This is a genomic window from Streptomyces achromogenes subsp. achromogenes, from assembly GCF_000720835.1.
Lineage (GTDB): Bacteria > Actinomycetota > Actinomycetes > Streptomycetales > Streptomycetaceae > Streptomyces > Streptomyces achromogenes.
On the sequence record NZ_JODT01000034.1, the window covers coordinates 1 to 56,607 of the forward strand.

The window sequence follows — 56,607 nt, forward strand, 5'->3', positions numbered from 1 at the left end:
GCCCGTCCTGCGCGAGGAGTTCGCCAAGGGACGCCCCGCGGACGTGCCCGACGCCCCCACCCACCGGTCGCTGACCGCCGCCGCCCGCAAGGAGGCCACGGTATGAAACTCGTCGTCATCTCGGCGGGACTGGGCGTCCCGTCCTCCACCCGGCTGCTCGCCGACCGCCTCGCCGCCGCGGCGGCGCCGGCCGCGACCGCACCGGAACCCGCCCCGGCCGACGTCCACGTGATCGAACTGCGCGACCTCGCGGTCGAGATCGCGCACACCTTCACCAACGGCTTCCCCGGGCCTGAGCTGTCCACCGCCTTCGACACCGTGCGCGCGGCCGACGGCCTGATCGTCGTCACCCCGGTGTTCTCGGCCTCTTACAGCGGACTGTTCAAGTCCTTCTTCGACGCCCTCGGCGCCGGCGACGACAGCGCCGTCACGGGCAAGCCCGTCCTGATCGCCGCGACCGGGGGCACCGCCCGGCACTCCCTGGTCCTCGACCATGCCCTGCGCCCCCTGTTCGCCTGTCTCCAGGCCGTCGTCGTCCCCACCGGCGTCTACGCCGCATCGGAGGACTGGGGTGCCGCGGGGCTCGAACAGCGCATCCAGCGCGCGGCCGGGGAACTCGCGGCGCTCATGGCCGGCATGTCCGCCCAGGGCCCGTCGCCCCGGCGGGATTCCTTCGAGTACGTCACGCCGTTCGAGGAACGGCTCGCCGCGCTCAGCCGTGCTCCCGGCCCTGCCGAAGCCCGCCGTGCCTCGGAAACGTAAGGGACCGGCCTGCCCACGCGATACGGCCCACCGCCCCAGGTGGGCTGCTGAACGATCCCGCGATGAGCGACGGGACGAGAGAGGAAAGGACGGGGCATGCGAAGGCTGTTGACCGACGCCGCCCACACACTCGTCCCGCCGAAGGGCGACCGGCACGGACCTTTGCCGCCTCTGATGCTGGTGCTGACCGTGGTGACCGGTCTCATAGACGCCGTGAGCTATCTGGCGCTCGGGCACGTCTTCGTCGCCAACATGACCGGCAACGTGGTCTTCCTGGGCTTCGCCCTGGCAGGGGCGCCCGGCCTGTCCGTACCCGCGTCCCTCGTGTCGATGGTGTCCTTCCTCGTCGGAGCGCTGGCCGGCGGGCGGTTCGGCACCCGGTTCGCCGCACACCGAGGCCGGCTGCTGACCACGACGACCGCCCTCCAGGCCGTACTGGTCGCCGGGTCGGCGGGCGCGCTGCTCCTCGCCCACGGCGAGGTGACGAGTCCGGCCCGGTACGCCCTGATCGTGCTGCTCGGCATCGCCATGGGCCTGCAGAACGCTGTCGCGCGACGTCTCGGGGTCCCGGACCTGACCACGACCGTCCTGACGCTCACCCTGACGGGTCTGGCTGCGGACTCCTCCCCCGCCGGCGGGCCCGCCCCCCGCCCCGGCCGGCGCATTCTCTCCGTACTCGCCATGTTCCTCGGAGCCCTTGCCGGAGCCCTGCTCCTGGGCCACGCCGAACTCCTCCACATCCTGGCTCTCGTGCTGCTTCCGCTCGTCGTGACCTCGGTGGCCGCCCACCGCCTGTCGGCTTCCGGCCCCGCCTGGATCGGACCCGCCGCATGAGGCTTTCAGCCGACTCGGCCTGGGCGCCGCTCGCGGTACGCGTCTTTCGCGCTCTGTGGATCGCGCAGCTGGTCTCCAACACGGGTACGTGGATGCAGACGGTCGGCGCCCAGTGGCTGCTCGTCGGGCACGGTGCCGCGCTGCTGACACTCGTTCAGACGGCTTCCAGCCTCCCCGTCGTCCTGCTCGCGCTGCCCTCCGGCGTACTGGCCGACCGCTACGACCGCCGCAAGGTGCTCCTGACCGCCCAGTTCGCCATGCTCGCTGTCTCCACCGCTTTGACGGTGCTCGCGTTCCGGAGTGCTCTCGCCCCAGGTGTACTGCTCGGTCTCACCTTTCTGCTGGGCTGCGGCACCGCGCTGATGGGCCCGGCCTGGCAGGCGATCCAGCCCGAACTGGTCGAGCGCGGACAACTGGGGCAGGCGGCGGCGCTGGGGGCAGTGAACATGAATCTGGCGCGCGCCGTGGGTCCCGCCCTCGGCGGCGCGGTGGTGGCGGCGGCCGGCGCGGGCTGGGTCTTCGCCTTCAACGCCCTGTCCTATCTGGGCATCGCTTCGGTCCTGCTGCTGTGGCGGGCACCCGCCGCGCGGCAGTCCGTCACCCAGGGCGAAGGGCTCCTGGCAGCGGTGCAGGCCGGGCGCCGCTACGTCTGGCATGCTCCCGGCGTTCGCCGGGTCCTGCTGCGCACGGCCTTGTTCATCCCGGGCGGAGCTGCCTTGTGGTCGCTTCTTCCGCTGGTGGCGAGCCGTTCCCTGGGACTGGGGTCGGACGGCTACGGCCTCCTTCTCGGCGTCGTGGGCGTCGGTGCGGTGGGCGGCGCCTTCGCCCTGCCCGCGATCCGGCGCGGGCTGGGCGCCAACGGCACCCTTGCCGCAGGCGCGTTGATCTTCGCCGCGACGCTGGCGGTACTGGCCACGACCCGTAACCCCTGGCTCGCGGCGGCCGCCCTGCTGCCCGCGGGTCTGGCCTGGATCGGCGTGCTGTCCACCCTCAACGCCGCTGTCCAGCAGCGGCTCCCCGGCTGGGTCAGAGGCCGGGGCCTCGCCATCTACCTCGTGGTCTTCCAAGGTGGACAGGCGTTGACCGCGCCTGCGTGGGGGGCGCTGGCCGACGGCGTGGGGCTGACCTCCGCGATGCTGACCGGCGCCGCACTTCTGCTGGGCAGCGCCCTGAGTGTGCGCCACTGGCCGCTGCACCCTGCGGACGGGATCGATCCCAGCCCCTCCGCCCACTGGCCCGTGCCGCCCCTGGTGGTCGACCCCGGACCGGCCGACGGCCCGGTACTGGTCTCCGTCACCTACCGGGTGGCCCCGAGGAACTGGGCCGCCTTCACCGACCGCATGCGGCACGTGGCCCGTTCCCGGCGCCGGACCGGAGCGGTGACCTGGGGCCTCTTCCAGGACGGTGGTGATCCCGACCGGTTCATCGAGAACTACCTGGTCTCCTCCTGGTCGGAGCACCTGGCCCAGCACCAGAGCCGGCTCACGGCACACGACCGCCGCTGCGAGGACGAGGCGCGGGATCTGCTCGTGGAAGGCACCGCCCCGGAAATAACCCATGCCTTCGACGCCTCTTCCGGATCCACGGTCCGTGCCCCGGAGGTGTGACAGCTTCCGAACAACCTCCGCCGCGCGAGGTGCCTGGTCTCCCGCGTGTGCGGCCTCGCGCCGGCAACGGAAAGGCTCCCGCGAGCACGTCCTCGCGGGAGCCTTCCGTTGTGCCGCCTGCCGACGTGAAGGGTGAGAAGACGATCACGAGGCAGGACGTCCGAGGGGTGTCACGGCCTCACGGCTTGAGCAGCAGCACGTCGGCGCGGGACTTGGCGGCCTCGTAGCGCCGGGCCACGTCCTGCCAGTTGACGACCTGCCACATGGCCTCGATGAAGTCCACCTTCTGGTTCTTGTACTGGAGGTAGAAGGCGTGCTCCCAGGCGTCGAAGACCAGGATCGGGGTGGAGCCCTGGCCGACGTTGCCCTGGTGGTCGTAGACCTGCTCCACGACCAGGCGCCCGCTCAGCGGCTCGTAGGCGAGCACGCCCCAGCCCGAACCCTGGGTGGTGGCCGCGGCCTTGGACAGCTGGGTCTTGAATCCGGCGAAGGAGCCGAAGGACTCCTTGATGGCCTCGGCCAGCTCACCGACGCCGTCCTGCGCCAGCGGCTCGCCGCCGCCGTCCTTCGGGCCGGTCATGTTCTGCCAGTAGATCGAGTGCAGGATGTGCCCGGAGAGGTGGAAGGCCAGGTTCTTCTCCAGGCCGTTGATCGAGCCCCACGACTCCTTGTCCCGCGCCTCGGCCAGCTGCTCCAGGGTGTCGTTGGCACCCTTCACGTACGCCGCGTGGTGCTTGTCGTGGTGCAGCTCGATGATCTCCGGGCTGATGACCGGGGCGAGCGCCGAGTAGTCGTACGGAAGCTCCGGGAGCGTGTAAAGCGCCATGTCCAACGTCCTCCGACGTTATTGCGAGTCGTATGCAAGTGCACGCTAGCAGTAGGAACGGTACCTCGCGATCAGGCGTTGGACCTAGGACCCCTCCCCATGTCGCGCCGGTCGGGCCGTGGCACGGATCACCGAGCCGACCGGCCTGCGCGCCGGCGTGAGCGGCTCACCGCTGCCGTACGGCCGCTGCGGCGAGCAGGCGAGTCCGCGGACGCGTCACCCGTCGCCCTCGAGGCTGCCCACGGGTTGGCCTGCCGGAGGAACTCCCGGTTCACCGGGTCCAGGACGTAGGTCTCGGTGAGCTTGTCGCACATCCAGTCGGCGACCACGCCGGTCGTGGCGTCGTAGCCGAACAGGTAGTCCACGGTGACGGCGCGTTCGAAGGCGCCCTTGTAGCCGTGGCGGCGCATCGCCTCGATCCACTTGGGGTTGACCACCCGCGCCCGGAAGACGCGTGAGGTCTCCTCGACGAGGGTGCGGGTGCGGACCGTCTCCGGGCGGGTGGAGTCGCCGATGCACGCCTCGGGCGCGGTGCCGCGCAGGGCGCGGACGGTTGCCACACGAGGCCCTGCGTTCCGGTGCCCCGGTCCTCTGCGACGCGCAGATGGCGGCCAGCGGCGTGACCCGCAAGCGGCTGCCGGCCGGCAACGACGTGCTGTGCACCCTGTCCGACCCGGCCGTCGCGGAGCTGACCGTGAGACTGGGCACCACGCGCAGCGCCACCGCGCTGGAGCTGTGGCGGGACCGGAGGGAAGGGGCGGTCGTCGCCGCCGGCAACGCGCCCGCCGCTCTCTGCTGGTCGGTTCCTCGCGGACCCGGGTGGTACGGCGGGGCGACGGCGAGGAGATCGTCTGGACGCCGCGCCGGTATCCGCAGGCGTGAGGTGAGCGGTGCCGTGGCCGCGCGCGGCGCCGCCTCCCGGCCGGCCGCCGCCCGGGAGCGGTGAAGCCCCGGCGAGGTTTCAGCCGGTGCCCCGGAAAGGCCCCTGCCCAAGGTGGCGGCGCACCCACTCGGCCGCTGTCCCGGGGTCGGGGAGGACGGGCACGCCCTCGGGAACGGGGGGTCTGCGGACCACGACGACGGGCAGCCGCGCCTCGCGGGCCGCCGTCAGTTTCGGCGCCGTGGCCGCCCCGCCGCTGTCCTTGGTGACCAGGACGTCGATGCGGTGGTGCCGCAGCAGTTCCCGCTCGCCGTCGAGGGTGAAGGGGCCGCGGTCGAGCAGTACCTCCATGCGGGGCGGGTGCGGGGGCTCCGGTGCGTCCACGGACCGTACGAGGAACCACAGGTCGTCCAGGCCGGCGAAGGCGTCCAGACCCATGCGCCCGGTGGTGAGGAAGACCCGCCGGCCGAGTGCGGGCAGCGCCCGGGCCGCTTCCCCGAGCGACGCCACCTCGTGCCATCGGTCGCCCGCTACGGGGACCCAGCCGGGCCGGCGCAGGGCGAGCAGGGGAACATGGCTGGTGGCGGCGGCCTGTGCCGCGTTGAAGCTGATCGTTCCGGCGAAGGGGTGGGTGGCGTCGACGACCGCGTCGACCGCGTGGTCACGCAGCCACGCGGCCAGTCCCTCCGCCCCGCCGAAGCCGCCGACGCGTGTCTCGCCCGGGGGCAGGCGAGGGGTGGTGACCCGTCCCGCGAGGGAGCTGGTCAGCTTCAGGCCGGGGGTGCCGTGCAGCAGTTCGGCGAGACGGCGGGCCTCCGTGGTACCGCCCAGGATCAGTACGTGCATGGGAGTCCGGGTCCGTTCATGAGGAGCAGTGAGGGTCGAGGCGTGGGTGACAACGCAGGGGGCGGGCCGCGGGGTTCCGGCCCGGTGAAGGGTGGCCGCCGGGCCCAGCTGGAGCACACGGGGCTGCGGCACGGCTGGACGACGGGGGCCTGTGCGACGGCGGCCACGACGGCCGCGTACACCGCCCTGCTGACCGGTGAGTTCCCCGACCCGGTGACGATCATGCTGCCCAAGGGGCAGACGCCGTCCTTCGCCCTGGCCGCCGAGGAGCTGACCGAGGGGTCCGCCATGGCGGGGATCGTGAAGGACGCGGGAGACGATCCCGACGTCACGCACGGCGCGCTGGTGCGGGCGACGGTCCGGCCGCTGCCCGCGGGCAGCGGCGTGGTCTTCCAGGCCGGCCCCGGCGTGGGGACGGTCACCCGGCCCGGACTTCCGCTGCCCGTCGGTGCGGCGGCCGTCAATCCCGTGCCGCGGCGGATGATGAGCGAGCACGTCGCCGAGGTGGCCGCGCGGCACGGCGGCAGCGGTGACGTGGAGATCACCGTCTCCGTCGACCACGGCGAGGAGATCGCCCGCTCCACCTGGAACCCACGGCTGGGCATCCTCGGCGGCCTGTCCATCCTCGGCACCACGGGCATCGTCGTGCCGTACTCGTGTTCCGCCTGGATCGACTCCATCCGGCGGGGCGTCGATGTCGCCCGTGCGGCCGGACGGACCCATGTCGCCGGGTGCACCGGGTCGACGTCCGAGAAGACGGTGGTCGCCGAGTACGGCCTGCCCGAGGACGCCCTGCTCGACATGGGGGACTTCGCGGGCGCCGTGCTGAAGTACATCCGCCGGCACCCGGTGGACCGGCTCACGGTCTGCGGTGGCTTCGCCAAGCTCTCCAAACTCGCGGCGGGCCACCTGGACCTGCACTCCGGCCGCTCACAGGTCGACAAGCGGTTCCTGGCGGAACTGGCCCGCGCCGGTGGCGCGGACGAGGCGCTGGCCGCCGCAGTGGGTGCCGCGAACACCGGCCTCGCCGCGTTGCGGCTGTGCCAGGCGGCCGGAGTGCCGCTCGGGGACCTGGTGGCGCGGGCGGCGCGCGACGAGGCACTCGCCGTGCTCCGCGGGGCGCCGGTCGCCGTGGACGTCATCTGCATCGACCGGGCGGGCACGGTCGTGGGCCGCAGCACGGTCCGCTGAGCCCCCGTCTCACCGGCCGGCCGGGACGGTGCGCAGGTAGGCGCCGAGCCGGGCGATCGCCGAGGGGTTGCGGGGGCTTTCGACCAGGTCGGCGTAGTCCAGGGAGATGATCCGCCGGTGCCTGACGGCGGAGACGTTCCGCAACGGGGGGTGGGAGAGCAGGAACTTCTTCTTCTGCTGGGCGCTGACGTCGCCGTAGTCGCAGATGACGATGACGTCCGGGTTCCGCCGGACGACGCTCTCCCAGCCGACCGTGGTCCAGGAGTCCGCCACGTCGTGCATCACGTTGACGCCGCCGGCCTCGGTGATGATCTGTTCCGGGGCGCCGTAGCGGCCGGAGGTGAAGGGGGTGTCCTGGCCGCTGTCGTAGAGGAAGACGGAGGGGCGGTCGGAGCCCTTCGGTGCCTTGGCCCGCACGTGGGCGATCCGCCGCTTGAAGTCCGCGATCAGCGTGGCCGCGCGCTTCTCGACGCCGAAGAGCTCGCCGAGGTTGGCGAGGTCGGCGTACAGGGCGTCCAGGGGCGGCATGATGCCACGCGAGGACTTCGTGCGGCCGTTGTGGCAGGACTCGGTGAGGATGTACGAGGCAATGCCGAGCTTCTTCAGGGCGTCGGGGGTGAAGCCTCCGTCCTCGCGGAAGCCGTAGTTCCAGCCGGCGAAGACGAGGTCGGCACGGGCGTTAAGGACGTTCTCCTTGGTGAGCTGGTCCTTCGACAGCCACTTCACCTTGTCGTAGCCGTCCTTCCAGGGCACGGCGCGCAGGTCGCCCTTGTCGTCGGGCATGGCGAAGCCGGCCATGCGGTCCTCCAGGCCGAGGGCGAACATCAGCTCCGTGATGCCGACGTCGTTGGTGACGACCCGCTCGGGGACCTTGTCGTACGTCACCTGGCGACCGCAGTTGGTCAGGGTGACCGAGGAGGAGGGTTTCGCGTCCCGGGCCGGCTCCACCGTGGCGCCGCACCCGGTGACGGCGGTCGCGGCGAGACAGAGGGCGGTGGCGAGGAGCTGCGTGCGCATGGGTGTCCTTCAGGTGGCGGGCGGGAGCAGGTCGAACAGGAGCTGGACGGCGTCCGTCTCGGGGTGCCGTACGGGATGGGCCCGGACGCCGAACACCTCGGCGAGCAGCGGGGGTCGCAGGACGTCCTCGGGTGGCCCGGAGGCGACGATCCGGCCGCCGTCGAGGACGTACAGGACGTCGCAGTGGGCTGCCGCCAGGTTGAGGTCGTGGAGGGCGGCCAGCACGGTCAGGCCGCTGTCGCGGACCAGGGACAGCACGTCCAGCTGGTGGGCGATGTCCAGGTGGTTGGTGGGTTCGTCGAGGACGAGGATCTCCGGTTGCTGGGCCAGGGCCCGGGCGATGAGGACGCGCTGCTTCTCGCCGCCGGACAGGCCGAGGAATCCGCGGTCGGCGAGGTGGGCGACGCCGGTGCGTGCCATCGCCCGGGCGCAGATCTCCCGGTCCGAGGCGGCCGTGCGGCCCCGGTGCGGCAGCCGGCCCATGGCGACCACCTCGGCGACGGTGAAGTCGAACTCGGCCGAGGACTCCTGGGGCAGTGCGGCCAGCGCGCGGGCGGCGGCCCGCGCGTCCATGGCGTGCAGGTCGTCCCCGTCCAGCCGGATCACTCCCCCGGCCGGCCGCAGCGCCCGGTAGAGGGAGCGCAGCAGGGTCGACTTGCCGCTGCCGTTGGGGCCGACGAGTCCGGCGAACGTCCCGCTGCCGACGGTGAGGCCGATGTGCTCGACCAGCCGGATTCCGGCCGCCTCGATCGTGACGTCCTCGATGTCGAGTCGCATGGTCAGCGCCCTCCGAACGCGTAGGCGCCCCGCCGCATCAGCAGCAGGAACGCGGGAACGCCGACCACCGCGGTGATCACTCCGACCGGCAGTTCGGCGGGGGCGAACAGCAGCCGGGACAGGACGTCCGCCCACACCAGCAGCACGGCCCCGGCGAGCGGGGCGACCGCCAGCACCCGCCGGTGGTCGGCGCCGACCAGCATCCGGACGACGTGCGGCACCATCAGTCCGACGAATCCGATGGCTCCGCTGACCGCCACCACCGTCCCCGTCACGGCCGCGGTGACAAGGAACAGCTCCCGGCGCAGCCGGTCCGGTGCGACGCCGAGCGCGGCCGCGGTCTCGTCGCCCATGGCGAGCGCGTTGAGCGCCTCGGCCCGCCACCACAGGAAGGCCCATCCGGCCGCCACGGCGGTGGCGGCGAGCGGCAGCTGGGCCCAGGTGGCGCCGCCCAGGCTGCCCAGCAGCCACATCATCGCGGACCGGGCCGCCTCGCCGCGTGCCGCGCCGAACACCATGACCGTGGTGACGGCTTCGAAGCCGTACGCCAGTGCCGTGCCGGTGAGGATCAGCCGCAGGGGCGTCAGGCCCCGCGGTGAGCGGGCCACCGCGTACACGAGCGTCATGGCCGCGAGCGCGGAGGCGAACGCGGACGCGGACAGCGCCCACACGCCGAAGCCGGCGAACGCGCCGAGGAGGATGACGGCGTTGGCGCCCACCGCCGCGCCCGAGGAGATCCCGAGGACGAACGGGTCGGCCAGCGCGTTGCGCACCATCGCCTGCACGGCCACCCCGACGGCCGCGAGGCCCGCTCCGGCCACGGCACCGAGCAGCACCCGCGGCAGCCGGATCTCCCAGACGATGGTGTACGCGGCCGCGTCCGGCGCGTGCACGGTCCCGCCGGTGAGCCCGGCCCACAGGAAGCGCGGTGCGTCCGGCCAGCCGACGCCGGCGGCGCCGAGCCCCACCCCGCTCACCAGGGACAGCAGGAGCAGCAGTGCCAGAGCCAGGCTGAGCGGCGGCACGGGTATGCGACGGGGGGCCGTACTTCGGCGCACCTGAGGGCCTTTCGAACGGGCCGCCTGCTGGACGTCGAGCGGGAGCGGCCCGTGCGGCCGTGGTCGGCCGACGGTCCCCCGCTCGCGGTCCACGGCGAGCAGTCAACGGGTCTGTACGCCTTTGCGGGCGATCGGGCTCGCACGGCGACCGTCGGATCAGGTGCCGTGCACACCGATGGGGGCGCCCCCTGGTCGAGCGGAGTCGAGAGCTCGGGGGAGGGCCGGCGCCGGACTCTCGGCTCCGATCCCGACGACGGTGACGACGGCGGGCGGGCCTTGCCGGGCGGGGGTCACTGCTGGCTACCTCGCAGTTCAGGGGGGTGACAAGGGCGCACTCTACTAAGCGATCACCGGCGCGACCGAGTCCGGGTTCACATCCGGAGGGATCTTATTGCACACTATTCGCAACAACTAATATGTCGCAGGAAGGGGAGGGCATGGGCTCTCCGATCGTGCTCGGCATCGAGTCGTCGTGTGACGAGACCGGTGCGGGGCTCGTCCGGGACGGACGCCTGCTCGGGCACGCCGTGGCGTCGAGCATGGACGAGCACGCCCGCTTCGGCGGAGTGGTGCCCGAGATCGCCTCCCGCGCCCACCTGCACGCCCTGCGCCCCGTGGTGCGTCAGGCACTGGACCGGGCCGGGCTGCGGCTCTCCGACATCGGAGCGGTCGCCGTGACGACGGGGCCCGGCCTGTCCGGCGCGCTGCACGTGGGGCTCGCCGGGGCCAAGGGCATCGCCTACGCGCTGGGTGTCCCGCTCCACGGCGTGCACCACCTGGCCGGTCATGTCGCCGCCGACACCCTGGAGCACGGTCCGCTGCCCGACCCGTGCATGGTGCTGATCGTCTCCGGTGGCCACACCTCCCTGCTCCTGGTGCGCGACCTGGCCCGCGACCCGATCACCCACCTCGGCGACACCCTCGACGACGCCGCCGGCGAGTGCTTCGACAAGGTCGCGCGGGTCTTCGGCCTGCCGTATCCCGGCGGTCCGGCCATCGACCGTGCCGCCCGCGACGGCGATCCGCGCGCCGTCGGCTTCCCCCGCCCGCTCCCGGGCTCCTACGACTTCTCCTTCTCCGGACTGAAGACGGCGGCGGCCCGCTGGGCCGAATCCCACGCCGGGCGCGACCTGCCCGTCCACGACGGGGCCGCGTCGGTCCAGGAGGCGGTCGCCGACGTCCTGACCCGCAAGGCGGTCGCCGCCTGCACGGAGCACGGGGTGGGCACGCTGATCGTTGTCGGCGGGGTCGCCGCGAACTCGCGGGTGCGGTCGCTGGCCGAGGAGCGCTGCCGCGCGGCCGGGATCGCACTGCGGGTACCGCCGCCGCGGCTGTGCACGGACAACGGCGCGATGATCGCCGCCGTCGGCGACCTCCTCGTACGGGCCGGGGCCGAGCCGGCGCCGTGGGACGTGACGGTCGACCCGGCGGCGCCCTTGGAGTACGCGGCCCTGCATCCGGTGACGGCCGGCGCGGTGGCCGCGTGACGGCCGTCCGCGCCGTCGCCCGCGACGCTCTCCTGGGGCACGGCACCGCCCTGCGCTCCGTCTACGCCGACGCGTTCTGCGCGCCGCCCTGGAACGAGGACGAGGAGCGGGCGGACGCCTTCGTCACGCGGCTCGGCTCGGACGTACGGCGTCCCGGGTTCACCGCCGCACTCGCCTTCGACGGACCGGACGTCGTGGGTTTCGCCACCGCCTGGTCCACGCCCACCCCCTTCCCGGCCGACCGCTGCCACCCGCAGGCGGCCGCCGGTCTGGGCCCGAGCCGTACCGAGGAGTGGCTGTGCGGGGCCCGGGAGATCGACGAGCTCGCCGTCCGTGCCACCGCTCGCGGCACCGGGGTCGCGGCCCGCCTCCTGCGAGCGGTGACCGAGGACGCCCCCGACGGCCGCGCCTGGCTGCTCACCTCCCTGCGCTCGCCCCGGGCCCTGGCCTTCTACCGCCGCCAGGGCTGGACGCAGGCCACCCACCCCTCCCCCGGCGGCCACGGCATCGCCGTCTTCCTCGGCCCTCACCATCCCGCCCGCACCCTGGCCGCCCAGCCCCTGTAGCCACCCGGAGCCCACCGCGCGCACCACGCGCACCACCGAGATCCGCCGCCGCTTCGCGACAACTCCCCCGCGGTGGGAGAACGGGCGGTTTCAGTCGGCGTCGGTCGCGAGTGCCGCGCGGGCCACCACCACGAACTCCTTCATCGCCGCGCGGACCTCGGCCAGGAAGTCGCCGCCGATGCGGGCGGGTCGCCCCTCGTCGTCCACCAGCCCGGACAAGTCCGCGGCGAGGGCGCTGGTATGGAGCTTGACGAGTTCCTCGACCACGTCGTTCGCCGCGTCGCTCACCGCCTGCGGCCCTTCCAGATCGACTTCGGCCAGCAGGCGCATCAGGGTGGGGGAATGTTCGTCCAGGACGAGGCAGAGCGGCCCGAGACCGACCTCTCCCGTGTCCTCGTCCACGAGATCCAGCACGGCCCGCACGGCCTCACGGCTGCCGGTCAGGAAGTCGCGGTACACCTTCCGTCGCGGCTCCCGCAGCGCCAGCTTGGCGTTGCTCCTCAGCTGGACCTTCGTCTGCCGGTAGGTGAGCAACGCGCCCAGCGAGGCGACGCCGCCGGTGATGCCGGCGCCGAGCACCGCCGCGAGTCCTGAATCCATGCGCTCATCATGCTGATGCCGCCCGCTCCGGAAAGCGGCGGGGTCGGCGGAAGGTCACGCGAGCAGCAGGTGCCCGTGGTCGGCGAGCACCGCACGCGCCGCGGGTACGTCCTCGTACGCCTGTAGCCGACGCAGAACCGTCCGGGCACGCCGTGCCGCGTGCCGCGCCGCTGCTCCAGGACGTGCTCGGGCGCTACGACGCCAGGCCGGCTCTCGCCGACTTCAGCCCCTCCCGCTCCCGGCCGTTGGGGGACAGGTGGTGCACCGAATGTTTCGCCACCCCAAGCGAATCCTGCGAGAGGGATTGACGGGGATCCATCGCCCCCCGATCATCCAGGGTGCCGGTAAGTCGACCAGTGTTCGCAATGCCGAACGTACCGGACCTGCTCCACGCAAGGCACCTCCAGGTAACGCCCCCCCCCGCAACGGCCGAGCCGCAAGGAGTACGCCCATGGTTCCGTCATGGCCGCACCAACCACTGTCCCGTCGCCGCGCGTTGACGGTCGCCACCGGCCTGGCCGCCGGTGCCGCCCTCCCGCTGGGCGGGACGGCCCCCGACGCCTCCGCCTCCTCCGCCGCGACCTACACCAACCCGGTGATCTGGCAGGACTTCGCGGACATCGACGTCATCCGCGTCGGCGACACCTACTACGCCTCGGCCTCTACCATGCACTACTCGCCGGGCGCGCCCGTGCTGCGCTCGTACGACCTGGTGAACTGGGAGATCGCCGGCCACTCGGTACCCGTCCTCGACTTCGGCGCCAAGTACGACCTGAACGGCGCCCGCGGCTACGTCCGCGGCATCTGGGCGTCGTCGCTGGCGTACCGGCCGAGCAACAGGACCTTCTACTGGCTGGGCCAGATCGACTTCGCCAAGTCGTATGTCTACACCGCCCCCGCCGCCGAGGGACCGTGGAGCCGGCTCACGACGATCGGCACGGCCTACTACGACGCGGGGCTGCTCGTCGACACCGACGACACCCTGTACGTGGCGTACGGGAACACCACCATCAACGTGGCCCAGTTGTCGCCGGACGGCCGCACCCAGGTCCGTACGCAGCAGGTGTTCACCACACCGTCGAGCGTCGGCACGCTCGAGGGCTCCCGGTTCTACAAGATCAACGGCCAGTACTACATCTTCCTGACCCGCCCGGCGAACGGCCAGTACATCCTGAAGTCGTCCGGCGGCCCCTTCGGCCCGTACACCATGCGGCAGGTCCTCCTCGACCTGCGCGGACCGATCCCCGGCGGTGGCGTCCCGCACCAGGGCGGTCTGGTGCAGACCAGCAGCGGCGCCTGGTACTACCTGGCCTTCGTCGACGCCTACCCCGGCGGCCGGATGCCCGCGCTGGCGCCGGTCACCTGGACCTCGGACGGCTGGCCCGTCGTCCAACTGGTCAACGGCGCCTGGGGCACCACCTATCCCAGCCCGGCCGTCCCCGCTCCGCCCCGCCCGGTCACCCCCATGACCGGCGTCGACACCTTCAACAGCACCGCTCTTTCCCCGAGATGGGAGTGGAACCACAACCCGGACAACACCAAGTGGTCGGCCGGCAACGGCCTCACGCTGCGGACGGCGACCGTCACCAACGACCTCTACTGGGCCCGCAACACCCTCACCCACCGCATCCAGGGACCCACCTCCACGGCCACGGTCGAGCTCGACCACTCCGCGATGCGGGACGGCGACCGGGCCGGACTCGCGCTGCTGCGTGACTCCTCCGCGTGGATCGGCCTCAAGCGCGACGGCGGCGTCACCCGGCTCGCGAGGGTCGGCGGACTGACCATGGACACCAACTGGAACACCACCGGCACCGGCACCGAACTCGCGAGCGCGCCCGTCTCCGGAAGCCGGATCTGGCTGCGCGCGAGCGCCGACATCCGCCCCGGCTCGCCACGCCCCGGCACCTTCTCGTACAGCACCGACGGCACGAACTTCACCCGGCTCGGGCCGGACTTCACGATGGGCAACGACTGGCGGTTCTTCATGGGGTACCGGTTCGCCCTCTTCAACCACGCCACGCAAGCACTCGGCGGCGCGGTCCGCGTCACGCGGTTCGAGCTGTCCACGCCCTGACCGGCCCCCGTCGACGGGCCGGGGCCGTCAGGCACTCGCGCGGACGACCAGGCGGGTGGGGAGGATCAGCGGTGTGGGGTCCTGCCCGCCCACGAGCGCGACGAGCATCCGCGCCATCTCCCGGCCGAGCGCCGTGATGGGCTGGTGGACGGTGGTGAGGGGCGGATCGGCGACCCGCGCCACGGCGAGGTCGTCGAAGCCGACCACCGCTACCTCGGCGGGGACCGCCCGGCCGGCCTCGCGCAGCGTGCGCAGCGCCCCCACCGCCATGTTGTCGTTGGCCGCGAACACCCCGTCGACATCGCCGTGTTCGGCCAGCAGCGCCGCCATGGCGGCGGCCCCGCCGGCCTCGGTGAAGTCGGCCTCCCGGGGCGGCAGGGGGTCGATCCCGGCGCCCAGCATGGCGTCCCGGTAGCCGCGGTACCGGGCACGCCCGGCCTCGGTGTCCAGCCGCCCGCAGATCGTGGCGACGCGCCCCCGGCCCCGGGAGAGGAGGTACTCGGTCGCCTCGCGCGCCCCGCCGGTGTTGTCGGCGTCCACGAACCACCGGGGCGTGGAGCCGACCGGCCGGCCGCCGAACACGACGGGCATCTCGGCCTGTTCGGCCAGCTCGGCCAGCGGGTCGTCCTCGCGCAGCGCCATCAGCATGACGCCGTCGGCGCCCTTGCCCCGCAGAAGTTCCGCCACCCGCTCGCGACCCCGCTCGGACGCGGCCAGGCACAGCATCAGGTGCAGGCCGGCCTCCTCCAGGGCGGCCGACGCCCCCACGATCACCTGGGCGAAGAACGGGTCCGCGAAGATCGACGGATCCTCTCCCGAGATGACCAGGGCGGCGGCTCCCGTCTGCCGGGTCGCCAGGGCGCGCGCGGTCGGATTGGGTACGTAACCGAGTTGCCGGACGGCCCGTTCGACCGCCTCCCGTTTGGCGCGGCTGACGTGCGGGGCGTTGTTGAGGGCGCGGGAGGCGACGGAGCGGGAGACCCCGGCGCGTTCGGCCACCTCGTCGAGCGTCGGCAGCCGACGCGGCGCACCACCTGCCATCAACCTTGGACCTTTCACTGCGGAGGCATCCGGCCCGGGAGCGCCGGAGGGGACTGGTAGCGCTTCCAGTTCCAGGACTCCGGAGCCTGGAACACGGCCGAGGCTCCAGTGCCTGGGCGCGCCGAGGACTCTAGAGCCTGGAGCGCGTCCGGGGAAGGGCCGGGACCGGCTGTGAACTGCGGCGAGTGCGACGGCTCTTGACAGCTCCGGCGGCCCGCCACACGATTACCCACCACACCCCGTAGGCCGCACGGTGCTCTGGGACCGCTTCCAATGGGAGCGCTCCCAACGGGGTTTCGTACCACCGCACTTCCTCAGTGCGTCGCACGCCCTGGACGAGGGCGTGCGCGCGTCCCTGCCAGGAGACCGAGGTACCGTCATGCGCCGCAGCATCCGCGCCCTGGTGGCAGGCCTGTTGGCTCTGCCGCTGGCGCTCGCCGTCGCCCCGTCCGCCCACGCGGCCGACCCGACCACCATGACCAGCGGGTTCTACACGGACCCCGACTCCAGCGCGAAACGGTGGGTCGCCGCCAATCCCGGCGACGGCCGGGCCTCCGCGATCAACTCCTCGATCGCGAACACCCCCATGGCCCGCTGGTTCGGCTCCTGGAGCGGCAGCATCGGCACCGCCACCGGCGCGTACGCGGGGGCCGCGGACGCGAAGGACAAGCTGCCCCTCCTCGTCGCCTACAACATCTACAACCGCGACTACTGCGGCGGGCACTCGGCCGGCGGCGCCTCCTCGGCGTCGGCCTACGCGACCTGGATCTCCCAGTTCGCCGGCGGCATCGCCGGCCGCCCGGCCGTGGTGCTCCTCGAACCGGACTCCCTCGGGGACTACGGCTGCATGACGCAGGCACAGATCGCCGAGCGCCAGTCCATGCTCACCGGCGCCCTCGCCCAGTTCAGCCGCCAGGCCCCCAACACCTGGGTCTACCTGGACGCCGGCAACCCGGGCTGGGCCAACGCGGCGACCATGGCCCAGCGCCTCAACGACGCCGGCCTGCGCCAGGCCCACGGCTTCTCGCTCAACATCTCCAACTACTTCACCACGGCCGAGAACACCGCCTACGGCAACGCCGTCAACAGCGAACTGAGCCGCCGCTACGGCTACACCAAGCCGTTCGTCGTGGACACCAGCCGCAACGGCAACGGCTCCAACGGCCAGTGGTGCAACCCCTCGGGCCGCCGCATCGGCACCCCGACCCAGATGGGCGGAGGCGCGGAGATGCTCCTGTGGGTCAAGGCGCCGGGCGAGTCCGACGGCAACTGCGGCGTCGGCACCGGCTCCTCGGCCGGGCAGTTCCTCCCCGAGGTCGCCTACAAGATGATCTACGGCTACTGATCCGGCCCGACCGCCCCCTCCTCCCACCCATCGAGCAGGAGCAGTTCATGACAGCACGCAGCCTGAGACGCGGCACGGCAGCCGTCCTCGCCGCGCTCGCCGCCTGCGCGGCGCTCACCGCCACGCGGGCGGAGGCGGCACCGGCGCGGGGCGAACTCACCCCGGCCACGCGGTTCTACGCCGACCCGCACAGCAAGGCCGCCGAACAGGCCCTCGTGGACTTCCGGAACGGCGACCTGGAGAACGCCGCGAACATGGCCAGGCTCGCCGCCCAGCCGCAGGCCACGTGGTTCACCGAGGGCACGCCCGACGAGGTGCGGGCCAAGGTGGGCAAGCTGGTCCGCCGGGCCGGCGCCGCGCACCGGACGCCCGTGCTGGTCGCGTACAACGTCCCGGGCCGGGACTGCTCCCAGTACTCCAGCGGCGGAGCCGCCTCCTCCGCCGCCTACCGGCAGTGGATCGACGCCTTCGCCGCCGGGATCGGCGACCGGGGGGCGGTGGTCGTCGTGGAGCCCGACGGCCTGGCCCTGCTGCCCCGGGACTGCGGACCGGACACCGACCCGACCGGTGAACTCACGGCCACGCGCGTCGCCGACCTCGCCTACGCCGTCAAGACCCTGAAGGCCAGGCCCCGTACCGCCGTCTACCTGGACGCCGGCAACGTCCAGTGGCGGGCCGTCGGCGACATGGCCCAGCGGCTGCTGGACGCCGGGGTCCGCCAGGCCGACGGCTTCTCGTTGAACGTGTCCAACATGCACCCCACCGACCACAACGCCCGGTACGGCACCTGGGTGGCCAAGTGCATGTGGTTCGCCACCGAGGGCCCCGACTGGGCTCGCGGCCACGCCGACTGGTGCGCCAGCCAGTACTACTCGCCCGCCGCCCCGAACGACGGCACCCCCGGCAACAGCGTCTCCTCCGCCGACCCCGCCACCTGGCGGTGGACCGACGCCTGGTACGACCAGAACACGGGCACCCCGCCGGCCGGCGCACTGAGCCACTTCGTCATCGACACCAGCCGCAACGGCCGCGGAGCCTGGACACCGGAGCCGGGCAAGTACAGCGGCGACCCCGAACCCTGGTGCAACGCGCCCGGCCGGGGACTCGGCCCGCGCCCCACCGCCGACACCGGCGTCCCGCTCGCCGACGCCTACCTGTGGATCAAGGTCCCCGGTGAGTCCGACGGCAGCTGCACGCGCGGCACCGGCGGCACGATCGACCCCGAGTACGGCATCGTCGACCCGCCCGCCGGCACCTGGTGGCCCGCCCAGGCCCACGCCCTGGCGCGCAACGCGGTGCCGCGCCTGACCTTCACCCACTGAGCGGAGCCCCGGTCGGGGGGCCGGGGCTCTCCCCGTCCCGTCGGGGCAGGGCGGTTACGCGCCCGGACGTCCGGGGAGGAGCGCCGGTCCCGGCCGGCCTCCGCTCCTCCCGTCCGGCGGCCGTGCTCCCCTGACCCGGGGGCACCGGCCGCCTCAGTCCGCGGCCTTCTCCCACACGGACACGTGCTGCCGGCTGTCGCCGGTGAACGGCTCCCGCGTCCACCCGTCCCACCGCGCCCGCAGCCGCATCCCGGCCAGCCGGGCCATGAGGTCCAGCTCGGCGGGCCAGACATAGCGGAACGGGATGGCCAGGTGTTCGCCGCGGCCGTCCCGGACGGAGACGTGGTGCGAGGTGACGGACTGGCGGGCCACGTCGTACACGTCGAACCCGAGCCGCCCCTCGCCCACCCGGAACGGCACGGCGTTCTGCCCGGGCGGCAGCCGCCGCAGGTCGGGCACGCCCACCTCTACGACGAAACAGCCGCCGGGCTCCAGATGGCGGGCGGCGTTGCGGAAGCAGTCCACCTGGGCGTCCTGCGAGGTCAGATTCATGATCGTGTTGTAGACGAGGCAGGCGACCGAGAAGGTGCCCTCGACCTGCGCGGTCGCGAAGTCCCCGATGGTGACGCCGATGCGGTCCCCGCCGGGCTTGGCCCGCAGCCGCGCGACCATCGCCCGGGACAGGTCGATGCCGTGCACCTCGATCCCGCGCGCCGCGAGCGGCAGGGCGATCCGCCCCGTCCCGACCCCGAACTCCAGCGCCCGCCCGCCGTCCCCGGCCAGCCCCGCCAGCAGCTCCACGGCGGGCTCCACGACCCGCGGATCGAACATCTCCGCCGACGACTCGTCGTACGACGCGGCCACGGACTCCCCGAAGTATCCGTCCTCATCGAGCATGCGTCGACTGTACGGCGGCCGGCCGGCCGAAGCCGGGGAATTTCCGGCGCCGGCCGCACCGGTACGAGTCCGGGACCGCGTTCCGCCTCAGGGTCCGCCGAGGCCGGCGGAGCGAGGCGCTACCGGCTCGCCGCGCCGGGACGGGGCCCGCGCGACCGGACCGTGCCGGGGGACCCCGGCCCGCACTCCCGCGATCCGTCCGGGCGCCCCGGCCACCCCTATGCCGTGAAGGCGAGCGTCCCGGCGGCCCGGCGGCGCGGGTGCGGCAATTGCGCCAAGTCCAAGGCCGACTCGGTCGGTTCGGTGATACCGTGCGCCCGCCCGTACCGCTCGACGGTGGCGGCCTAGGAGACCACTTCCGCGCCCCGCAGCCCCGGGTTCGCCCAGCCCCGCATCCTGGACTGTTCCGAGGTGCCGGCATGCCGCTCGGCCGTGCTCCCCCACGGCCGGTCCGCCGCCCGCCCCCGCGAACCCTGTGACGGTGAGGGCCCCGGATCAGGCGATTCCCGCCAAATGGGCCCGCCGGGAGCAGAGTTGAGCCACAATACAAACCGGGGGTTCGGTTTACAGGACGAGTTTCGTCGTTGGACAATCAAGTCCCCAGAACGCCGCACGCACTGGGACCACCCATGTGAACTGCGCTTTCATCGGCACGGGCGGGGTATGCGACCGGTCGACGCACCGTCGGGACCCTAAGGCATGGGCATGCCAGAATGCGACGGCAAGCTGGATATCCGTCCTGTTACGACTGACCGTCACCAAGTGATCATCGAACGGAGTTACGGTGGATATGCTGCGAAAAGGGTCCGCCGCATGAGGCAAGTGAGAGCCGAGGAGACCCGCAACGCCCTGCTTCTGGCCGCGGCCCAGATATTCGACCGCGACGGCTACGAGGGCACCACGCTGGCGACGGTCAGCGACCGCGCGGCGGTGAGCAAGGGCGCGCTCTCGTTCCACTTCAGCAGTAAGTCGGCGCTCGCGGACGCCGTGCAGTACGTGTCCTGCGAGCGCTCCCGCGCCGAGCTGAAGGCCCTGGACGATCCCGGGGTCCCGGCCCTGCGGGCGCTGGGCGGCATGGTGCGCGGACTGGCCGAACGGCTGGCGACCGACCCGCTGACCCGGGCCGGACTCAGACTGGCCAGGGAGCGCGGAGCCGCCTCGGGACCGGCCATGGACTGCCGGCTCGCCTGGCGCGCGGTCCTCCGGCAGGCGGTGCTGCGCGCGCGGAAGGAGGGGAGCCTGCGGCCCGGCGCCGGCGTGGAGTCCGTCGTGGACCTGGCGCTGGCCCTCGCACTCCATCAGGAGGCGGTTCCCGCGGACCGCGACCGGGAGACCTGGCTGACCGACGCCTGGGAACTGCTGCTCCCCGCGCTGGCCTCGCCGGCCTTCTCCGATCCGCTCACGCCGACGTCCCCTTGACAAGGGGGGCTGGTTGCGGCCCGTGGGGTGAGACGACAGCCGGTCGTCATCGGGTGGGCGTCCATGCCGATGGCGACCGGCGGGGGCCGGTACATCCGCGGGGGCCGGTACATCCGCCGGCCGCGTCGGACACCGGAGCCGGCCCGATCGGGTACCGAAGTCGGCCGGTGCGCGCCCGGCACGGAAACCCTGGCTCGGCCGGTGCTCGGCCGGCGTGGGGGCCTCGGCTCACCCCGTACGGGAGTCCGTGCCCGAGCGGCCCGTTGGGGTCAGCTCGCCGGTTCCGCCACCAGCGCCGCGGCGGCCTCCGCCTGCATCTCGGCGAGCACCCGGGTCCCGCGGTCCCGTCCGAAGTCGAGCTGCGCGAAGATCGCGGGCATCGCGACGCTGGGCAGCGTGTAGGCGAAGATGGAGGAGATGCGCTCTTCCAGGTCCTGCCACCCGGACGTCACCTCGGAGACTATCTGGGCGCCGACCCACGAGCTGACCAGGAAGCGGCCCAGCTCCTCGGGCACCACGTGCGGGTAGACCTCGCCGTGCTCCTTGGCCGCGAGCACCATGGAGGCGAAGCGCAGCGCCCACGCCTCCCAGGGGCCGCCGTCGGTCAGTTCCTGGAGCTGCGGCTCCATCGCCAGCTTGGCGCCGGCCCGCAGCATGATCTCCTGCGGCAGCCGACAGGCCAGCGCCATGGCCTCGTCGACGAGTTCCTGGAGCTTGTAGGTACGCGGCGGATACCCCTGTTCCGTCACCTGCTCGGCGAAGATGCCCTGGACCAACTGCTCCTTGGAAGCGAAGTGGAAGTACAGGGCCCCTCGCGTGACCTGGGCCTTGTCGAGAATCTGCGCGATGCTGGCACCGTGGTAGCCGTGCTGCGCGAAGACCTCCGCCGCCGCGTTCAGGATGGCGCCACGGGTCCGGATCGCGCGCAACTGCTGTGCCATGTGTTCGTCCTCTCGTCCGCGCCACGCCACCCCCTCCGAGCTGACGCGGATGCCTGATCCCGGCCTGCGGGGTGCGGGCCGGGAGACAAAAGAAACCAGATGATTGGTACTTTACCAATCTGCCGACCCTGTCCGTCCTTGACCGAACGCCGGGACTCACCAGGCTCCGGCGCCGCCGTCCACCGCCATGGTGGCACCGGTGACGAAGCTGGCCTGGTCGCTGCACAGCCACACCGCGGCCTGACCCACCTCCTCCGGATCGGCCACTCTCCCCTGCGGGTTGCGGCGGCGCATGCGCTCCTCGGCCGCCGGGTCACGGGCGAAGACGCCCTCGGACATCTCCGACCGGGTCAGTCCGGTGGCGAGCGCGTTCACCCGGATGCCGTGCGCCGCGTACTGCGCGGCGGCCGACTTGGTCAGGCCGAGCACGGCGTGCTTGGCGGCCACATAGGGCGCCCCCTGCGAGGTCGCGCGGACCCCGGCGATGCTGCTGTTGTTGACGATCGCGCCGCCCGTCCCGTGCGCGAGCATGGCCCTGATCTCGTGCTTCATGCAGAGCCAGACGCCACGGACGTTCACGTCGAGCACCGCGTCGTAGTCGGCGTCGTCCGTCTCGTGCAGCAACGCCGGCTCGGTCGTCGTACCGGCGTTGTTGAACGCGGCGTCGAGCCTGCCGTACCGGTCGACGGCGAGCCGTACCGCCCGCTCCACGTCCTCGGCGCTGGTCACGTCCCCGCCGGCGCAGGCGACTTCGGCGCCCTTGTCCCGCAACTCGGCCGCCAGCTCGTCCAGTCGGTGCAGCCGGCGGGCCATCAGCACCAGTGTGGCGCCGTTGCGCGCGCCCACCCGGGCCGTCGCCGCGCCGATGCCGCTGCTCGCCCCGGTGACCAGCAGGACCTTGCCGGCCAGCAGTCCGCCTTCCGAAGTCACGCCACCGCCTTTCCAGGCGCACCGGCCCAGAGGGTGCCGGCCCGCGCCTCCGCGTCGATCGTACGCAGCAGCGCCTCGTCGATCTCGTCGAGGGAGCCGACGATGTGCCGCGCACCGGTCTCCGCCATGAGCTGCCGCTGGTAGCCGTGCTCGAAGTCGCTGGGGTGCCCGATGAACGGGGCGCCCAGCTCGCGGGCGGCCTCGGCGACCCGGGCCACGTCGTCCACGAACAGCACCTCGTCGCAGGCGAGTCCGGAGATGTCCACGGCGATCTCGTACAGGCCGGGACGGATGTCGTTGGTGCACACGTACCGGGGCTCGTCGAACAGGTCGGTCAGGTGCCCCAGGAAGCGCTCGAAGTGGGAGGCGTCCAGCCCGCCGTAGCAGACGGTCCGCAGCCCCAGGGCGCGGAGTCTGCGCAGCAGGTCCGCCGCGCCGTCGAGGACGCGGACCGGGTGGTCCGCGAGGAAGCGCGCCCGCTCCTCGAAGTAGACGTCGATCGTCTCCATCGGGGAGGTCCGCATGCCGCACACCTCCGCGAGGATCGCGCCCGCGACAGCCTGCGGCTGGGAGAAGATCCGGCGCTCCAGGTCGGCGGAGTAGGTGCCGCCCCGGCTCGTGACGAAGTGGTGGATGACGGGGCTGAACGTGTCGTTCAGCAGGACTCCGTCGATGTTGAGCGCGGCCATGCGGAGCTTTCCGAGCTGCTCGGTCATGGATTCATCTCTCCTCCCTCGATCCGCCGGCGCTTCGCGTGGACAGCGAATCGAGTAAACCTGACGACCGGTTGAGATCTTCACACGGGTTCCGGCGATAGTCCATGGATCATGTTCCGGCGTCTCGTGTCCCGGGACGCGACGTCCACGGACTGTGTCCCGCTCGTCACACCGGTGGGTCACGCGCGGCTGGCCCCGAGTACGCTGGCCGGACCCGGTTCCGGGCGTCCGCACGGGCGCGCGGAACGGGCCGGACGGCCACGCGCGGACGTCCGGGATCGCCGGCAATTCCCGTCGGAACCAGCAGAGTTGACGTCGGAGGCAGCACGTGCGCAGACGAGTGTCCGCCCTCGTCCGCCACGCCCGGCGGCGAGTTGCCCGACGCGCTCGCGCCCGCCCGGACAGGCCCGGTGGCCGCCGACCGGAAGAGCCGGGGAAGGCTGGAAAAAAAACCGGTCAGTCCGTACAGTGGCGCCGATCGCACACCGCTCGGTTCAACCCGCGCCGCACTCAGACCCGTTCACGGCTCGACCTGCGTTCCGGTAGCACTCCGTCCTCGACTGCCCAGGGGGAGAGGCAAGATGACTACGTTTGCGCCCATCGACAGTATGATCACGGACTTCCAGGCCGCCCTGCCCACCACACCCGTCGGACTGACCACATTGACGACAACCGTCCCCAAGGAATACGTCCACCGCTCGGTGGTCACCGAGGTCTTCCTCACCGGCTGGCGGCAGACGGACCCGGACACCTGCACGGTCACGGCCCAGTGGCCGCGGGCCCACACCTTCTACGGGCCCGCCGAAGGCTTCCACGACCCGCTGCTGTTCAGCGAGACACTGCGGCAGACGGTGCCGCTGCTGTCCCACGCGGTCTTCGGCGCGCCCATGGACCACAAGCAGATATGGCGTGATCTCCACGTCGCCCTGGACCCGGCCGCGCTGCGCGCCGGGCTCACCCCGGCCGACGTGGAACTGAGCATCCGCTGCTCGGACATCGAACGGCGGGCCGGTGTGCTGCGCGGGATGCGGATGGAGGTGACCGCCACCCGCGAGGGGCAGCACCTCGGTACGGCGTCGACCTCGTTCAGTTCGCACAGCAGGGCGCTGTACCGGCGGCTGCGCGGGGCCTACGCGGACGCCGAGCGGGCCATGGCGGCGGCCGTCGAACTGCCGCCGTCACTCCAGCCCGGGCTCGTCGGCCGGGACCGCCCGCACGACGTGGTGCTCTCGCCCCGCGCCGCCGACGGCCGCTGGCAGCTGCGGGTGAACACCCTGCACCCGATCATCTTCGACCACCCGAACGACCATGCTCCCGGCATGCTGCTCCTGGAGGCGGCCCGCCAGGCGGCCCAGCACCACCTCGGCCCGGCGCCGCTCCTCGCCACGGGCCTGGACGCGGCCTTCCACCGGTACGCGGAGCTGGACGCCCCCGCCTGGGTCGCGGCCGAGACAGCCGCCGACGGCCGCGTCCGCGTGACCGTCGAGCAGCACGACGCGCTCGTCTTCGAGTGCGCGGTGACGACCCACCCGGCCACGGCCTGACCTCGGATGCCGCCCGGTCCCCACGGGATCGGATCCCGGCTACGACATCCGGCTACGACGTCCCGCGCGCCGGCGCCGCCGGCCGGACCGAGCACCGGCGTGGCGAGCTTCATGCGGACGGAACCGAGAGTCCGTCGGGCGGTTTGGTCAGGAGCCGTCCGGCGGACCCCGGTTGGGCCGGGCTGGCGGGCCGGGGCAGGGGGTGTGCTGGCTGGTCGCCGGGGGGCGGGGCCGGGGTGTTCCGCCTGGTCGCCGGGGGGGCGAGGTCGGGAGTGTTCCGGCGGGTCCGGATCAGGAACGACTCGGCAGGCCGGGCAGAGGGCGTCGCGACAGGGATTCGGGCGGTCGGGGTCAACGGCCGCCCGGCGGGCGGGAGTCAGGAACCACCCCGGAGACCGGGCGCGGGGACTCGCGGCAGGGATATGGGTGGTCGGAGTCAAGGGGCGCCCGGCAGGCCGGAATCAGAAACCAACCCGTAGACCAGGCACAGGGCCTCACGGCAGGGATTCGGGCGGTCGGGGTCAAGGAACGCCCGGCGGGCCGGAGTCAGGAACGACCCGGCGGACGGGGGCCGGGGTCGTTGTGCCGGGGTTCGGGGTGGGGCGGGGTCAGAGGTCGTCGGGTAGGGCGAGGCCGGTCAGGGCGCCCACCGGGTCGGAGTCCGGGGTGCCGCGGGGCCACCAGTCCTCCCGGCCGGGCTCCGACTCGTAGGCGTACCAGAGTCCGTCGCGCCCCAGCCGCAACTGGACATGACCGCGCGGATGGGTGAGGCGGTTGCGCCGGGGGCGGAACGCCGGCAGGTCGGCGGCGAGCAGCAGCGGGCGGGCCCGGTCGAAACGGCCGGCCGGCGGGTCCCACGGCTCCTCCAGGACGGCCAGCCCCGCCTCCCCGCCCTGCCGCCAGGCCGCGACGGCTCGCGCGAGATCGGCCGGCGTACGGCCGGTGGCGTCGGCGAGCGTGGCGTACAGCGTGCGGGTGGCCGCGGTCAGCCCGGACCCGGGACGCGCCGCGGCCAGGCGCACCGCGTCCTGCCACAGGGACAGCTCACCGACCGGATCGTGCCCGGTGGCGAGCAGCGCGTGGGCGCGGGCGGCGGCGTCGGTCGCCAGCTGGTCCAGCGCGAAGGGATCCGGGCCGCCGGGCGCCGAGGGGTACACAGGGGGCTGCTCGGGGTGCGGCGGCACCGGCAACGGCGGTGGCAGCGGCGGGAGCCGGCGGGGCGCCAGGGCGTCGGCGGCCCGGACGCCCGGCAGGGTCCGCGGCTGCCGTTCGCTCGCGTCTCGGGCCGCGCGGGCCGCACTGCGCCGGGACAGCGCGTCGAGCAGCTCCTTCTCGCCCCGGCCACGCAGCAGGAGGAGTACGAAGGGATCGGCGTCGAGCAGACGGGCCGTCTGATAGCACAGGGCGGCGGCGTGCTTGCAGGGGTGACCGTCATCCGGGCAGCTGCAGCGCGGAACGAGGTCGCCGGGGCCGGGCAGCAGCGGCACACCGCAGTCGGCCAGCGACTGGGGCAGCTCCTTGTCGAGCAGCGCCGCGATGTGCCCCGGCCGGTCGGCGGCGGTGTCCAGGAACCGCTCCCAGTCCGCGTCCTCCAGGGTCCGCACCCGCACCTGCACCCGGTACGGCCGGGGGCGGCTGCCCCGCACGTACGCCAGCACCAGTCCCGGTGTGACGGTGATGGCGTCCACCTGGCCCTGGTCGGCGTAACCCCGGCCGCGTGCCAGCCGCTTGGCGTCCAGCGCACCCCGCTCCAGCGCGCCGACCCAGGCGTTGCCCCACCAGGTTCCGGCGAACGATTCCCCGGCACCGCCACCCTCCCGGGCGGGGAACGCCGGGAACGTACGGCGGAGTTCACCGTCGCGGTGGGGAGTCCCCATGGTCCCGGCCCCGAGGTACGACCGCGCCACCGCATCCGCCGCCGGTGCGGTCTCGGCGGGACGACCGGCCTCCGCCGAGCGGCCGGTTTCCGGGGAGCGGTCGGCTTCCGCCGAACCACCGGCCTCCGCCGCGCGGCCGGTTTCCGCCGAACCACCGGCCTCCGCCGACTCCGGCGTCACCGGGGCCGGGTCGGCGGGCGGGGTGGCGGCGGGAGCGGTGTCCTCCGGGTCGCCGTCGGTGGGTTCGGTCCAGGAGGGCATCCGGAAGGCGGTCGCCAGGTAGTGCCGCATGTCCTGTACGGCCTTGGTCCGGGTGGTACCCGCCGCCTCCCCGGAGCGGGGCGTGGTGCGCGACGCGGCGGAACGGGCCGGCCCGGGCACCCGCCGCTCGCGCCGCGCCCCGGCGGCCTCGGCCTCCGCCGCCTCCGCGCGCGCCGCTTCCCGCCGCGCCGCCCGCAGCGCCTCCCGGGCCACATCACCGGGCCGCCGGCCGACGCCGCCTCCGCTCCGTGCACCGGGCCCGGCGTCGTCCGGGCCGGCCGCACGCCCACCGGCGCCGGCGCCGTCCCGATCGGCAGCACGCGCACCCGCGCCGGCGTCGTCCGGCTCGGTCTCCCGCACCAGGTCGCCCCCCTCCGGGGCGTCCGTAGGCGCGGAACCGGCACTCCCCGGGCCGCCTTCCACCGAACCCGACCCCGCGCGCTCCTCCTCAGCCGTGTCCTCCCCCGCTACCGGCTCAACCGTGTCCTGCGCCGCTGCCGGACCCGGTGCCGTGCCCTCCCGTGCCAGGTGTACCCGTCGGCGGGCCTCCCGCAGGGCGCGGCGGGCCGCGTCGGCGGGGTGGGGGTGACCGGGGGGCGTCATGGCGTCCTCCGCAGGGAGACGAGGTCGGACAGTTCGCGGTCCGTCAGCTCGGTCAGGGCCGCCTCGCCGGAGCCGAGGATGGCGTCGGCCAGGGCGCGCTTGGCGGCGAGCATCTCGGCGATGCGGTCCTCCACCGTGCCCTCGGTGACCAGGCGGTGGACCTGGACGGGCTGGGTCTGGCCGATGCGGTAGGCGCGGTCGGTGGCCTGTTCCTCGACCGCCGGGTTCCACCAGCGGTCGAAGTGGACGACATGGCCCGCGCGGGTGAGGTTCAGGCCGGTGCCGGCGGCCTTCAGGGACAGGACCAGGACCGGGATCTCGCCGCTCTGGAAGCGGTCGACCATGCGCTCCCGCTCCGGTACCGGCGTGCCGCCGTGCAGCAGGTCGACCGGGATCGCGCGGGCGGACAGATGGGCGGTGAGCAGCCGGGCCATGCCGACGTACTGGGTGAAGACCAACGCCGAGCCGTCCTCGGCGAGCAGGGTGTCCAGCAGTTCGTCGAGCAGGGCGAGTTTGCCGGAGCGGGCGGCCAGCCGCTCGGGGTCCGGCCGCTCCTTCAGATACAGCGCCGGGTGGTCGCAGATCTGCTTGAGCGCGCCCAGCAGCTTCAGCACCAGTCCCCGCCGTGCCATGCCCTCGGCGGTCTCGATGGCCAGCATCGATTCGCGCACCACCGCCTCGTACAGCGCGGCCTGTTCCCGGGTGAGCGGGACCGGGTGGTCCGTCTCGGTCTTGGGCGGCAGCTCCGGCACGATGCCCGGGTCGGACTTCTTGCGGCGCAGGAGGAAGGGCCGGACCAGCCGGGACAGGCGCTCGGCCGCCTCCGTGTCCTCGCCGCTCTCCACGGCGCGGGCGTGCCGGGCGCGGAAGGACTTCAGCGGGCCGAGCAGTCCGGGGGTGGTCCAGTCGAGCAGGGCCCACAGTTCGGAGAGGTTGTTCTCCACCGGGGTGCCGGTGAGCGCCACGCGCGCGGGGGCCGGGATGGTGCGCAGGGCCTTGGCGGTGGCCGAGTACGGGTTCTTCACGTGCTGCGCCTCGTCGGCGACGACCATGCCCCAGGGCTGTCCGGCGAGGTGGGCGGCGGCGGAGCGCATCGTGCCGTAGGTGGTGAGGACGAAGCCGCCGTCGACGCCGTCCAGGGTGCGGTCCTGACCGTGGAAGCGGCGGACCGGGACGCCGGGCGCGAACCGGGTGATCTCCCGCTGCCAGTTGCCGAGGAGGGAGGCGGGGCAGACGACGAGGGTCGGTTCGGGGCGGGCCCGTTTCAGGTGCAGGGCGATGAGGGTGACGGTCTTGCCGAGGCCCATGTCGTCGGCGAGGCAGCCGCCGAGGCCGAGGGAGGTCATCAGGTCGAGCCAGGCCAGCCCGCGCAGCTGGTAGTCGCGCAGGGTGGCGTTCAGGCCGGGGGGTGCGGTGGCGGGGCCGAGGCCGGCGGTGAGCCGGTCGCGCAGGGCGGCCAGCGCGCCGACGGGGACGGCCTCGACGGTCTCGCCGTCCACCTCGGCGGTGCCGGTGAGGGCGACGGACAGGGCGTCGACCGGGTCGAGCAGGCCCAGTTCCCGTTTGCGGGCCTTGCGGACCAGCGCGGGGTCGACCAGTACCCAGCGGTCCCGGAGCCGTACGACCGGGCGGTGGGCCTCGGCGAGGGCGTCCATCTCGGCCTCGCCGAGGGGTTCGCCGCCGAGCGCCAGCTGCCAGCGGAAGCCGAGCAGTTCGGCGCTGTCGAAGAAGCCGGTGCCGTCGGTGGCGGAGCCGGGGGCGGGGCGGATCACGGCGGTGGCGGTCAGGTCGCTGGCGAGGTCCCGGGGCCAGTGCACGGCGACCCCGGCGGCGGCCAGCCGGTTCGCCGCGACGCCGAGCAGATCGCTCAGCTCGTCCCCGGACAGGGCGAGGACGTCGGGCACGTCCTGCTCGGCGAGGCGGTCCAGCGGCGGCCACACCCGGGCGGCGCGGCGGACGGCGAGGGCGGCGTCCACGCGCGCGCGGGGCCCGAACGCCGGGTCGGCCTCGCCTGCCCACAGGGCCGCCGCGTCGGCCACCAGCGTGGGGTCGGCGAGGCTGTGGACCTGCACGACGGCGGCTCCGGCGGCGCGGGCGCCCTCGCTGGTGCCGGTGTCGAAGACGTCGTACGCCGACAGGTCCAGGCGCAGCGAGACGCGGACGCCCGCGTCCATCCCGGCGGCGACCTCGGCCGCCCACTCTTGGGCGGCGGGCAGGCTCTGGGGTGCCCGGTCGGCGAAGGGGCGGCCGGAGGCGTGGGGGGCGGCGGGGGTGCGCGGCAGGGTGTCGGCGACCGCGTCGAGGAAGGAGCGGACGAGGGCCTCGGGCTCGGGCAGCCGCAGCGCGCCGGGGCCGGGGAGGGGCACGGCGTGGCCCTCGGGGGGCAGGGCGGCGGCGATCGCGCGCAGGTGGGCGAGGTCGTCGGGCTCCAGCGGGCCGGCCCGCCAGGCGTCGTGGCCGGCCGGGGTCAGGCCGGGCAGCAGCCGGCCGCGGGCGACGAGCCGCAGCGCGTGCAGGGCGGCGGCGCCCCAGGCGGCGGTGGCCGGGTGGGCGGCCGGATCGCGGCGGGCGCGCACCAGCAGGGGCAGGGCCCCGGCGAGCGGCAGGGTCAGCGCGGGCACCTGACGGCGGCGCGCTCCGGCGCCGTGCCGGCGGACGACCGTCAGCTCCTCGGCCGCGCCCTCGGGGGCGGGGGGCAGCGGGTCGCCCGCGGGGTCCCAGAAGGCGAGGCGGCCGTCGCGGGGCAGGGGCGCGGGCAGGTAGACACACGCGAGGCGCACCCAGGCCGGGTCCCCGGCCCGCGCCTCCCGGTAACCCTCCGTGCGCTCGGCCACCGCGGCCGCTGCGCTCGTCATCCGTCCTGCCACCTCCCGCCCGTGCCGTCGTACCAGTCGTCCTCGACTCTACGGGCGGGGTCTGACAATCGGCTCCGGGGCCCGGTCAGGGCCGCTGGTCAGGGGACCGTGCGGGAGACGACGTACACCATCGGGAGCTGGGGGTCGGACAGGTTGACGACCACGTCCTGGGTGGGCGCCGGGTTCTTCTGCTCGTGGGTCAGCCCCCACCAGGGGCCGCGCCCGCCGAAGGTCCAGCCGCTGACCTCGCGGTCGCGCTCGCCGATCGTGATCTCGTCCTTCCGCAGCTGCTCCCGGCGTACGCCCATGGCCCCCAGGAAGCTGTCGAGGCCGGCGGGGTTGGTGCGGAACTGGACGTAGAGGCGGCTGGTCTTCCAGTTGTTCGTCTCGTAGTAGGCGACGTCCTCGGCGGGGTGCGGGACGGACACCTGATAGAGGCGGCGCTGCACCTTGGACGGCCAGCCCGCGGTGAGGCCGGTCGCGGAGTACTTGGCCTCCTTGTCCTTGCCGCTGTCGCGGCTCTGGTTGGCCGAGATCACCAGATAGCCGGCCGGTACGCCGATCAGCAGGACGATGATCAGCAGGGTGAGGGCCCGGCGGCGGGCCTTGTGCCGGGGTGGCTCGGCGGGCCGGTCCGGCCGGGTCGGCGGACCGGCCTGGTGGGGCAGCGAGGGCGTCATGCGGTGTCCCGGTCGCGGCGGGCCTGGGCGTAGCGCTCGTAGCGTTCGTGGCGCTCCACCCGGCGCCGCTTGGCCCGGCGGAACCGGCGGGCGACCAGGCGGGCCAGGTCGGCGGCGCCCACCATGCCCGCCTCGGGGCCGAGCTGGGCGCGGGTGATGCGGGCCTCGGGGCGGTAGCCGCGCCCGGTGAGGTGGCGCTTGAAGGCGTCCCGGGCCGGGCCGATGAGCAGGTCGTCGGCGGCCGAGACGCCGCCGCCGATGACGAAGCAGGACGGGTCGAGGGCCGCCGCCAGGTTGGCGATGCCGACGCCGAGCCACTGGCCGATGTCCTGGAGCAGTTCCACGCACATCGCGTCGCCCTCGCGGGCCAGCTCGGTGATCATCGGGCCGGTGATGTCGTCGATGTTGCCCTTGACGTGCTCGATGATGCCGTAGGCCACCGGGGAGTCGGCGGCGGCCAGTTCCTTGGCCTCGCGGACCAGCGCGTTGCCGGAGCTGTACTGCTCCCAGCAGCCGCGGTTGCCGCAGGGGCAGCGGTGGCCGCCGGGGACGACCTGCATGTGGCCGAACTCTCCGGCGACGCCGAACTTGCCGCGCTTGACCTGGCCGTCCTCCAGGATCGCGCCGCCGATGCCGGTGCCGAGGGTGATCATCACGAGGTGGTCCTCGCCGTGGCCGGCGCCGAAGCGCCACTCCGCCCAGGCGGCGGTGTTGGCGTCGTTGTCCACCAGGACCGGCACGGACAGCCGGCTGGCGAGGCGGTCGCGCAGCGGTTCGTTGCGCCAGGACAGGTGGGGGGCGAACAGGACGCGGTTGCGGTCGGCGTCGACCCAGCCGGCGGCGCCGATGCCGACCGCGTGCACGTCGTGCCGGTCGGAGAGGTCCAGGACCAGCTCGACGATGGTGTCCTCGACGACCTTCGGGCTCTTGGACTTGTCCGGGGTCTCCGTGCGGAGCTTCTCCAGGATGTTGCCGTCGGCGTCGACGACGCCCGCCATGACCTTGGTGCCGCCGATGTCGATACCGACCGTGGGCACGCGGGGGGCGGTCAGGTGGGACCGGCGCTCCCTGGTGCCGACGGTGCGCAGGACGGGGGCTCGGCGGGAGCCGATGGGGGCGGCGAGGTCGCGGTAGGTGCTCATCGTTGGTCGATTCTGCCGCACGCTCACGCCGGGTGCCGTACGGGTCGGGGCGGGAAGGGGGGACGCGTTCGTTCAGGCTCGTCGGGGTTCGTGGCTCGGGTCAGTCCCGTTGCAGTTCGTGGCGCAGGGCGTCCAGGTCGGAGCCGCCGGCCATCTGCTGGGTCAGTTCGTCCAGGGTGATCTGGTCCCGTGTGTAGTTGCCCACCATCGTGCCCCGCTTCAGGAGCACGAATCTGTCGCCCACGAGATACGCGTGATGCGGGTTGTGGGTGATCAGAACAACACCCAGGCCCTCGTCACGTGCCGCGGCCACATATTTCAGGACCACACCGGACTGCTTGACGCCCAGGGCGGCCGTCGGTTCGTCCAGGACGAGGACCTTCGCGCCGAAGTGGACCGCGCGGGCGATCGCCACGCACTGGCGTTCGCCGCCGGAGAGGGTGCCGATGGGCTGGTCGACGTCCCTGAGGTCGATGCCCATGCGCAGCAGCGCCTCGCGGGTGGTGCGGCGCATGAGGTCGATGTCCATGCGCTTGAAGGGGCCGACGCCCTTGCGGGGCTCGGAGCCGAGGAAGAAGTTGCGCCAGACCGGCATCAGGGCGACGACGGCCAGGTCCTGGTAGACCGTGGCGATGCCCCGGTCCAGGGCCTCGCGCGGGGAGGAGAGGGTGGTCTCCTCGCCCTCGATGCGCAGGGTGCCGCCGTCGTGCCGGTGCAGGCCCGCGATCATCTTGATCAGCGTCGACTTGCCCGCGCCGTTGTCGCCGAGGACGCAGGTGATCTCGCCCGCGTGGACCTCCAGGGAGACGCCCTCCAGGGCGCGGACGGTGCCGTAGTGCTTGCTGACGTCGGTCAGCTCGACGAGGGTCATGTGGTCGCCTCCGCGCGCTTGCGGACCCAGGCGTTGAGCAGGGTCGCGAGGAGCAGCATCGCTCCGAGGAAGAACTTGAACCAGTCGGGGTTCCACTCGGCGAAGACGATGCCCTTGCTGGTCATGCCGAACAGCAGCGCGCCCACAGCCGAGCCGACGGCGCTGCCGTAGCCGCCGGTGATCAGGCAGCCGCCGATGACGGCCGCGATGATGTAGATCAGTTCGTTGCCGACGCCCTCGCCGGACTGGACGGCGTCGAAGGAGAAGAGCAGGTGCTGGCCGGAGATCCACGCGCCGAACGCGACGCCCATGTAGAGGCCGATCTTGGTGCGGGCCACGGGGACGCCGACCGCGCGGGCCGCGTCCTCGTTGCCGCCGACGGCGAAGATCCAGTTGCCGGTGCGGGTGCGCAGCAGGATCCAGGAGGCGAGGACGACCAGGCCGAGCCACCACAGGATGGTGACCTTCACGTCGACGCCGCCGACGGTGAGCGTGGAGGCGAACACGGCGCGGGCGCTGGAGAAGCCCTCCATGTCACCGATGGTCTTGGTGGAGACCGTGCCGTCGATCAGCTTGGTGAAGCCGAGGTTCATGCCGGTCAGCATCAGGAAGGTGCCCAGCGTGATGATGAAGCTGGGCAGCTTGGTGCGGGTGAGCATGAAGCCGTTGAAGGCGCCGATGGCCAGGGTGACCAGCAGGGACACGCCGACGCCGACCCAGGTGTTCGCCGTCAGCTGGTAGCTGAACATCGAAGAGATCAGCGCGGACGACGTCACCATGACGCCCGCCGAGAGGTCGAACTCGCCGCCGATCATCAGCAGCGCGACGGGTACGGCCATGATGCCGATGGTCGACGAGGCGTACAGCACCGTGCTGAGGCTGGTGGCGCGCAGGAAGCCGTCGGCGACGAAGGCGAAGAACAGGAAGACGGCCAGGGCGCCGACGACCGAGCCCAGCTCCGGGCGGGAGAGCAGCTTGCGCAGCGGGGAGGTGGGCAGCAGGCGCTCGTCGAGCGGCTGGTGATCGGTGACCGTGCTCATCGGGTACCCCGATCGGTGTACTCGGCCAGCGCGGCGGCCTGGTCCTTGGTGACGATCTGCGGGCCGGTCAGCACCGGCTTGCCGCCGCCGAGGACGTCGGCGTTGTACTTGTACAGCCACAGCAGGTCGACGGCCTCGTAGCCCTGGAGGTACGGCTGCTGGTCCACGGCGAAGCCGAGGGTGCCGTCCTTGAGCGCCGCCGCGACCTTGGGGTTGAGGTCGAAGGTGTCGATCTCGGCCTTGCTGCCCGCGTCCGTCCTGGCCTTCACGGCGGTGTCGGCGAAGGGCGCGCCGAGGGTGACGACGGAGTCGATGGACCGGTCCGCCTGGAGCTTGGCCCCGACGGCGGACTGCACGTCGGGCATGTTGGTGCCGTTGACGTAGAGCTTGCTCAAGGTGCCGCGGAAGGTCTTGGCGACGCCGTCGCAGCGCTGCTCGTGGCCGACGTTGCCCTGCTCGTGCAGCACGCACAGGGCCTTCTTCTTGCCGCGCTTGTTCAGTTCCTCGCCGACGGCCTCGCCGGCGATGGTCTCGTCCTGGCCGATGTGGGTGAGGGCGCCGAAGGCCTTGGACTCCTCGGAGCCGGAGTTCACCGTGATCACCGGGATGCCGGCCTTCTCGGCGCGGGCCACGGCGGCCTTCATGGCGTCCGGCTTGGCGAGGGTGACGATGATGCCGTCGACCTTCTTGTCCACGGCCGCGTCCACCAGCTGGGCCTGCTGCTGGGCCTCGTCGTCGTGGGAGTACAGGAAGTTGATGTTGTCCTTGACGGCGGCCTGCTTGGCGCCGCTCTGGACGATGTCCCAGAAGGTGTCGCCGTCCCCCGAGTGGGTGATCATCGCGAAGGTCCAGCGCGGGGTGTTCACCGCCGCCCTGCCCTGGGCGGCGGCGGCCTTGCGCGCGTCCTCCGCCCGCTTTCCTCCGGTGCTGCTGCACGCCGCGAGGGACACGGAGAGTGCCCCCGCCAGCGCTATGCCTACCCAGGTCCGAAACCGTGCCACGAGGCCGTGCCCTTCTTGCCGCTTCTGCTCTGCTCCGACGTACGTCTTCGGTCTCTGCTCCGACGCACATAAGGGGCGGGCGACCTCACCGTGGGCGCGTCCCGGCGGCGATTTCACCTGCCCCAAACACTTCAGTATCGGACATGCCGGCCGTGCATGGCACGACCGGGGACCGAGGGACGGTCGCTTTGTCCGGACATCTCATCGAATACCGGGGCCCGGTCAGGACCGCACCAGCAGCTGGAACTCGAAGGAGTAGCGGCTCGGACGGTAGGTGTGGTCGCCCAGTTCCACCGCGCGGCCGGTGTCGTCGTAGGTGGTGCGCCGCATGGTCAGCAGCGGGGCACCCTCGGGCTCGGTGAGCCGCTCGGCCTCGGTGGCGGTGGCACCCCGGGCGCCGATGGCCTGGCGGGCGCTGTGCAGGGTGATCCCGGCGGACCGCATCAGCCGGTACAGGCCGGTGGCCTCCAGCCGGCCGGTGTCCAGGTCGAGCAGGCCCGTCGGCAGGTGGTTGATCAGGTAGGCCATAGGTTCGCCGTGGGCCAGGCGGAGCCGTTCGACGCGGTGCACGTCCTCGCCCTCGGGGACGCCGAGCGCGGCGGCGACCTCGGCGGGGGCCGGTACGACGGTGTTGACCAGCACCCGGGTGGCGGGGCGCTGGCCGGCCGCCTCCAGGTCGTCGTAGAGGCTGCTCAGTTCCAGCGGGCGCTTGACCTGGCTGTGCACGACCTGGGTGCCCACGCCCCGGCGCCGGACGAGGAGCCCCTTGTCGACGAGGGCCTGGATGGCCTGGCGGACGGTCGGCCGGGACAGTCCGAGCCGCGCGGCCAGCTCGATCTCGTTGCCCAGCAGGCTGCCGGGGGTGAGGCTGCCGTGCTCGATGGCGGACTCCAGCTGCTGCGAGAGCTGGAAGTACAGCGGCACCGGGGAGCTACGGTCCACGCGGAGGTCGAGCGCCACGGTCGGGCCCACATCTGGTTTCGGCACGGGGCCGAGCGTAGTCCGGTGCCTGGTTGACGGGAAGTCGTGTAGTCAGGTTGTCCGGACATATTCGGGGCGGGTCGGTTCCGGCGGCGCTTTCCGGCGACCGGTTCCGGGTGGCGCCCTAGAAACCGTCGGCGCCGGCACCCCCGCCCTCGCCGCCGTCGCCGTCCAGCAGCCCCGCGTCGTAGACCAGCAGCGCGATCTGCACCCGGTTGTCGAGGCCGAGCTTGGACAGGATGCGGGAGACGTGGGCCTTGACGGTGGCCACGCTGAGGAACAGCTCGGTGGCGATCCGCGCGTTGGCGAGCCCGCGTCCGACGGCGACGGCGACCTCGCGCTCGCGCTCGCCCAGGACGGCGAGCCGTTCGCGCGCCCGGGCCTGCCGGGCGTCGGCGGCGGTGCCGGCCGCGTGCCGCATCAGCTGCCGGGTGACCGCGGGCGAGAGCACCGGGTCGCCCGCGGCGACCCGGCGTACGGCGTCGACGATCTCGGCGGGCGGGGTGTCCTTCAGTACGAAGCCGGCGGCACCGGCGCGCATCGCGTGCAGCACCTGTTCGTCGGCGTGGAAGGTGGTGAGCACCACGACCTGCGGCGCGTCCGGCCGCGCGCGCAGCCGCCGGGTCGCGGTGATCCCGTCCACCGCCGGCATCCGGATGTCCATGAGGACGACGTCCGGCCGGGTCCGTCGCACCAGTTCCTCGGCCTCCGCGCCGTCGGCGGCCTCCCCGACGACCTCGATGTCCCCGGCCCCGCCGATCATCAACGCCAGACCGGCGCGCACCAGGGGGTCGTCGTCCACGAGGAGCAGTCTGATCGGCGTCGCAGTCATGGGGTTACGTAATCACGGCCGACGGCCCGGGGCGGACCCCCGAGACGTTGGCAGCCTGGGGATGGGGCGGCCGTGCCCCGAAGCGACCGGGCCCGGGGCGGCAGATCCCCGAAGCGTCCGCGGCCCGGGCGGATCCCCGGAGCCCCCTCGGCCCGGAGCGGCGGACCCCCGAAGCGTCCACGGCCCAGGCAGACCCCCGGAGCCCCCACGGCCCGGGGCAGCGGACCCCCGAAGCGTCCACGGCCCAGGCAGACCCCCGGAGCCCCCTCGGCCCGGGGCGGCGGACCCGCGAAACGTTCCGGACCTGGCCAGGCCCCGAAGGCGCCGCAGCCCGAGGCAGCAAACCCCCGAAGCACCCGCGACCCGGGCGGGGCTCCCAAGGCATCCCCGACCCGGGAGCGGCGCACCCCCGAATCACCCCGACCCGGGGGCGGCAAATCCCCGGAGCATCCGCAGCCCGGGCCCGCGAACCCCCGAAGCGCCCCTCACCCCCGCGGCCACGGCAGCCACCCCCGGACCTCGAAGCCTCCGTCGGGCCGCGTGCCGTGGTGTAGTCGGCCGCCCGCCAGGGTGGCGCGTTCCGTGAGGCCGATCAGGCCCTGGCCGGAGCCGGGGACGGGCGGCACCTCGGCGGGCGGGGCCGGGTTGGCGACGGTGATCGTCAGGCCGTCGCCGGGGGCGCCGGTGAGACGGACGGTGACCTCGGTGCCGGGGGCGTGCTTGCGGGCGTTGGTCAGGGCCTCCTGGGCGATGCGGTAGGCGGTGCGGCCGACGGAGGCGGGCACGGCGGCCGGGTCGGCGACGCGATGGTCCAGGGTGACCTTCATCCCGGCCTCGCGGCACTCGGCGACCAGGGCGTCCAGCGCGGCCAGCGTCGGCTGGGGCCGCCCGCCGGAGGACTCCTCGGCGTCACCGGCCCGCAGCACGCCGATGATCTCCCGCAGGTCCTGCAGCGCCTCGTGCGCGCTCTCCCGGATCACCCCGGCGGCCCGCGCGATCTCCTCGCGGGGCGCGTCCGGCCGGAACTCCAGGGCACCCGCGTGCACGCTGAGCAGGGTGAGCCGGTGGGCGAGCACGTCGTGCATCTCGCGGGCGATGGCCTCGCGGGCCAGCCGCTGCGCCTGCTCGGCGCGCAGCCGGGCCTCGGTCTCCGCCCGGTGCGCCCGGTCCCTGAGGCTCAGCATCAGCATCCGCTTGGAGCGGACGAGCATGCCCCAGCCGGTGATCGACACGGTGAGCAGCGCGGTGAACGCGACGACGGCGACGTAGGGCAGGTCGGGGTCGGGACGCACCCAGTACAGCAGCGGCACCAGCGCGAGGCCGGCGCCGCCGGTCCAGGCGACGTACCGGAAGGGCCGGTGCACGGCGAGCGTGAACAGGGCGACCATGCCCGCGCCGCCCGAGCAGTTCGACAGCAGACCGACCAGGATCATCGCGACGGCGAGTCCGACCGGCCACCGGCGGCGCAGCCAGACGGCGGCGCAGGACAGGGCGCCCAGCACCTGGTCGAGGACGGCGAGGGAGTGCGGCAGGCCGGTCTCCTCGGGCAGGGACTGCGCCGCCGCCAGGCCGATGAGGACGGCCAGGAGGAAGCAGGAGAAGTCGACGGCCCAGTCCCGCGCGGTGCGCCGGGGCCGTCGCCCTGAGGACCCGGCGTCCGGGTCCAGCTCATGGATCAGCGCGGACGGGAACAGCCAGCGGCGCCCCGTGAACCCGCCCGGCGCCCGCGTCCGCTCGTCGTTGCTCACGGTCGGCAAATCTATGCGGGCTCAGCGCTCCGCCGCCGCCCCGGACCGGGGAGCACCGACCGTACGACCGGCGGCATCGACCGAAGTCGCACCGCCGGGGAACTTTCGGCCCGGTCCGCCGCCGCGGAACGCGGTCCTTCGGCGGCGCGCGCCCGCCGCGCGGCCGATGCGCCCGAGGCCGCCGCCGGGCGAGAGTCGCCGGGTGAAGCAGCTACTGGAACTTCTCGGATTCATCGCGTTGGTGCAGGGGGTCATGGGCCTGGTGCACGAGTTCACCGACTGGCGGGTGGGCCTGGTGCAGCGCCTCGGCTTCCTCGACGGCTACGAGGTCTACGCGAGCGTGGCGCTCGTGGTGCTGGCGCTCGCCCTGTTCGCGGCGGCGGACAGCCGGAAGCGGCCGTAGGTTAACCCCCGGAAAAATCATCGGACGTACCGGCGAACATCCCGTGATTGACATTGACATGCCATCTTCTACGCGCGTCATGATGGGGGCCATGAGATTCCCCCCACGCGCAACACGCATCGGTGCGGCGGCCGCCCTCCTGTCCGCCCTCCTCGTCGGCGGCACCGTCACGGCCACCACGGCGGACGCCGCGGCGGCCTCGGTCGGCAGCGTCTGCTACGGCGATCTGCCCGCCCAGGCGTACGACACCCTGGAGCTGATCGAACAGGGCGGCCCGTATCCGTACTCCCAGGACGGGAGCGTCTTCCAGAACCGGGAAGGCGTCCTGCCCAGCCACACGGCCGGCTACTACCACGAGTACACCGTGATCACTCCGGGCTCCCCCACCCGCGGCGCCCGGCGCATCGTCACCGGTCAGTCATACCGGGAGGACTACTACACGGCGGACCACTACGCCTCGTTCGACAGAATCGACTACGGCTGCTGAGCCCCTCCCCCACGGGGCCGGCCCCAGGAACGGCGCGACACCCCGAGGCCCGGCCCGCAGCGGCCGGGCCCCGGTCGTCACGGCGGACCGCTGGCTCAGCCGGCATGGGTGGAGAACAGACCTCCGGTCGGGCCCTGCTTGTCGCCGCCCTGGGCCTTCTTCAGGGCGTTGGCCAGGCCCTCGATCGTGAGGGACTGCAGGATGACCCGGCCGTTGCCCTCCAGGGTGGCCAGGGACAGGCCCTCGCCGCCGAAGACGGCGTTCATGATCCCCTGGCGGTTGAGGCCGCCGACGCGCTGGACGCCGTACTCGATGCCCTCCTCGAAGGCGACCACACATCCGGTGTCGACCTCGATGCGGCCGCCGAAGTCCGCCGGGTTCAGGTCGATGAAGTTGCCCGCGCCGGCGATGATCACCGTGCCGTGCCCGGTGAACTTCTCCAGGATGAAGCCCTCGCCGCCGCTCATGCCGGTGCGTCCGCCGGCGAAGGCGATGCCGAACTCGACGCTGGACTCGGCGGCCACGAAGGCGTCCTTCTCGGCGAACCACGCGCGCGTGCCGTCCAGCTCCAGGGCGCGCATCTCACCGGGGAGCACGCCCGCGAAGCCGACCGTGCCCTCGCCGCCCTGGGCCGTGAAGTACTGGAAGGCCAGCGACTCGCCGGCGAGCATGCGCTGCCCGACCTGCATGGCGGTGCCCATGGCCTGGCGCAGCAGCCCGCCCATGCCGCCGGAGCCGCCCTGCTGCTGTCCGCCGCCGCCCGACGGGCCGGACAACCGGGTCTCCATGGTCACGTTCGCCGTCTTGAACAGGAACTTCCCGGCCTCGCAGTACACGGTCTGGCCGGGACTCAGGTTGACGACCGCCATCTGCATGGCGTTGCCGACGATCTCTTGCTGAAGGGTCACGTGAGGGAGAACGCGTCAGGCGGACGGAAGAGTTCCGGACCGGCGGTACGCCGGTCCGGAAGGGTGACGCGGGGGCGCCCCGGTGCTGTCCGGCCGGGGCGCCCCACGCGCGCGTGAGCGGGGATCAGCCGCCCAGCTCCTGGTGACGGGCGGCCAGGCCGCTCGCGCCCCGCTCGGTCAGCGAGCCGAACAGGCGCAGCCGGGAGATGCCGCCGTCGGGGAAGATGTCGATCCGCGCGTGCGTGCCGACCGCCGCCTCGGGCAGGACGAAGCGGTGGCTGGTGTCGGGCTGGAGGCGGGTGCGCGGCAGGACCTCGGTCCACTCGCCGTCCTCGCCGTCCCGGACGGAGACCGACGCCCAGCCTGCGCTGTTGCCCTTGAGGTAGGCGGTGTCGATCTCGACGGCGCGGATCGCGGACTGGGCCACGAGCCGGTAGCGGATCCAGTCGTTGCCCTGGTCGCGGCGGCGGCGGGTCTCCCAGCCGTCGTCCATCTTGCGCGAGCGGCCCGGCTGGATGGTGTTGGTGGCCGGCGAGTAGAAGAGGTTGGAGGCGTCCTCGACCTGGCCGCCGTTCTCCAGCGCGACCACGTCGAAGGTGCCGAGGGCCGCCAGCCACTCGGGGTCCGGGACGACCTCGCCGTACACCCGCAGGCGGGCGATGCCGCCGTCGGGGTGCTGGTTGATCCGCAGGTGGGTGAAGCGCTGCTCGACGGTGACCTCGAAGCCGTTGGCCGCGTGCCCGCCGACCGGGGTGCGCGGGACGAGGGTGATCCACTTCACGTCGTCGCCGAGCAGCTCCCCGGGCGACGGCGAGCCGGGTACGCAGGCGCCCTCGACGGAGACGGCCTGCGGGTAGTTGCCGCGGAAGTGGGCGGTGTCGATCACGATGCCGCGGATCACCCCGGGCGCGCCGAGGCGGACCAGCGCCCAGTCGTGGTCCTCGGCGGTGGGCCAGGGGTGCTCGGCGGAGACACCGCGGCGGCGGCGGGTCTCCCAGCCGTCCATGATCTTGCCCTTGTGGCCGAAGTGCTCGGGGTCGAACTCGGCCCGCTCGGGCACCAGCAGGTTCTCCCGCTGGGCGAAGAACTCGTCGTTGGCGGCGATGACACCGGCGCCGAGCTGCCGGTCGGCGAGGTTGGCGTACTGGGTGAAGGGGAAGTCGGCGGTGCGGTAGTCCGCGTACGGGTCGCCGCCTCCGTAGGGGTTCGCGTCGCCGGTGAAGCTGGGTATCGCCGTCACGGTGATCAGTTCTTCCTTTCGAGGCTCGGTGGGTGGGGTTCAACGGGTCCGGCTGAGCAGCGTCCCCTTCGGTTCGGTGAACTCGCCGTCGGCGACGATGCGTTCGCCGCGCAGCCAGGTGGACTTGACGACGCCGTACAGGGTCCTGCCGGCGTAGGCGGTGACCCGGTTGCGGTGCTGGAGGCCGGCCGGGTCGACGGTGAAGGTCTCGTCGGGGGCGAGGACGGCGAAGTCGGCGTCGCGGCCGGCCTCGATGGCGCCCTTGTGGGTCAGCCCGGCCAGCTCCGCGGTCCGCGCGGACATCCAGCGGACGACGTCCTCCAGGGTGTGGCCGCGCTTGCGGGCCTCGGTCCACACCGCCGGCAGGCTCACCTGGAGGCCGGCGATGCCGCCCCAGGCGGTGGCGAAGTCGTCGGTCTTCAGGTCGGCGGTGGAGGGCGAGTGGTCGGTGACCACGCAGTCGATGGTGCCGTCGGCCAGGGCCTCCCACAGCAGGTCCTGGTTGGCGGACTCGCGGATGGGCGGGCAGCACTTGAACTCGCTGGCGCCGTCGGGGACTTCCTCGGCGGTCAGGGTGAGGTAGTGCGGGCAGGTCTCCACGGTGACGCGCACGCCCTCGGCGCGGGCGGCGCGGATCAGCGGCAGGGCGTCGCTGGAGGACAGGTGCAGCACGTGCACACGGGCGTTCAGGCGCCGGGCCTGCGCGATGAGGTTCGCGATGGCGGTGTCCTCGGCGTCGCGCGGGCGGGAGGCGAGGAAGTCTGCGTACTTCGGGCCGCCGTGCTGCGGGGCGCTCTGCAGGTGGTGCGGGTCCTCGGCGTGCACGATGAGCAGCCCGTCGAACCCGGCGATCTCGGCCATCGACTGGGCGAGCTGGTCCTGGTCGAGGTGCGGGAACTCGTCCACGCCCGACGGGGAGAGGAAGCACTTGAAGCCGAAGACGCCGGCGTCGTGCAGCGGGCGCAGGTCCTTGACGTTGTCGGGCAGGGCGCCGCCCCAGAAGCCGACGTCGATGTGCGCCTTGTCCCGGGCCACGTCCTGCTTGATCCGCAGGTGCTCGACCGTGGTGGTGGGCGGCAGGGAGTTGAGCGGCATGTCGATCAGGGTGGTGATGCCGCCGGCCGCCGCCGCGCGGGTGGCGGTCCAGAAGCCCTCCCACTCGGTGCGGCCCGGGTCGTTGACGTGCACATGGGTGTCGACCAGGCCGGGCAGCAGCACATGGTCGCCGACGTCCTCCAGGCGGGCCGTGGCCGGAACCTCGGCGTCGTACGGCAGGACGGCCGTGATCTTCCCGCCGGACACCGTGACCGTGGCGGCCCGCGTTCCCTCCGGAGTGATCACTCGCGTCGAGCGCAGCACCAGTTCAGCGTCGGACACCCGAACCCCTCTCTCTCCCGCCGTCTTCACGTTTAGGAAACGGGATTTACACCCACGTAACGGACTTCAACGTTCTGTTGAAGGAGTCTTCACTTCCGCTACTCCGCCGTCAAGAGGCACCCTTCGGGGTGGCATGCAGGAGGTACCCACTCTGGACGTTTCCACAAAGCGGAATTAGAATTCCAACAAGCAGAACGTAGCTACGTACAAGCGGGGAGTCAACCGACTGCCGGGTAGGCTTCTGCTCTCCCGCCAGTCCCGAAAGGAACGCGCCGTGCCGACGTCCAGCGCCAGCACCACCGACTCCGCCAAGCCCTCCGCCGCAGGCGGTGTGCAGTCCCTGGAGCGCGCCTTCGACCTGCTCGAGCGGATGGCGGACGCGGGCGGCGAGGTGGGCCTGAGTGAACTGTCCGCGGCCAGCGGCCTGCCGCTGCCGACCATCCACCGCCTGATGCGCACGCTGGTCGCCTGCGGCTACGTGCGCCAGCAGGCCAACCGGCGCTACGCGCTCGGCCCCCGCCTGATCCGCCTCGGCGAGTCCGCCTCCCGGCTGCTCGGCACCTGGGCCCGGCCGTATCTGGCCCGGCTGGTGGAGGAGACCGGCGAGACGGCCAACATGGCGCTGCTCGACGGCGACGAGATCGTGTACGTCGCCCAGGTGCCGTCCAAGCACTCGATGCGCATGTTCACCGAGGTGGGCCGACGGGTCCTGCCGCACTCCACCGGCGTCGGCAAGGCGCTGCTCGCCGGGGTCCCGGACGACGAGGTGCGGGCGCTGCTGGCCCGCACCGGCATGCCCGCGGCCACCGAGAAGACCATCACCACGCCGGAGGGGTTCCTCGCGGCGCTGGAGGAGGTACGCCGGATGGGCTACGCGGTGGACGACAACGAGCAGGAGATCGGCGTGCGCTGCCTCGCGGTGTCCGTGCCCGACTCCCCCACGGCGGCAGCCATCTCCATCTCCGGACCGGCCGGCCGGGTCACGGAGCCGGCCACGGAGAAGATCGTGCCGGTGCTCCAGCAGATCGCCCGCGAGCTTTCGGCGGCCCTGGCCAGCCAGAACCAGGGTTGAGCGGCACGGCGCCGAGGACGCCGTCCGGCCGTTCGACCCGTCCGGCTGAGTAGCCGTACTCATGTGGCCGCCGTGCCCGCGCGGGCAGGGTGGCGGGCATGGATCTCCCCGTCGCCCCGCCGGCCTTCGACGCCACCGGTGGCCCCGGTCCGCGTCGGCGCGCCGGCCTGGGCGCCGACATCGGTGCCGGTTGCGGACTGGTGTTCCTGGAACTGGCCGCCCTGGTGGTCATCTTCGGCCTGTGGTGGCTGTCCGGGTTCAGCCTCGACCCGGACCGGACCGTCACCGCCGACCCGCTGTGGAACTACCTGATCGCCGTCGGCGCGGTCGGGGCGGTCGCCCTCGTGGCGACCGTGATCGCCGCGCGGGCCGGGGCCGTCGTCACCGTGGTCTCCCAGGGCCTCATGGCCGCCCTGGTGTGCCTGATCGTCGTCGGCGGGTCCGCCGGGCAGTCCCACGAGGACCAGCGGTGCCGCGAGACCCCGGCGGCACCGGGTTGCCGGGGCACCCGCTGACCAGGGCCGGGCCCCGACCTCGCCGCCGACCAGCGTCCCGACCGCCCCGGACCGGCGGTCGACCACGCCCCTGCCGACACCCGCCACCCGGCAGGCGCCGACCACCACCCGGCCGACCCCACCGCGCCCCCGCCACACCGCTGCCGGCGCCCGGCTAGCGGCGGGGCGGCTCGCCGAACAGGTCCACCGCGGCGCGTACCTCCGCCAGGCCCCGGGCCAGCGCGCTCATCGAGCCGATCGCGCCGGCGATCAGCAGCAGGGAGGCGCGCAGCCGCGGGATCTCCGGTACGCCTCCGGCGGCCATCGCCGCCAGGGCCGCCAGTTCGTCCTCGGCTATCGCCCGGTCGGGGAAGTCCGCCGGTAACGCGGCGAGCCGGCGGCGCAGCAGGGCCACGGCGGTACGCAATTCCGCCACTCTCGGGTCCTCGTCGATGCCGGTCACCGGCCTCTGTCCCAAGCTCCGCAACGCAGCCCTCCCCGTCGGCACGCCCTTGTGCGCGGGCCAGTAAACGCCACCTCCGGGCCCGAGCGCCACAGTGCGGACCGAAATTCAGCCCAACGGAACCGGCACCGCGCACACGGCCGGATTCCGTCGCCACCGGCTTGCCGAGCGCGGCCGGATTCCGTCGCCACCGGCTTGCCGAGCGCGGCCGGATTCCGTCGCCACCGGGTATGCAGGTGCCATGACGGAGAAGCGGGAACCTCACGGGGAAGTCGCGGGGCTGCTGCTCGCCGCCGGCGGCGGCCGACGGCTCGGCGGACGCCCCAAGGCACTGCTGACGCACCGGGGGCGGCCCCTGGTCGAGCACGCGGTGGGGGTGCTGCGCGCGGCCGGGTGCGGGCGGATCCATGTGGTGCTGGGCGCGGCGGCGGACGAGGTGCGGGCCCGCGCCGAGCTGGACGGCTGTGTGCTGGTGGACAACCCGGAGTGGGCCGAGGGCATGGGCTCCTCGCTGCGCGCGGGACTGGCCTCGCTCGCCGGCACGGGGGCGCGTGCGGCGCTGGCGGCCCTGGTGGACCAGCCCGGCATCGGACCGGCCGCGGTGGCCCGGGTGCTGGACGCCTACCGGGACGAGCGGTCGCTGGTCTCGGCCGCCTACGGCGGGGTACGCGGCCATCCGGTGCTGTTCGGCGCGGCGCACTGGGCGGGCATCGCCGAGGCGGCCACCGGCGACCGCGGGGCCCGGACCTATCTCCAGGCGCACCGGGCTCGGCTGCGGCTGGTGGAGTGCGGGGACGTGGCCGAGCCGTACGACATCGACACCGAGGCGGACCTGAGCCACCTTGAGTGAACGGGGTGGCACCCAGCGCCACCTTCGCTCGACTCAGAGAATCTCGACGTCAACAGACCATTGAAGTTCCACGATGAGGAAACTACTATCCACTGTTCAGAAGCGTCCGACCGCACAGTGGGCGCTGTCTGTCCTATTCGTGCCACTTGGCACCCGGTGCCACCGCTGAAGGAAGTGACAGCTCATGTCCGCACCAGCGCCGTCCCCGCTGGCCATCGTCGACGCCGAGCCCCTGCCCCGGCAGGAGGAGGTCCTCACCGACGCGGCGCTCGCCTTCGTGGCGGAGCTGCACCAGCGGTTCACCCCGCGCCGTGACGAACTCCTCGCCCGCCGGGCCGAGCGCCGCGCCGAGATCGCCCGCACCTCCACGCTCGACTTCCTGCCGGAGACGGCCGCCATCCGCGCGGACGACTCCTGGAAGGTCGCCCCGGCCCCGGCCGCGCTGAACGACCGGCGCGTCGAGATCACCGGGCCCACCGACCGGAAGATGACCATCAACGCGCTCAACTCGGGCGCGAAGGTCTGGCTCGCCGACTTCGAGGACGCCTCCGCGCCCACCTGGGAGAACGTCGTCCTCGGCCAGCTCAACCTGATCGACGCCTACACCCGCAGCATCGACTTCACCGACGAGCGCACCGGCAAGTCGTACGCGCTGCGCCCGAACGAGGAGCTGGCGACCGTCGTCATGCGCCCGCGCGGCTGGCACCTGACCGAGCGGCACCTCGTCGACGCCGACGGCACGCCGGTCCCCGGTGCCCTGGTCGACTTCGGCCTGTACTTCTTCCACAACGCCCAGCGGCTGCTCGACCTCGGCAAGGGCCCGTACTTCTACCTGCCCAAGACCGAGTCGCACCTCGAAGCCCGCCTGTGGAACGAGGTGTTCGTCTTCGCCCAGGACTACGTCGGCATCCCGCAGGGCACCATCCGCGCCACCGTCCTGATCGAGACGATCACGGCGGCGTACGAGATGGAGGAGATCCTCTACGAACTGCGCGACCACGCCGCCGGGCTGAACGCCGGCCGCTGGGACTACCTGTTCTCCATCGTGAAGAACTTCCGTGACGGCGGGGCCAGGTTCGTCCTCCCGGACCGCAACGCGGTCACGATGACGGCCCCGTTCATGCGGGCGTACACCGAACTCCTGGTCCGCACCTGCCACAAGCGCGGTGCGCACGCCATCGGCGGCATGGCGGCCTTCATCCCGTCCCGCAAGGACCCGGAGGTCAACAAGGTGGCCTTCGAGAAGGTCCGCGCCGACAAGGACCGTGAGGCGAACGACGGTTTCGACGGCTCCTGGGTCGCCCACCCCGACCTGGTGCCCATCGCCATGGAGTCCTTCGACAAGGTCCTCGGCGACAAGCCCAACCAGAAGGACCGGCTGCGCGAGGACGTCCACGTCGAGGCGGCCGACCTGATCGCCATCGACTCGCTCGACGCCAAGCCGACGCACGAGGGCCTGGTCAACGCCGTCCAGGTCGGCATCCGTTACATCGAGGCCTGGCTGCGCGGGCTCGGCGCCGTCGCCATCTTCAACCTGATGGAGGACGCCGCCACCGCCGAGATCTCCCGCTCGCAGATCTGGCAGTGGATCAACGCCGGGGTCGAGTTCGACAACGGCGAGAAGGCCACCCCGGAGCTGGCCCGCAAGGTCGCCGCCGAGGAACTCGACGCCCTCCGCAAGGAGATCGGCGAGGAGGCCTTCGCGGCCGGCCACTGGCAGGAGGCGCACGACCTGCTGCTCCAGGTGTCCCTGGACGAGGACTACGCCGACTTCCTCACCCTGCCGGCGTACGAGCGGCTGCGCGGCTGACCGTCACGGCCATGCGTGGGCCCGGGGGCTTCCCCCCGGGCTCTTCGCCGTATCCCGGCCGTGTCCCGGCTCACCCCAGGTGCGCCGACCAGTCCTGCTCCGCGGCCGGCTTGCCGTGCAGGTCGGGGACCCGCTTCAGCCAGTCCGGGCGGCCCGCCTGGGTCCGGGCCGCGCGGGCGGCCTCCTCGGCGGCCAGCTGCTCGCGGCTCGGGAAGTCGGTGGGCAGCCACTCGGCCGACAGCCGCACCCGGTCCAGCAGATAGCCCACGTAGGCGTCCCGGACGTCGTCGGGCGTGGCGAAGGCGGCGTCCTCGGCGAGCCAGGCGTCCGGCACCTCGGCGACGATCCCGCGCAGCAGTTCCTCGGTCACCCGGGGCGCCAGCTCGGCGTCGGCGGCGCGCACGTCGGGGCCGTAGTGACCGAGGGCGTGGTGCCGGAAGTCGTACCGCCTGCCCGGGGCCGTGGTGTCCCAGCGGTGGTGGAAGACGAGGGCGGCACCGTGGTCGATGAGCCACAGCCGGGCCGGCGCGGTGCCGAGCGTGGGCCAGACCATCAGGTTGGAGCTGTGGACCGTACGGTCGACGTTGACGGTCAGCGCGTCCAGCCAGACGATCCGGCCGGCCTCCAGCGGGTCCACCGGGAAGCTCTGGGCGATCTTCGGGGTGAAGTCCCGGGCACCCGGCAGATAGTCCATGCCGAGGTTCACGCCCGCGCTGGCGCCGTGCAGGTCACGCACCTCCTGGTGCGGCTCGGCGGCGGCGATGGCGGGGTCGAAGTGCACGAGCACCAGCTCGGGAAAGCGCAGACCGAGCGCCCGCGCGAGCTCCCCCACGATGACCTCGGCGACCAGCGCCTTGTGCCCCTGCGCGGAACCGGTGAACTTGACGACGTACGTACCGAGATCATCGGCTTCGACGACCCCGGGGACGGAGCCGCCGGAGCGCAGGGGTTCGATGTAGCGGGTCGCGGTGACTTCCCTCAGCACTTTCGAAGGCTCCCCCGCTCGCTGAGCTTGCATTCCATGATCGCCTCTAGAGGTCTCGGTCCGGTCAAACTGCCACGATCAGCCCTGGGGAGAATCTGGGGAGTTTCGACTGGCACGCTCGTGTCCCTCTCTCCCCAGCAGTCCGTCGATGGTCGTACGCCCCTTGCCACCGGCCTCCGGCATGAAGTGAGCATAGTAACGAAGGGTGACAACCGGAGAGGAGTGCCCGAGCCGCGCGCACAGCACAGCAAACGGGGCCGACGCGATCCCCAAGCACTCCGGGGGGGTGAGAGAGCGCCGGCAAACGCTGGCGGGGCAGAACCATCAGGGCGACCCGTGATCAGCCCACACGCTGCGCTCGGGTGTCGCCCGGTGCCGACCAGCGGCTCCGACCGGGGTCGGCCGCGCGGGGTGTGGTGCCCAGGTCTTGGCCACGGTGCAGGTGTTCGTCTCCTGCCGTTCGGCGATCCCGGCAGTGATCGAGCCGAGTCGGTCTACCGTGGTTGTGGGCTCTGCTTTCTGAGTCTTCGACTGGTGGGTGGTACAGCATCGTGGCCGTGCTCGGCACCCTGGCCGGTGCCGCCCTGGCGGGCTATGTCCAGCGGTCCGGTGACCAGCGAGCCCGCGACCACACGCACCGCCAGAAGGTGGCGCGCGCCGTCGCCGAACTGCTGGAGGCCATCATCCGCCACCGTGAGGCGCACTGGCTGACCGTCGCGTTCCGGCGCGCCGGGGCCGGCGGGACGGAGCAGGAGCGCACGGCCCGGGCAGCCACCCGCAGCACGGCCACGGTCGCCCGCGACCGGGTCGGACTCCTCGTCGTCTCGGATCCCGCGCTGCTGGAAGCCGCCGAAACCGCGTGGCGGACGGCAGTGGACCTGCACGACATACACCTGGGTCCGGCGACCGACGGCCGGTTCCCACCCGACGTCGAGACAGCACTGGAGGCCACCCGGGACCGGTGCCGTGACGCCCACACCGCACCCCGCATCGCAGGATCCGCGTACGTCCACGCCCGTTGAGAGGGTGTCAGTGGCAGAAGGCGCCTTCGCCGGAGCGCGCGCCGCGTCCACCGGCATGGGTTTCGGACGCGTGCTCGCCCCGTCGCGGCGACGGCCATGAGGGTGCAGCTACCTGCCGGGCGGACGCCCTCACCCAGCGTCGGCGCGAGCGACCCCGCCACGATCACCGTCCCGGAACATGACCGCCTCGGCATCCCTCGCACGTCCGGCACCACGCTCAATCACTCCCCGCTGACAGCACTACCGCCATCCAGCCCCGTAGGGTGACATCATGCGACCCCGCCCACCCCGACCCAGCACCTCAGCAAAGGCAAAGAAAAGACAAAGCCCCTCTTAAGCGCCAGGTCAGGAAGGGTCCTCCCCGCCGACGCGGGGTGTTCCGGCCGGTCTCGGCCCCCTAGACCCGCGGACTGGGTCCTCCCCGCCGACGCGGGGTGTTCCGCCTCCCGAGGGCTGGCGATGTACGCGGGCGTGTCCTCCCCTCCGAGGCCGGGGGTCGCCTCAAGGCGGCCTCCCAGGACTCCAGGTGCCCCGGTTCCGGGCGTATGCAAGGAATCATCGTTTGAACGCGATGCGGGGCAGCATCCGGCCCCACGGGCTGCCCAAACATCCGTCAGCCCGTATCAATGAGCGTTTTCAGCGCTGACGCTCCAGGGTGAGGATGGCTGCGGCGATTGACGACAGGCGGTTCTGTCCCCGTCGGCCGGGGAGCATGCCCGCGCGAGGCGGCCCGCGTGATCGTTCAGACTCCCGGATCGGTTTCGACCGGACCCGGGCGCCGGGCACGCACCGCTTCCAGCTGGGCGGCGAAGGACAGCCCGAGGAAGAGCGCGACGGAGGTCAGATAGGCCCACAGCAGCAGGGACATGAAGGCGCTCAGGGGACCGTAGACGGCGTCGAACGAACCGCTGACGTCGAGATAGAGACTCAGCAGCCAGGTCAGTGTCGTCCACAGCACCAGATACACCGCGGCACCGAAGGCGAGCCATGTGTAGCCGGGCTGTTTCCGGCGCGGTGCGCGGCGGAAGACGGTACTGGCCGACACGAGGGCCAACAGCAGGCCGAACGGCCAGCGCAGGACGGTCCAGGCCCGCTGGGCGCTGTCGTCGAGGTGGTAGACGGCCACCGCCGCCGAGGCGAGGTCGTCCCCGGCGACCATGACAACGAACCCCAGGCCGAGCGGCAGTCCGGCGCTGACGGACATCACCAGGCCGCGCAGATACTTCCGGTGGAAGGGGCGGTCGCGTTCGTTGCCGTAGATGCGGTTGGCACCGCGCTCGATCTGGCACATCGCGGTGGTGACGTTGACCAGTGAGAAAACGGCACCGAACCAGAGGGCGACCGCGGCGCCGTCGCCCGCCGTGCGCCGGCTGCGGCCGAGCGCGTCGTCGACGACACCGGCGCTGGGGCCCCGGGCGATCCTGTGGATCGTCAGTTCCGCGAGCCTGCCGATGTCCTCCGTGTGCAGCGTGGTGGACAGGCCCACGAAGGCGATCGCCAGGGGGACGACGGCGAGAACCGTCTGGAGAGCGAGGGCGCGGGAGTGACTGAACCCGTCGGCGTAACGGAACCGGACGAAGGCGTCCCGCAGCAGCCGCCAGCCGCCGTAACGGCGCAGCACCGCCCATGCCTCGTCGGCGGACAGTTCTTCTCCGCTCATGTCCCGTGTCTCGGGGACCTTTGTCGCGGTACCCATTCACTTCCCCCGTTCCGGCAGCGGTACGGTCAGGGCGCCGGGCCCGGCCTCCCCGGCCGGGCGGCGTCCCGGCGTCACCGGGCCGCCGCCCGGTTCCCGCGGCTGAGCGGGCTCGAGGACGGACTCGGCACGCCGGAAGCCGCGGTACTCCACGGGCGCGCCCGCCGAGGGGCCGCCGCGCGCGTAGCCGGTGTCCGCTGCCGGTGACGGCCTCGCCGCCCTGCCGCGCGGCAGGGCCCGTACGGCACGCCTCCAGCCCCTCATCCCCTGCGGCTCCGGCAGCAGGTCGAGCCGCCCGTCGTCGGGACGGGTGCCCGGGAGCGATGTCGTCCCGCCCTGTACGGCGCCGGCGTTGCCGAACGGCACCACGCGGTCCGTACGACGCGGGGGCGGGACGTCGCCGGGGCGGACGCCCGGCCTCGTGCGAGGGATCCGGAGCGCGCGGAGAAGCGCCGGCACCGTGCAGGCGGCCCGGCTGCGGTCGTCGGCACGCTCCGGCATCACGGTGTCCAGCCACGCGCCGGCCAGGACGGCGAAGCGGGTCGCGGCCGGACTGATGCCCTCGACGTGCTGGGGGCCTCCCCGGATCTCCCACCGGGCGGTCGGGCAGGTGCCTGCGGTACAGCAGTCGGCATGCGTACTCCCCTGGTCGGCGTCTCGCCGCGATGTCCGGGCGGAGGCGGAGCTCTCCGGCTGACCGCCGTATGCCCGCTGAGCCCCGGAGCAGACGGGTCTCGCGCGGCTCATTCCGCGTCAGGGCATCGCCGGGGCCGCACCGGTGCGGCCGGTCGGCCTCGGAGGGCCTGCGTGGGCGGCGCCGTCCGGAGCGGGGAGTGCCGGAGTGCCCGCCGGGCATCCTGATTCTCGGGCTCGCGCGGCGGCCCCGCCGAAGCGCCCTCATGACCGAACGGGAGATACGACGTGATACTCGACGGCGTGCCGACGGCCCAGGCACAGGCCCAGGCCCAGGGCACCGCGACCGACGCGGCAGTCCGCAAGCAGCGGCTGCGCCGCCGCCTGGAGCGGCTGATCGGCATCGCCGCCACCGAAGGCAACGAGCTCGTCCCGCTGCGCAACGGAGACGAGATCTTTCCCGCGATGCTCAGGGCGATCGGTTCGGCCCAGCACACGATCGACATGATGACGTTCGTGTACTGGCGCGGCCAGATCGCCCGGGACTTCGCCGTCGCGCTCGCCGAGCGCGCCCGGGCGGGGGTACGCGTCCGGCTGCTGCTGGACGGTTTCGGCGCCAAGGAGATCGAACAGCGGCTGCTGGACCTCATGGACGCGGCGGGTGTGCAGGTGGCCTGGTTCCGCAAGCCGGTCTGGCTGTCGCCGTACAAGCAGAACCACCGTTGCCACCGCAAGGCGCTCGTCGTCGACGAGCGGACCGCGTTCACCGGGGGCGTCGGCATCGCGGAGGAATGGTGCGGGGACGCCCGCGGCCCGGGAGAGTGGCGCGACACCCACGTCCAGGTGAGCGGGCCCGCCGTGGACGGCATCGCGGCCGCCTTCGCGCAGAACTGGGCCGAGTGCCACGACGAACTTTTCGACGACCGCGACCGCTTCACCGAGCACCCGCAACCGGGCTCGTCGGTCGTCCAGGTCGTGCGCGGCTCGGCCAGCATCGGCTGGCAGGACATGCAGACGCTCATGCGGGTCATGCTCACCTCCGCCGAGGAGCGCTTCCGCCTCGCCACCGCCTACTTCGCGCCCGACGCCTACTTCGTCGACCTGCTGTGCCGGACCGCCCGGAGAGGCGTGCGGGTGGAAATCCTCCTCCCCGGCCCCCACACCGACCAGCGCGCCTGCCAGCTCGCCGGCCAGCACCACTACACACGGCTGCTGGAAGCGGGTGTCCGTATTCGCCAGTACCAGCCGACCATGATGCACGCCAAGATCATCACCGTGGACTCGGTGGCCGCCCTGATCGGGTCTACCAACTTCAACCGCAGGTCCATGGACCACGACGAGGAGGTCATGCTCGCCGTGCTGGACGAGACGTTCACCGCCGCACTCGACCGCGACTACGACGCGGACGTGCGGCGCAGCGACGAGATCGACCTGGACCGGTGGAGACGGCGGACCCTGCTCCAGCGCGCCAGGGAAGCCGCCGTCACCCCGATCCGGCACTTCCTGTGACCGGACGGCCGCCCGTTGCGGACCCGTCGCCGCACGCACACGGAACCCGTCGGCACCACCGGCGCCGCCCACGGCCCCTTCCTCCGAAGACGTGAGCGCCGGACCGGACAGCGAGGTGCCCCCGAGTGCAGCGCCAAGGGAGAACGCCCCTGTCCGATGGGCCCGGGCACGCCGCGACGGCGGCCTCCCCACCGACCCGGAAGTGTTCCGCCGTGGAAGGGCCACCACGCAGGGCGACACCAGACCACATGGGCTGCCCCAAACGGCCAGCCCGCATCAGTCACTCAGCGTGTCCACCGTATTGATGGGCCGGGAACACGCTGCCACCGGGAACTGGTCTCGGCGACGGATTCCCTGGGGAGAATCTGGGGAGTATCCGCCTCGCTGGGGAGCGCGTGGGGAGAATCGACCACACGAGACGGCACACCCGTGAAAGACGCTGAAAGACACAACTCCCCTGGTCAGCAGAGGGCACGGTGGAATCACCGCAGGTCCGCGCCCCTAACCGGACAACTTCACGACATACGTGCCGAGATCATCGGCCTCGACGACACCGGGGACGGAGCCGCCGGAGCGCAAGGGTTCGATGTAGCGGGTGGCGGCGACTTCTCTCAACACTTCCGAAGGCTCCCCACTCGCTGACCTCGCATTCCATGGCCCCATCCAGGGCGCCGCGGTCCGGGCACATGTCCACGATCGCGCCGGAGGCCCTTGCTCCGGCCTCAAGGCACGAAGTGAGCATAGTAACCAAGCGTGACAGCCGGGGACGGACGCCCGAGCCATCGCGCCGGCACCCCTGCGGACTCTCCGCCTCCGACCGGCCGATGCCGAACCGCCGCACGGCAGGGTCGTCCGGGTGCTCCGCAGCAGCAGTGGGTCGGCCGGCGGAAACGGCTCACGTACTCCCGGACTCCTTCGCACGGCGGCTCTCGCACTGATCGAGCGGTGCGTCAGGGCGCCATCATCGATATCCCGAACGGCACGGCCTGCGGGGCCGACTCGGTGCCGTCGGCGGCCACGGCGGTGACGACGTAGTAGTAGTACGCCCGCGCCAGACCGGGGTCCTTGTACGTCAGTGCCGTAACCCCCGTGGCGATGCGGCGCTCAGGGGTGAAGACGTCCGCGCTGGACGTGGACCGGTAGACGTTGTACGAGACGGTTGCCCCCTGGTCGCACGCGCCGACCTCCCAGTCGAGCTGGACGTAGTCCGCGCCCCTGCCGCCCCCGGTGATCCGGGGAGTGGCCGGTCCGGTGAGGACCGGGCAGGCCACGGTGGCTTCGGCCATCGGCGAGAAGTCGGACCACTGGCTGTGCGTGCTGACGGCGCGCACCACGTAGTGCCAGGTCTTGCCGGCGGGCACGTTCTCGTTCGTGAAGGTCGTTCCTGTGATGAGCGGGGAGACCGAGTAGGCCGTCGCCGGGTCCGTGCCGGTCGTGCGGTAGACGTAGTAGCCGGCCACATCGGCCGACGTGCTCGCGGTCCACTCCACGTTGACGTTGCCGTCGGCGGCCGTCGCGGTGACCGAGGCGGGCGCGGCCGGCTTCTCGTAGACCGGCAGGCGCTTGCCGTAGACGGTGCCGTAGCCGGGCTGGGGCATCGGGGAGACGTTGCCGGCCGCGTCGACGGCGCGGACGGTGTAGCCGAACTGCTGGCCGGCCGGGGTATTGGTGTCCAGGTACTCGGCTTCCCGCACCACGGCGATCTGCTCCCACGCGCCGAACGTCGCCGCACGCATGACGAGGTAGTGGTCCGTGTCGTCGGTGTTGGGCGTCCAGACGAGGTGCACGCCGTCCGAGCCGTTCCAGGCGTTGAGGCCGTACGGCATGTGCGGCGGGGTGACGTCGCCGGTGCGGGTGGCCGAGGCCGTCGCTGACGGGTTCGACTCCGTGCCGTGGGTCGTGACCGTCCTGACCTGGTAGTAACGCACCTCGCGGACGGGCGCCGCGTAGTCGTCGTAGGCGGGGCCGGTGACCGGCGTCTCGGTCAGCCGGGTCCAGGGACCGTCGGCCGACTCGGCGGCGTAGACGTGGAACCGGTGGGCCGTGTCACCGTCGTACCGCCATCCTACGGTGTTGCGGTCGACCCAGCCGTTGGCGGAGACGGCCGTCGGCGGCAGCGGCTTGGCCTCGGTGGCGTCGAGCCGGACGGGCGCGGAGTACGGGGAGGCGTTGCCCGCACTGTCCTTGGCCCGCACGCGGTAGTAGTAGGTCGTGCCCACGGCGGCGGCCGGGTCGGTCAGGGCGGAGCTCTGCGTGGGGGTGCCGACCGAGGCGAACGGCCCCTCGGGCGTGACGGCTCGCTGCACCTCGTAGGAGCTCGCCCCGCTCACCGCGGACCAGGAGAGCCGGGCGCCGGCGGACGGGTCGTACGTGGCCGTGAGCCCGGTGGGCACGACGGGGGCCGTCCTGTCGGCGCTGACGACGCTCGTCACGGCGGACTGCGCGGAGACGTTGCCGGAGCGGTCGACGGCGCGGAGGGCGTACTCGTAGGTGGCGCCGGTGGCCGGGGGCGCTTCGGTGAAGGTGGTGCCCGTGATCAGGGAGGAGTTGCGCAGGCTCCAGCCGCTGGTGCCGGCGGTGCGGCGGTAGACGCGGTAACCGGCCGCGTCCATCTCGTAGTTGCGGGACCAGGTCAGGGTCGTCTTCAGGGTGGACGCCGAGTAGCTCGACTTCACGCCGGCCGGGGCCAAGGGGGCGGTCTTGTCGTACGTGGCGCCGATGACCGGCGTGTAGGAGAAGGAGACGTTGGCGGTGCCGGTGAAGGCGGCGAAGTCCACGCGCAGGGTGTGGGTCCCGCGCGGGATCGTGAGGCGGACGGTCTTGCGCTGGGTCGAGCTGACGTTGCGCCACAGGTCGATCTTGCGGGTGCCGTCGAGGTAGACGCGGGCGCCGTCCTGGACGGCGACGCTCAGGTCGAAGGGGCCGCCGGAGCCGAAGTTGCGGGTGGTGCTCCAGCGGACGCCGAAGTAGTCGTTCGGCAGGGTCACGCCCGAGGGGTCGCCGGAGCCGTAGTTCTCGGCGATGGCGGTATCGCAGACGGTGGCCTTCGGAGTGCCGGAGAAGGCGGTGTTGGCGTAGTACTGG

The 56,607-nt window shown here is 72.8% G+C and carries 48 protein-coding genes and 3 pseudogenes (1 of these 51 only partly in view); 20 read left to right on the top strand and 31 right to left on the bottom strand.

What is annotated here, in order from left to right; translation table 11 throughout:
• Window positions 1-102 precede the first annotated feature (102 nt).
• The 3 genes from IH25_RS0129050 to IH25_RS0129060 all read left to right on the top strand — a co-directional run bounded on the left by IH25_RS0129050 (window position 103) and on the right by IH25_RS0129060 (window position 3,203).
• Window positions 103-762 carry an FMN reductase gene (locus tag IH25_RS0129050; protein WP_030617060.1) on the top strand — a complete coding sequence of 220 codons (660 nt, stop codon included), beginning with the start codon at window positions 103-105 and terminating at the stop codon, window positions 760-762.
• A 96-nt stretch (window positions 763-858) separates the two neighbouring features.
• A complete protein-coding gene (locus IH25_RS0129055; RefSeq protein WP_030617062.1) occupies window positions 859-1,596 on the top strand; it encodes a YoaK family protein in 738 nt (245 codons plus the stop codon).
• Window positions 1,593-3,203, top strand: coding sequence for an MFS transporter (locus IH25_RS0129060; protein WP_030617065.1), 1,611 nt, complete (start codon window positions 1,593-1,595; stop codon window positions 3,201-3,203). Before IH25_RS0129055 ends, IH25_RS0129060 begins: the two co-directional genes overlap by 4 nt.
• A gap of 178 nt (window positions 3,204-3,381) precedes the next feature.
• Here the strand turns inward: IH25_RS0129060 and IH25_RS0129065 are convergent, their stop codons facing one another.
• Window positions 3,382-4,029 carry a superoxide dismutase gene (locus tag IH25_RS0129065; RefSeq protein WP_030617068.1) on the bottom strand — a complete coding sequence of 216 codons (648 nt, stop codon included), beginning with the start codon at window positions 4,027-4,029 and terminating at the stop codon, window positions 3,382-3,384.
• Between the two features lie 128 nt (window positions 4,030-4,157).
• A pseudogene (locus tag IH25_RS0129070) lies at window positions 4,158-4,598 on the bottom strand (cobaltochelatase subunit CobN); the annotation flags it as partial.
• Between IH25_RS0129070 and IH25_RS42570 the strand changes: the two are divergent.
• Window positions 4,592-4,822 (top strand): annotated as a pseudogene (locus IH25_RS42570) (precorrin-8X methylmutase); the annotation flags it as partial. The pseudogenes IH25_RS0129070 and IH25_RS42570 sit on opposite strands and share 7 nt — an antisense overlap.
• Before the next feature lie 168 nt (window positions 4,823-4,990).
• Here the strand turns inward: IH25_RS42570 and IH25_RS0129080 are convergent.
• A complete protein-coding gene (locus IH25_RS0129080; protein WP_030617075.1) occupies window positions 4,991-5,755 on the bottom strand; it encodes a cobalt-precorrin-6A reductase in 765 nt (254 codons plus the stop codon).
• A gap of 18 nt (window positions 5,756-5,773) precedes the next feature.
• Between IH25_RS0129080 and IH25_RS0129085 the strand changes: the two genes are divergently transcribed.
• Window positions 5,774-6,946 carry a cobalt-precorrin-5B (C(1))-methyltransferase gene (locus IH25_RS0129085; RefSeq protein ID WP_037655819.1) on the top strand — a complete coding sequence of 391 codons (1,173 nt, stop codon included), beginning with the start codon at window positions 5,774-5,776 and terminating at the stop codon, window positions 6,944-6,946.
• 9 nt (window positions 6,947-6,955) lie between these two features.
• Here the strand turns inward: IH25_RS0129085 and IH25_RS0129090 are convergent, their stop codons facing one another.
• From IH25_RS0129090 to IH25_RS0129100, 3 genes are read right to left on the bottom strand one after another with little or no spacing between them, the layout of a single operon-like run.
• Complete coding sequence (locus IH25_RS0129090; protein ID WP_030617081.1) at window positions 6,956-7,963, bottom strand: ABC transporter substrate-binding protein; 1,008 nt, start codon at window positions 7,961-7,963, stop codon at window positions 6,956-6,958.
• A 9-nt stretch (window positions 7,964-7,972) separates the two neighbouring features.
• Window positions 7,973-8,740: an ABC transporter ATP-binding protein gene (locus IH25_RS0129095; protein WP_030617084.1), complete on the bottom strand. Its 768-nt coding sequence runs from the start codon at window positions 8,738-8,740 to the stop codon at window positions 7,973-7,975.
• Between the two features lie 2 nt (window positions 8,741-8,742).
• A complete protein-coding gene (locus IH25_RS0129100; RefSeq protein ID WP_030617090.1) occupies window positions 8,743-9,798 on the bottom strand; it encodes an iron ABC transporter permease in 1,056 nt (351 codons plus the stop codon).
• 437 nt (window positions 9,799-10,235) lie between these two features.
• On the opposite strand from IH25_RS0129100, the gene tsaD reads away from it, so the two are divergent.
• Together tsaD and IH25_RS0129110 are read left to right on the top strand one after the other, a co-directional pair.
• Window positions 10,236-11,285: a tRNA (adenosine(37)-N6)-threonylcarbamoyltransferase complex transferase subunit TsaD gene (gene tsaD / locus IH25_RS0129105; RefSeq protein WP_030617094.1), complete on the top strand. Its 1,050-nt coding sequence runs from the start codon at window positions 10,236-10,238 to the stop codon at window positions 11,283-11,285.
• Window positions 11,282-11,851, top strand: coding sequence for a GNAT family N-acetyltransferase (locus IH25_RS0129110; protein WP_030617099.1), 570 nt, complete (start codon window positions 11,282-11,284; stop codon window positions 11,849-11,851). The genes tsaD and IH25_RS0129110 overlap by 4 nt, the downstream gene beginning before the upstream one ends.
• Before the next feature lie 90 nt (window positions 11,852-11,941).
• Here IH25_RS0129110 and IH25_RS0129115 read toward each other — a convergent pair whose 3' ends face one another.
• On the bottom strand, window positions 11,942-12,451 hold the full coding sequence (locus IH25_RS0129115; protein WP_157847035.1) for a hypothetical protein: 510 nt from the start codon (window positions 12,449-12,451) through the stop codon (window positions 11,942-11,944).
• Between the two features lie 451 nt (window positions 12,452-12,902).
• Here IH25_RS0129115 and IH25_RS0129120 point away from each other — a divergent pair, with 451 nt between their 5' ends.
• Window positions 12,903-14,528: a glycoside hydrolase family 43 protein gene (locus IH25_RS0129120; protein ID WP_037655822.1), complete on the top strand. Its 1,626-nt coding sequence runs from the start codon at window positions 12,903-12,905 to the stop codon at window positions 14,526-14,528.
• Between the two features lie 27 nt (window positions 14,529-14,555).
• Here IH25_RS0129120 and IH25_RS0129125 read toward each other — a convergent pair whose 3' ends face one another.
• Entirely contained in the window at window positions 14,556-15,569 is a 1,014-nt protein-coding gene (locus tag IH25_RS0129125; RefSeq protein ID WP_030617109.1) for a LacI family DNA-binding transcriptional regulator, read from the bottom strand.
• A gap of 379 nt (window positions 15,570-15,948) precedes the next feature.
• Between IH25_RS0129125 and IH25_RS0129130 the strand changes: the two genes are divergently transcribed.
• Together IH25_RS0129130 and IH25_RS0129135 are read left to right on the top strand one after the other, a co-directional pair.
• On the top strand, window positions 15,949-16,914 hold the full coding sequence (locus tag IH25_RS0129130) for a glycoside hydrolase family 6 protein (RefSeq protein WP_030617111.1): 966 nt from the start codon (window positions 15,949-15,951) through the stop codon (window positions 16,912-16,914).
• 47 nt (window positions 16,915-16,961) lie between these two features.
• The gene (locus IH25_RS0129135) at window positions 16,962-18,236 is read left to right on the top strand and encodes a glycoside hydrolase family 6 protein (RefSeq protein ID WP_030617113.1); all 1,275 of its coding nucleotides are present in this window, start codon (window positions 16,962-16,964) and stop codon (window positions 18,234-18,236) included.
• Window positions 18,237-18,389: 153 nt separating this feature from the next.
• On the opposite strand, the gene IH25_RS0129140 is transcribed toward IH25_RS0129135, so the two are convergent.
• Window positions 18,390-19,133: a class I SAM-dependent DNA methyltransferase gene (locus IH25_RS0129140; protein WP_030617116.1), complete on the bottom strand. Its 744-nt coding sequence runs from the start codon at window positions 19,131-19,133 to the stop codon at window positions 18,390-18,392.
• An 813-nt stretch (window positions 19,134-19,946) separates the two neighbouring features.
• On the opposite strand from IH25_RS0129140, the gene IH25_RS38690 reads away from it, so the two are divergent.
• On the top strand, window positions 19,947-20,552 hold the full coding sequence (locus tag IH25_RS38690; protein WP_157847036.1) for a TetR/AcrR family transcriptional regulator: 606 nt from the start codon (window positions 19,947-19,949) through the stop codon (window positions 20,550-20,552).
• Window positions 20,553-20,821: 269 nt separating this feature from the next.
• Here the strand turns inward: IH25_RS38690 and IH25_RS0129150 are convergent, their stop codons facing one another.
• From IH25_RS0129150 to IH25_RS0129160, 3 genes are all read right to left on the bottom strand, one after another.
• Window positions 20,822-21,493 (bottom strand): ScbR family autoregulator-binding transcription factor, encoded by a 672-nt coding sequence (locus tag IH25_RS0129150; RefSeq protein WP_030617120.1) that lies wholly within the window; start codon window positions 21,491-21,493, stop codon window positions 20,822-20,824.
• A 156-nt stretch (window positions 21,494-21,649) separates the two neighbouring features.
• A complete protein-coding gene (locus tag IH25_RS0129155) occupies window positions 21,650-22,423 on the bottom strand; it encodes an SDR family NAD(P)-dependent oxidoreductase (RefSeq protein ID WP_030617122.1) in 774 nt (257 codons plus the stop codon).
• Window positions 22,420-23,139 carry an HAD family hydrolase gene (locus IH25_RS0129160; protein ID WP_030617125.1) on the bottom strand — a complete coding sequence of 240 codons (720 nt, stop codon included), beginning with the start codon at window positions 23,137-23,139 and terminating at the stop codon, window positions 22,420-22,422. Before IH25_RS0129160 ends, IH25_RS0129155 begins: the two co-directional genes overlap by 4 nt.
• A 581-nt stretch (window positions 23,140-23,720) precedes the next feature.
• On the opposite strand from IH25_RS0129160, the gene IH25_RS0129165 reads away from it, so the two are divergent.
• Complete coding sequence (locus tag IH25_RS0129165) at window positions 23,721-24,683, top strand: ScbA/BarX family gamma-butyrolactone biosynthesis protein (protein ID WP_051754180.1); 963 nt, start codon at window positions 23,721-23,723, stop codon at window positions 24,681-24,683.
• Window positions 24,684-25,291: 608 nt separating this feature from the next.
• On the opposite strand, the gene IH25_RS42575 is transcribed toward IH25_RS0129165, so the two are convergent.
• The 10 genes from IH25_RS42575 to IH25_RS0129215 form a co-directional block, all read right to left on the bottom strand.
• Window positions 25,292-27,424 carry an SWIM zinc finger family protein gene (locus IH25_RS42575; RefSeq protein WP_030617128.1) on the bottom strand — a complete coding sequence of 711 codons (2,133 nt, stop codon included), beginning with the start codon at window positions 27,422-27,424 and terminating at the stop codon, window positions 25,292-25,294.
• On the bottom strand, window positions 27,421-30,279 hold the full coding sequence (locus tag IH25_RS0129175; protein ID WP_030617130.1) for a DEAD/DEAH box helicase: 2,859 nt from the start codon (window positions 30,277-30,279) through the stop codon (window positions 27,421-27,423). The genes IH25_RS42575 and IH25_RS0129175 overlap by 4 nt, the downstream gene beginning before the upstream one ends.
• Before the next feature lie 98 nt (window positions 30,280-30,377).
• Entirely contained in the window at window positions 30,378-30,959 is a 582-nt protein-coding gene (locus IH25_RS0129180; RefSeq protein WP_030617133.1) for a hypothetical protein, read from the bottom strand.
• A complete protein-coding gene (locus tag IH25_RS0129185; protein WP_030617136.1) occupies window positions 30,956-32,101 on the bottom strand; it encodes an ROK family glucokinase in 1,146 nt (381 codons plus the stop codon). Before IH25_RS0129185 ends, IH25_RS0129180 begins: the two co-directional genes overlap by 4 nt.
• 100 nt (window positions 32,102-32,201) lie before the next feature.
• Window positions 32,202-32,972 (bottom strand): ATP-binding cassette domain-containing protein, encoded by a 771-nt coding sequence (locus tag IH25_RS0129190; RefSeq protein WP_030617139.1) that lies wholly within the window; start codon window positions 32,970-32,972, stop codon window positions 32,202-32,204.
• Window positions 32,969-34,012, bottom strand: coding sequence for an ABC transporter permease (locus IH25_RS0129195; protein WP_030617150.1), 1,044 nt, complete (start codon window positions 34,010-34,012; stop codon window positions 32,969-32,971). The genes IH25_RS0129190 and IH25_RS0129195 overlap by 4 nt, the downstream gene beginning before the upstream one ends.
• The gene (locus tag IH25_RS0129200) at window positions 34,009-35,013 is read right to left on the bottom strand and encodes a sugar ABC transporter substrate-binding protein (protein WP_030617153.1); all 1,005 of its coding nucleotides are present in this window, start codon (window positions 35,011-35,013) and stop codon (window positions 34,009-34,011) included. The genes IH25_RS0129195 and IH25_RS0129200 overlap by 4 nt, the downstream gene beginning before the upstream one ends.
• Before the next feature lie 222 nt (window positions 35,014-35,235).
• Entirely contained in the window at window positions 35,236-35,973 is a 738-nt protein-coding gene (locus tag IH25_RS0129205) for a GntR family transcriptional regulator (protein WP_107058496.1), read from the bottom strand.
• A 145-nt stretch (window positions 35,974-36,118) separates the two neighbouring features.
• Window positions 36,119-36,826: a response regulator gene (locus tag IH25_RS0129210; protein ID WP_030617159.1), complete on the bottom strand. Its 708-nt coding sequence runs from the start codon at window positions 36,824-36,826 to the stop codon at window positions 36,119-36,121.
• Between the two features lie 485 nt (window positions 36,827-37,311).
• Window positions 37,312-38,583, bottom strand: coding sequence for a sensor histidine kinase (locus tag IH25_RS0129215; RefSeq protein ID WP_037655826.1), 1,272 nt, complete (start codon window positions 38,581-38,583; stop codon window positions 37,312-37,314).
• A gap of 193 nt (window positions 38,584-38,776) precedes the next feature.
• Between IH25_RS0129215 and IH25_RS0129220 the strand changes: the two genes are divergently transcribed.
• Both IH25_RS0129220 and IH25_RS0129225 read left to right on the top strand, forming a co-directional pair.
• Window positions 38,777-38,977: a hypothetical protein gene (locus tag IH25_RS0129220; RefSeq protein WP_030617166.1), complete on the top strand. Its 201-nt coding sequence runs from the start codon at window positions 38,777-38,779 to the stop codon at window positions 38,975-38,977.
• 91 nt (window positions 38,978-39,068) lie between these two features.
• On the top strand, window positions 39,069-39,464 hold the full coding sequence (locus IH25_RS0129225) for a guanyl-specific ribonuclease (RefSeq protein ID WP_030617169.1): 396 nt from the start codon (window positions 39,069-39,071) through the stop codon (window positions 39,462-39,464).
• Between the two features lie 95 nt (window positions 39,465-39,559).
• Here the strand turns inward: IH25_RS0129225 and IH25_RS0129230 are convergent, their stop codons facing one another.
• The 3 genes from IH25_RS0129230 to allB form a co-directional block, all read right to left on the bottom strand.
• Entirely contained in the window at window positions 39,560-40,372 is an 813-nt protein-coding gene (locus IH25_RS0129230) for an AIM24 family protein (RefSeq protein ID WP_030617172.1), read from the bottom strand.
• A 124-nt stretch (window positions 40,373-40,496) separates the two neighbouring features.
• A complete protein-coding gene (gene alc / locus IH25_RS0129235; RefSeq protein WP_030617174.1) occupies window positions 40,497-41,612 on the bottom strand; it encodes an allantoicase in 1,116 nt (371 codons plus the stop codon).
• A gap of 39 nt (window positions 41,613-41,651) precedes the next feature.
• Entirely contained in the window at window positions 41,652-42,989 is a 1,338-nt protein-coding gene (allB, locus tag IH25_RS0129240) for an allantoinase AllB (protein WP_030617175.1), read from the bottom strand.
• A gap of 274 nt (window positions 42,990-43,263) precedes the next feature.
• Here allB and IH25_RS0129245 point away from each other — a divergent pair, with 274 nt between their 5' ends.
• Both IH25_RS0129245 and IH25_RS0129250 read left to right on the top strand, forming a co-directional pair.
• Window positions 43,264-44,061: an IclR family transcriptional regulator gene (locus IH25_RS0129245; RefSeq protein WP_030617176.1), complete on the top strand. Its 798-nt coding sequence runs from the start codon at window positions 43,264-43,266 to the stop codon at window positions 44,059-44,061.
• 98 nt (window positions 44,062-44,159) lie between these two features.
• Entirely contained in the window at window positions 44,160-44,576 is a 417-nt protein-coding gene (locus IH25_RS0129250) for a DUF6234 family protein (protein WP_030617179.1), read from the top strand.
• A 154-nt stretch (window positions 44,577-44,730) separates the two neighbouring features.
• On the opposite strand, the gene IH25_RS0129255 is transcribed toward IH25_RS0129250, so the two are convergent.
• A complete protein-coding gene (locus IH25_RS0129255) occupies window positions 44,731-45,018 on the bottom strand; it encodes a DUF5955 family protein (protein WP_030617181.1) in 288 nt (95 codons plus the stop codon).
• A gap of 241 nt (window positions 45,019-45,259) precedes the next feature.
• On the opposite strand from IH25_RS0129255, the gene IH25_RS0129260 reads away from it, so the two are divergent.
• Together IH25_RS0129260 and aceB are read left to right on the top strand one after the other, a co-directional pair.
• Window positions 45,260-45,868 carry a nucleotidyltransferase family protein gene (locus IH25_RS0129260; protein ID WP_030617182.1) on the top strand — a complete coding sequence of 203 codons (609 nt, stop codon included), beginning with the start codon at window positions 45,260-45,262 and terminating at the stop codon, window positions 45,866-45,868.
• 184 nt (window positions 45,869-46,052) lie between these two features.
• On the top strand, window positions 46,053-47,678 hold the full coding sequence (aceB, locus tag IH25_RS0129265; protein WP_030617184.1) for a malate synthase A: 1,626 nt from the start codon (window positions 46,053-46,055) through the stop codon (window positions 47,676-47,678).
• A gap of 70 nt (window positions 47,679-47,748) precedes the next feature.
• On the opposite strand, the gene IH25_RS0129270 is transcribed toward aceB, so the two are convergent.
• Window positions 47,749-48,663 carry a HipA family kinase gene (locus IH25_RS0129270; protein ID WP_030617186.1) on the bottom strand — a complete coding sequence of 305 codons (915 nt, stop codon included), beginning with the start codon at window positions 48,661-48,663 and terminating at the stop codon, window positions 47,749-47,751.
• A 557-nt stretch (window positions 48,664-49,220) separates the two neighbouring features.
• Between IH25_RS0129270 and IH25_RS0129275 the strand changes: the two genes are divergently transcribed.
• Entirely contained in the window at window positions 49,221-49,685 is a 465-nt protein-coding gene (locus tag IH25_RS0129275; RefSeq protein ID WP_245172909.1) for a hypothetical protein, read from the top strand.
• A gap of 742 nt (window positions 49,686-50,427) precedes the next feature.
• Here the strand turns inward: IH25_RS0129275 and IH25_RS0129280 are convergent.
• Together IH25_RS0129280 and IH25_RS41355 are read right to left on the bottom strand one after the other, a co-directional pair.
• Entirely contained in the window at window positions 50,428-51,381 is a 954-nt protein-coding gene (locus IH25_RS0129280; protein ID WP_030617190.1) for a YihY/virulence factor BrkB family protein, read from the bottom strand.
• The gene (locus tag IH25_RS41355; protein ID WP_157847037.1) at window positions 51,382-51,747 is read right to left on the bottom strand and encodes a hypothetical protein; all 366 of its coding nucleotides are present in this window, start codon (window positions 51,745-51,747) and stop codon (window positions 51,382-51,384) included. It lies immediately after the preceding gene.
• A gap of 555 nt (window positions 51,748-52,302) precedes the next feature.
• Between IH25_RS41355 and IH25_RS0129290 the strand changes: the two genes are divergently transcribed.
• Window positions 52,303-53,523, top strand: a complete 1,221-nt coding sequence (locus IH25_RS0129290; protein ID WP_030617194.1) for a phospholipase D-like domain-containing protein — start codon at window positions 52,303-52,305, stop codon at window positions 53,521-53,523.
• 504 nt (window positions 53,524-54,027) lie between these two features.
• On the opposite strand, the pseudogene IH25_RS43305 reads toward IH25_RS0129290, so the two are convergent.
• Both IH25_RS43305 and IH25_RS38695 read right to left on the bottom strand, forming a co-directional pair.
• Window positions 54,028-54,141 (bottom strand): annotated as a pseudogene (locus tag IH25_RS43305) (HipA family kinase); the annotation flags it as partial.
• 332 nt (window positions 54,142-54,473) lie between these two features.
• A protein-coding gene (locus IH25_RS38695; RefSeq protein WP_078844480.1) for a PA14 domain-containing protein crosses the window boundary here: on the bottom strand, window positions 54,474-56,607 show its 3' portion. It continues 134 nt past the right edge of the window; 2,134 of the gene's 2,268 nt are visible here — the last part of the coding sequence; its start codon lies off the right edge, out of view; its stop codon occupies window positions 54,474-54,476.

Bases quoted from the DNA above. Each gene is read 5' to 3' on its own strand.
- IH25_RS0129050 (WP_030617060.1), top strand. From the start codon at position 103: ATGAAACTCGTCGTCATCTCGGCGGGACTGGGCGTCCCGTCCTCCACC.
- IH25_RS0129055 (WP_030617062.1), top strand. From the start codon at position 859: ATGCGAAGGCTGTTGACCGACGCCGCCCACACACTCGTCCCGCCGAAG.
- IH25_RS0129060 (WP_030617065.1), top strand. From the start codon at position 1,593: ATGAGGCTTTCAGCCGACTCGGCCTGGGCGCCGCTCGCGGTACGCGTC.
- IH25_RS0129065 (WP_030617068.1), bottom strand. From the start codon at position 4,029: ATGGCGCTTTACACGCTCCCGGAGCTTCCGTACGACTACTCGGCGCTC.
- IH25_RS0129080 (WP_030617075.1), bottom strand. From the start codon at position 5,755: ATGCACGTACTGATCCTGGGCGGTACCACGGAGGCCCGCCGTCTCGCC.
- IH25_RS0129085 (WP_037655819.1), top strand. From the start codon at position 5,774: ATGAGGAGCAGTGAGGGTCGAGGCGTGGGTGACAACGCAGGGGGCGGG.
- IH25_RS0129090 (WP_030617081.1), bottom strand. From the start codon at position 7,963: ATGCGCACGCAGCTCCTCGCCACCGCCCTCTGTCTCGCCGCGACCGCC.
- IH25_RS0129095 (WP_030617084.1), bottom strand. From the start codon at position 8,740: ATGCGACTCGACATCGAGGACGTCACGATCGAGGCGGCCGGAATCCGG.
- tsaD (WP_030617094.1), top strand. From the start codon at position 10,236: ATGGGCTCTCCGATCGTGCTCGGCATCGAGTCGTCGTGTGACGAGACC.
- IH25_RS0129115 (WP_157847035.1), bottom strand. From the start codon at position 12,451: ATGGATTCAGGACTCGCGGCGGTGCTCGGCGCCGGCATCACCGGCGGC.
- IH25_RS0129120 (WP_037655822.1), top strand. From the start codon at position 12,903: ATGGTTCCGTCATGGCCGCACCAACCACTGTCCCGTCGCCGCGCGTTG.
- IH25_RS0129125 (WP_030617109.1), bottom strand. From the start codon at position 15,569: ATGGCAGGTGGTGCGCCGCGTCGGCTGCCGACGCTCGACGAGGTGGCC.
- IH25_RS0129130 (WP_030617111.1), top strand. From the start codon at position 15,949: ATGCGCCGCAGCATCCGCGCCCTGGTGGCAGGCCTGTTGGCTCTGCCG.
- IH25_RS0129135 (WP_030617113.1), top strand. From the start codon at position 16,962: ATGACAGCACGCAGCCTGAGACGCGGCACGGCAGCCGTCCTCGCCGCG.
- IH25_RS0129140 (WP_030617116.1), bottom strand. From the start codon at position 19,133: ATGCTCGATGAGGACGGATACTTCGGGGAGTCCGTGGCCGCGTCGTAC.
- IH25_RS38690 (WP_157847036.1), top strand. From the start codon at position 19,947: ATGAGGCAAGTGAGAGCCGAGGAGACCCGCAACGCCCTGCTTCTGGCC.
- IH25_RS0129150 (WP_030617120.1), bottom strand. From the start codon at position 21,493: ATGGCACAGCAGTTGCGCGCGATCCGGACCCGTGGCGCCATCCTGAAC.
- IH25_RS0129160 (WP_030617125.1), bottom strand. From the start codon at position 23,139: ATGACCGAGCAGCTCGGAAAGCTCCGCATGGCCGCGCTCAACATCGAC.
- IH25_RS0129165 (WP_051754180.1), top strand. From the start codon at position 23,721: ATGACTACGTTTGCGCCCATCGACAGTATGATCACGGACTTCCAGGCC.
- IH25_RS42575 (WP_030617128.1), bottom strand. From the start codon at position 27,424: ATGACGCCCCCCGGTCACCCCCACCCCGCCGACGCGGCCCGCCGCGCC.
- IH25_RS0129175 (WP_030617130.1), bottom strand. From the start codon at position 30,279: ATGACGAGCGCAGCGGCCGCGGTGGCCGAGCGCACGGAGGGTTACCGG.
- IH25_RS0129180 (WP_030617133.1), bottom strand. From the start codon at position 30,959: ATGACGCCCTCGCTGCCCCACCAGGCCGGTCCGCCGACCCGGCCGGAC.
- IH25_RS0129185 (WP_030617136.1), bottom strand. From the start codon at position 32,101: ATGAGCACCTACCGCGACCTCGCCGCCCCCATCGGCTCCCGCCGAGCC.
- IH25_RS0129190 (WP_030617139.1), bottom strand. From the start codon at position 32,972: ATGACCCTCGTCGAGCTGACCGACGTCAGCAAGCACTACGGCACCGTC.
- IH25_RS0129195 (WP_030617150.1), bottom strand. From the start codon at position 34,012: ATGAGCACGGTCACCGATCACCAGCCGCTCGACGAGCGCCTGCTGCCC.
- IH25_RS0129210 (WP_030617159.1), bottom strand. From the start codon at position 36,826: ATGACTGCGACGCCGATCAGACTGCTCCTCGTGGACGACGACCCCCTG.
- IH25_RS0129225 (WP_030617169.1), top strand. From the start codon at position 39,069: ATGAGATTCCCCCCACGCGCAACACGCATCGGTGCGGCGGCCGCCCTC.
- IH25_RS0129250 (WP_030617179.1), top strand. From the start codon at position 44,160: ATGGATCTCCCCGTCGCCCCGCCGGCCTTCGACGCCACCGGTGGCCCC.
- IH25_RS0129260 (WP_030617182.1), top strand. From the start codon at position 45,260: ATGACGGAGAAGCGGGAACCTCACGGGGAAGTCGCGGGGCTGCTGCTC.
- aceB (WP_030617184.1), top strand. From the start codon at position 46,053: ATGTCCGCACCAGCGCCGTCCCCGCTGGCCATCGTCGACGCCGAGCCC.
- IH25_RS0129280 (WP_030617190.1), bottom strand. From the start codon at position 51,381: ATGGGTACCGCGACAAAGGTCCCCGAGACACGGGACATGAGCGGAGAA.